The sequence below is a fragment of the Borreliella mayonii genome, from assembly GCF_001945665.1.
Classification (GTDB): Bacteria; Spirochaetota; Spirochaetia; order Borreliales; family Borreliaceae; genus Borreliella; species Borreliella mayonii.
On the sequence record NZ_CP015780.1, the window covers coordinates 1 to 57,671 of the forward strand.

Here is a 57,671-nt window from a genome sequence, read left to right on the forward strand (position 1 = left end):
TATTTATTATTAATTAGTATAAATAGATATATACTACTAATTTATATAATCTTTTCACTTAACATTTTGTTATACAAAAATCTTAAACATCTAATTACAATAAAATATAAATAAAAATATTATATTTTATTGTAATTAGAACAAATTGATATATAATATCAATTAAGAATAATTATTATTTATAATAATTATTCTTAATTAGATAAAAGGAGAATATTTTTATGAGAAAAAGTTTGTTTTTATATACATTATTAATGGGAGGATTGATGTCTTGTAATCTAGATTCCAAATTATCTAGTAATAAAGAACAAAAAAATAACAATAATGTAAAAGAGGTTTCGGATAGTGTTCAAGAAGATGGTCTTAATGATTTATATAATAATCAAAAAAAGCAAAAAAGCCTTACTAAAAATTTTGGAGAATTGAAATATGAGGATTTAATTAATCCTATAGAGCCTATAATACCTTCAGAATCACCAAAGAATAAGGTTAATATACCAAATAATATTTCAATTGCGCATACTCAAAAAAAAGAGATAAAAAGGGAGAATTTAATCCCTTCTACTAATGAAGAAAAGGAAGCTGATGAAGCAATTAAATATTTAGAAGAAAATATTCTTAAAAACTCTAAATTTTCTGAATTAATTAGAGAAGTACGTGTACTTAAAGATGAATATGCTTTAATAAAAGCTGATTTGTATGATGTAATTGAAAAGATTAACAATAAAAAAACATCATTAATGGAGAATCATAAGAACAATAGAGATAAGATAAATAAATTAACACAATTGTTGCAAAATAATTTAAAGATAGATAGTGAGCTTGAGAAGCTTATAAATATGATTGATATGGCAGAAAATGAAATAAGCTCTGCGGCTTTCTTTTTTGACAACGCTCAGAAAAGGTTAAAAGAAAGTATTATTAAAAGATTAGAGAGTAAAAATAATAGATCTTCTTATGCATTAAAATTGTCTAGACAGGCTTTAAGTGACGCAAAAAGTGCTTTAAGTAATTTAGAATCTTTTGCCTTTAAAAAAGCTGAACCAATGGTGAGAAAGGAAGAAATAAAAGAGCTTATTAAACATGCAAAAACTGTTTTAGAAAGTCTCAATAAAAAATAACAAAGAATATTCCACCTATAATTTCTATGGAATTTAGGTGGAAATAAATTTATATAATAATATAATATACAAACTAAATACTAATGAAATATAGCACCATTTTATCAATCTTATTATTCCTAATATATAGCGTTAATTTATTTAGTTTTCAAAATAAATTAACCACTTCTAACTGGGAATTCCCCAAAGAAGATATAATTAAAAAAAAAATAAAAATAGGTGTAATTTACCATAATTATATAAATCCTGTCTTTTATAATGAAAACTACAAATACATTGCATTTATCGGAATATTGACATCTTATAATGAGTGGATTGAAATACAATTTAGCCCTATAAATTTTTTTACTATCCCAATAAATAAAGATTTTATTTCAAATACTTATTTCAATTTAGTTTTCACTATCTACATCGCTAAATATTCAATTTTAGCTGATACGCTTACTATAAAATTCTTAATTGGAACCCAAGTTGATTTAACCTTAAGAACTACTATATTTATAGGAAAAACAACTAATGCATTTCTATATCCAATCCTTCCCCTAATTGCTTTTAAATTTGAAATTGATTTCACGCCTAATAACTATAGTATTTACTATAAATTATCAACTTCTTTTAAAGAATTTATTCTTTTAGATATAGGAATCTCTATATTTATGTCATAAGAAAATTTTAAACATTTTTCTTTTTTTTTTTAATTCAACAAAAGATTAGCAATTATTTAAAACACAAATTAACAAAGCTCAAAAACGAATATTTAAAACAATTTTACTAAGGAATAAGAACTATATTCATGCCTGAACTTAAAGACTTTTTAATAGCATTTTCAATATTAGAAAAACTTCTTGTAATTGCTCCCATATCATAAGAATCTGTCATCATAATACTAGCAATATTTAAATTTTCCCTTATAATATTAACAATACTTTTAGACATGCTAGTTATATCTTTAGAAATTTTAGGGACATTTACATGACCAATCATGATAAATTTAGCAGCTCTACCAAAAACAAATGGAACAAAATTATTTAGCATTAAAAAGCTTTTACTATAAGGCAAAAATGCCAAAAATTTATGTGTATCCATAGTTGTTCCTCCTAATCCAGGAAAATGTTTGATTGCCGAAAATACTCCATGATTCTGCATACCATCAATAAAGGCTTCTACCATAAGTCCAATATTATAAGCAGAATATCCTCCGAATGTTCTATTTAGCAAAGGAGTATGTGGTGCAAATTTCATGTCGGCAACTGGAGCCATATTTAAATTAATACCCAATCTACGCAATTGTTTAGCAAGAACTTCACCAATTTTATAAATAAGATGCAAATCTTTGACGCCCCCTACATGCTCCATGGCCGGAAAATTATAAACCCCCATTTTTTTATTTTCACTAGCTCTACTAACTATCCCCCCCTCTTCATCAATAGCAATAAAAATATCATGCCCAATATACCTCTTTATAGCACTAATTAATCCTCTTGCCTGCTCAGCATCTTTTAAATTTTCTCTAAATAAAATTATACCAATCGGATTAATCTTTTTTATTCTATTAATATCATCGGTATTAAGCCCTTGAACATTCTTAAAATTTGTTAAATTTCTAATCCCAATAAATAAGTTTCTATCTTTTAAAATAGTTTGAAAATTAAATTCACCCGAAAATTTAATCAAATCCACAAGATCTGATTTATCCTTATTAAAATATTCATAATCTATTTCTGGTAAAGATTCTATCGCAAATAAATTTAAACAAAAAAAGCTAAAAAATAAAAAAGATAAAGCTTTCAAAAAGTCCATTTATAGAGCCCACAAAGCAAGCCGTAATCTTTTGATAATAAATCAGAAAGAGCACTAAAATTCTTAGCAGCAGAATTATTGACCCCCTTCTTACAACAATCTTCACATCCATCTTCAAGATTACTATTAAGCAACATGTCAATAAATAACTTTGCAGGAAGAAATCTTTTATTTCTATCAACCGTTAAAATTAATGGATTTTCCATTAATTTTAACACTTCCCACGTTATTTGCTCAACCGAAATATATTTACCAATTTCTTTGTCTTGCTCTATAATTCTAATAGGCATTCTTTCTATTATTTCATCAATATTTTTTATCAAATACTCTAAATTAAAAAGCCCAGTTGCACAATTAAATAACAGCCTATTACCCTTATTTTCAAAATCTTGCACAATCTCTGAAGAAATCCCCCCACCAATATCAACACAAGTTAAACGATTTTCACTATTTACTGCCAATACCCCCCCCTTAAAATCTGCCTTGCTTTTAAAACTAAATTCAAACCCAGAAGAATAATTGGTCAAAGCCATTACAGCAAGTGCTTTAAAATTAATTGTAAAGCCTATATTATCAACATTGCCAATGTATATAAATCTTTTCCCAGATTCATAAAGCCTTAAATAAATATCTTTTAAAATTTTAAAATTTTGACCATGACCGGCAGGCAAAGCCAAAATAGAATTGCCATTTTTATTATCTTTGAGAGTAAAATATTGATAACTAGAGCTGTTCAGTTTTTCATAACAATAAACTAAAGGTTGTACAGCTGTAAAAATATCTTCTTTTTTAAAATTACAAAAATTTACACTTTTAATCAAATCATCCGCAAATAAATCATCCAAAAATTTTGAAATAAATTCATCCGTTTTACAACTAGTCATTTGAAATATTGAGGGCTTGATCCTTTTGCCACAACAAGATTCATATTTTTTAGAAGCCATTAAAAGATGTCTAATTTTCAAAGCCAAAAATGAGAATCCAAAACTACCGTTTTTATTAATATAAGCTGGAGTTATCCCCTTTGGAAATTCTCCAAATTTTTCTTTAAATTCAAGTATTTTAGATTCATATAGCACATATAAATCTTCATTTAATGCCCTATTTTTAGCTAAATCAAAATAACTTGTTGCAGAGCCCCCATTTAAGATTCCAAAAGAAAGATATGGGAAAAGCATTAATCCCAAATTTTCAAGATCACAAGAAGAAAAAATATAACAATCACCTTCTTCTAAGCGCAAAAATTTAGAAAAATCATGAAAATATTTTTTTAAATTATCTTCAACCAAACCTTTGTCAAACTTAAACCTCAAAATTTTATCCGAAATATTAAAAATATTTTCATGGCTATCGCAAGGAAAATACTTAATGGATTCAAAATCATTAATCCCTATCTCACCAGAATTAAGTTTTTCAAGTATCATTTCAGAAAAAATTTTATCAACTTTAAAATCCATCAGTTAAAACTAAAACCCTTAAAGAAAAGCTTATTTTAATATAAGCAAAAAAACAAATTTTTAAGTATAATAATATAAGCTATCTCATTGATATTATAGCAATAAGATAGCTATAATATCAATGAGATAGCTATTTATATGCTTAAACAATATTCACTGAACATGAAAAATTTTAAAAAAGCTTTTGATGAGATGATATTTTCTCCTTCAGGATTTAGAAAAATTTTTGCAAAATCAAAAAATGAAGATTCAATGGAAAATGAAATAAACAATGAAGATAAAGTGCTAATAGCACTAATAATCTTCACAATATCAAATTATTTTAAAGATGAATCCAAGCCCTGTATTGGATTAGGATTAGACTCAAGACCAACTGGCAACATTATTATAGAAATAACAATAAAAATATTAATAACAAACAAAGAAAAGATTAAGTTTTTTGGGATACTTCCAATAACTGAAATTTTAGCTTATATAAAAAACAGCAAAGATTCAAAGGGCTTCATTTACATCTCTGCAAGTCATAATCCAATAGGGTACAATGGGATAAAAATAGGCTTAAACGATGGTGGAGTACTAAATTCTGCAAAAGCTCATGAAATAATAAAACAAATTAAAAACAACAGCCAAAATGAAAAGCTAATAAACTATTTAATTAACGCTCTAAACAAATTTGATGAAGATAAATCCCATTTAGAGTATTATAATAAAACAATAAAATTGGAAAGAAAAAATAAAAACCAATCTTACGAAGCATATAAATCATTAATACATGAAATAGCATATGAAAACGATATTAACAATAAAAATATCGAAATTTTAAAGAAAAGAATACTAAAAAATCCAATTGGAATAATAGCAGAAATGAACGGAAGCTCTAGAATCAATTCAATAGATAAAGAATTGATAGAATCTTTGGGATTGAAAATAGAATTATATAATGACGAAATAGGCATTTTTAAGCATAATATTATTCCTGAAGGAAAATCTTTAAATGAATGTAAAAAGCTGCTACAAAATAAATATATACAAGACAATTCTTTTGAGCTAGGATACGTACCAGATTGTGATGGAGATAGGGGCAATCTGGTGTTTATAGATAAAGGCACAAACACTGCAAATATCATCGAAGCACAAAAAATATTTGCACTTGTAGTAATTTCAGAGCTTAGCTATCTTTATTACACAGGAATAAAAAATAATATAGCAATAGTAACCAATGATGCAACATCTCTAAATATTGAAAAAATTGCAAATTTTTTCAACGCAAAAGTTTATAGAGTAGAAGTTGGAGAAGCTAATCTAACAGAAATGGCAGATGATTTAAGAGCTCAGGGATTAATTGTAAAAATCTCAGGAGAAGGATCAAATGGGGGCTGTATAATCCATTCTTCAAGGGTAAGAGACCCAATTACTACTCTACTTAGTATCGTAAAATTATTAAAAATGAAAGAACTTTACCAAATATGGTGCAAATTATCTAAAAACTACTATAAAGAAAAGTACGACTTAAAAGATATTTTAAATACAACAAATTTTTATAGCAATGTAATAGTATCATCCAAGAAAGCTAATTTAACAAATCTCAAAATAGAAAATCAAGAAATTTTAAAAAGCAATTATGAAAATCTATTGATTAAAGAGATAAAAAGCAATAAGTTATTTCAAGAATTATCAATAACTGACTATGAAATCATTAACTATGAAGGCAAAAGGCAATCTAAGATTAGAACAGGAGATTCCTCGGGAGGATTAAAGGTATTGTTAAAAACTAATAAAGAAATTGTTGCAACCTTATGGATGAGAATTTCAAAGACAGAACCAGTAACAAGAGTACTCAGCGAAGTTATTTATGCAAAAAGAAATATTTTGTTCAAGCTACTAGAATTTAACAAAAGACTAATAAAAAAGGCAAATCTACCTAATAATTAACATTGTTTGATTTAAATAATAAGTTAATCACCAATATAAGTTTAGCATAAAATCAATAATTTTCATTCTTCATTTTTTAATTTTTTCTTAGCACTATATTTTATTCCATTCCAAGTTTTTGAAAGTCCTATTAAATCCTTAACATCTTTTACTACTTTATTTGCAACAAACCTTGCCTTGCTCGTACCATCAAAAATAATTTCATCAATGTAATCTTTTTTTTTGGCTTCATAAAAACTTCTTTTATCCCTTATTGGTTTTAAAAAGCTATTCAAAGCTAAAAACAATTTTTTCTTAACCTCAACATCACCTACTTTACCCTTCTTATACCTAATTTTAAGATCTTCAACTTCTTCATGATTACTATTAAAAATACCGTGATAAATAAAAACAGGATTACCCTCAACATTACCAGGAATATCTGCCCTTATTCTATTTGGATCTGTATACATAGACATAATTTTTTTTTCTAACAAATTTTCATCATCGTTTAAAAAAATTGCATTATTAAGACTCTTACTCATTTTATTTTTGCCGTAAATACCCACCAAAGGACGAGAATCTGTGAAAACAGATTCGGGTATTGGGAAAAAATTATTTTCGTACAAATAGTTAAACTTTCTTGCAAGTTCTCTTGCAAATTCAATATGAGATTCATTATCACGCCCAACAGGAACTAAATTTGCTTTTGTCATTAAAATATCTGCGCTCATAAGAACAGGATATCCTAAAAGACCATAAGGAATCTCTTTAAGTCCCGCCGCAATGCTCATATCTTTTATACTTGGAATCCTTTGCAAGCGCGCAACAGTAACAAGCATTGAAAATATTAAATAAAGCTCAAAGAGCTCTGGTATAGCTGATTGCAGATATATGCTAACCTTATCAGGATTAATCCCACAAGCAAGATAATCTAAAACCATTTCTCTAACATTATAAGGTATTGTATTGATGCTCTTCAAATCAGGCTTTGTAGTCAAAGTGTGTAAATCGGCTATAATAAAATATGTTTCATACTCTTCTTGAAATTTCAACCGATTTACTACAGATCCTACATAGTGCCCCAAATGAAGAGAACCAGTGGGCCTATCTCCCGTAAGCATAACCTTTCTTTTCAAAATCAAATCTCCTTACCTTTGCGAGAAACATGGCTAATATTATTTAAAATCTCAGAACCACCTAGAAATACAGAAAAAGACTTTAACCAACTTACATTGTCAACTATTACCTTTACAATCACAGTAAAAGGATAAGCTATTAAAAGACCCACAATACCCCAAAGCCATCCCCAAAAAAACAAAAAACATAAAAGCAAAAATGGTGAAATATCAAGTCTTTTCCCCTGCATTTTTGGCTCAAGAATATTTCCAATCAACATTTGAATAGAAGTATTATATATAAAAATATAAAGCACTATATTTAAATTTGGATAAAATTGAATTAAAGATGTTATTACAATAAAAAACACAGCTAATATAGACCCAATGCTAGGAATAAAATTGAAAACAAAAGTAAGAACTGCCCAGACAAGAGGAAAGTCTTGCCCAAATAAGGTTAATCCAATAAACACCAAAATGCCTGTTAAGCAACTCACAAGAATTTTTATCCCCAAATATTTGCCAATTTGATTATTAATCGTATCTAGGGCCCCAATAAATCTAGTAGATACTGGCTTTTTAAAAGCTTTATCAAGCTTCATTCCAAAAACATGTATTTCTGAAAGCAAAAAATATAACAACAAAAAGACTACTACTAAGCTGCTTGTAAATCCAATAATTTCATTAGAAGCTCTTGTTAGAAACGGATATATATAACCAGAGAAATTCATACTATTAATAACAGAACTATCAACCTTATATCTACTAAGCACATCTTTCATAATAAATGCCAATTGATTTTGATAGTAGGGCAATTGCTTCATTAAAACAGTAACGCTGTAATAAACAAAACTAAAAATTAAATAAGAAAAAGAAAATAATAAAAAGAATATAATAAAAACTATTAAAAATTTTGGAACTTTTAATCTTGCTAAAAAAGTATAAACAGGATAAACCAAAAATCCTAATACTATGGAAATAGCCAAAGGTTTAAATACGGCTTCTGCTATTTTAAAAGCCCCAATAAATATTAAAACTATAACAATACAATAAAAAACAGATTCTACTTTCCAGGGCCTTAACCCTTGATTTGTATTTAAATCTTCAAGCATATTCCTCTCTTTTCGTTTTTTTGCTTTTATTAACCAAACAAAAGTAAATTAAATAGATTACACGTTCAAGCAAATTTTCTCCATTATCCAATTATACAATTTAGTGCCCTTACTATAATTGGCCTCAGCAAAATCTCCCACTCTATTCTCATAAAACAATTTTTTTGCATTTTTATCATTTCCATGATACACTGTCAAGGTATTTCTACAATGTTTCAGAATATTATTTAAGATTTCAAATGCTGGAATATCGCTAAATCCATCTGCAATGTAAAATATATTTTTAAAAGGAATTTGTCTTTTACTCTTTGGTATTCTTTCATTAATCTTCTCATAAGAACCTTTATTGATTTCAAAAATAACTCTAGTTTTTATTGTATGATCTACAAAGTAACAAACACTGCTTAAAATCTTATTTTTAGAAAATTTATCATCTCTGAGTTCGTAAAAAGGCATCAAATAAGAATCTATAAACTCACATGCCCACACTTTGCTTACATAAGGCGCAATTTTGCTTCCCAAAATCATTTGTCTAAACCCACTTGAAACAATGTAAATTTTAACCTGCGAATTATTATTTTCCAGCTTCTTATTTATTTCAGCTATCTCATCAAATAAACCAATAACCCCTTCAAAAAATCTTAATTTAGCACCCAAATTAAACAATACTCTATTATCCAGACTTTTAAAAACCCCCTCCCTTACGTAGGTTAAAAAATGGGATAAATATATCATTTCATTAGAAATTATATTATAACCGTTTTGCCTATAAACATGCTCTAAACCTTCAACTTCTCTCCAAAAGGAACAAGAATCAACACAATACTCATCAAACAGTACTTGCTGCATATTACCATAAATAAGAGTATTATCAAAATCAAATATTAAAGCTATAATATTTTCTCTTTCATTCATAAATTCAAAAACAATTTAATTTAATAATTACAAACTGTGCTTATTTATATATTTTATATTATACTAATATAGGTTAATAAGTACAGTGTTTTCACATTGAGTAGAAAATTTATGATGGACATAAATGATTTAAATCAAATAAAAGATACTTTTTCAAGAATTTTAGATCTAAGCTTAATTAGTATACTAGTATACTACATATACAAAAACGTAATCAATTCTTATTCTACAAATCTATTAAAAGGAATGTTGATCATCATCTCTATAGGAATTATCTCATATTATTTAAATCTCCATACCATTAGTTGGCTGTTAAATTATATAGCCAATATATTACCAATAGCAATAGTTATGCTTTTTCATCAAGAAATAAAGAAAATAATAATGCAAATTGGAAATTTCAATTTAGCTTTTAAGCTTTCAAATAAAAAAGAAGAAACTTTAAAAGTTATTTCTGAAATCCTAAAAGCAGTTAAACACCTGTCTGAAAACAAATCTGGCAGCCTGATATGCATTGAAAAAAAAATACAGTTAGAGCAAATAATAAACAAAGGAACTAAAATTGATGCGCTAATATCTAGTGAACTACTAATATCACTATTTGAGCGCGAAACTCCTCTTCACGACGGAGCTGTAATAATTAGTAAAAATAAATTAAAATATGCAGGTTCATTTTTACCATTATCTAATGTTGATTCTATTAGCAAAGCATTTGGAACAAGGCATAGAGCAGGACTTGGAATTTCTGAAAATTCTGATGCAATAACAATAATAACCTCCGAAGAGACAGGATCTATTTCTATTACAATTAATGCAAAATTGGAATACAATTTAAGCTTAAGCGAAATTAGAAATAAGTTAAATCTCGCGTTAATAGAGTAAAATAATGAAAATAGGCAAAAAAATAATAAATATAATAAAGTTACTATTTGATGATTGGCAAAACAAAGCCATTTCTATTTTAATAGCTATTTTAATGTTTGTAGCATTTAATTTCAATAAAATAGAATCAATAACAACTGAAAAAGAATTCAAAATTATTTTGAATGATCAAATAGCTCTTGGAAAAATGCCAGACTTTAGCAAAGTTAAGATTACAATAAAAGTTAACAAAGATGACTTAAAATACCTTGATCTTAATAAAATAATATTATTTATTGAAGCATCAAAAATAAAAATTCCTGGAAAATACAAGCTACCAATAAAAATAAAAAATCTTAACTCAATACACATCGCAGAATATAAACTTTCAAAAACAAATGTATTGCTAAATCTTGATAACAAAATCTCTAAATTAGTTAAAATAGAGCCCAAGTTTAAACTTATAGAAAAAGATGGAAAGGGAGAATATTTTATTGCAAAATACAATATATTGCCAGAACATTTATTAGTATATGGGCCTGAACAAGAACTTAAAAAAATAAACACTATTCAAACCAACGTAAAAGAGTTTGATACAAGAACTCTATTTGTATCGGATTATCTTGAAGTAGTTCCTCCAAATCCTCTAGTTATGTTTGAAAAAAGCCATGTGGTAATCAATATTTATTTAAACAAAAAATATTCAAACACAACAATAAAATCTCCTAATTTTATTGTTAATAATCTAAAAAATGGGCTTGAGATTAAAGATAAAGAAAAAATAATAAACCCAGAAAACAAAATGTTTGTAAAAATAAAAACAAGGCTTTCTGAAAAACAAATTAAAACCCATATAAACAATCAAAATATAAGCCTTGCTTTTGATTTAGCAAATATAAAAACTCCCGGGATTTATAACATTGCCACAAATATAATTCTTAAAGAGACTATCAATGAAACAGAAATATATGATTATGAACCAAAAAAAATAAAACTAGAAATAATTGAAAGCTCAGAGATCAAACCATGAAGTCAATAGGATGTGATATAATAAAAGTAGAAAGATTTAAAAATTTTTTAGAAAATAAAAAAAAAATGGAGAGGTTCTTTACACATAAAGAAATTGAAAATTTTAAATTAAAAGGGGGCAGCATTATAGAAAGCTTAGCTGGAAAATTTGCAGCTAAAGAATCTTTAATTAAAGCATTAAGTCCACTGTTGCAATATAAAATACATTACAGCCTTAAAGATATCGAGGTAATAAAATCTTTAAAAGGAAATGCAGAGTTTTGTTTGCATAATGAAATTGAAAAAATTGCAATAAAAATGAATTTAAAGCTATACCTAACAATATCCCATGAAAAGGAGTATGCTATTGCATTTGTAATGGTAGAAAATTAATTCATGAAAAAAATATCATATTTTACAAAAGAAAAAATTGAATGCCCTATATGCTCTTTTAAATTTCAAAAAGAAGAATTTTTAACTGGAAGTAGTAGATTAATAGCTGGAGAATTAAAAATTGATCTAAAAAGAGAGTATATAAAAAACGACAAATATGGCAACATTTATCCTAGAATATATTCTGTAACAGTATGCCCAAAATGCTACTTTGCAGCATTCCCAAGCGAATTTAATTTAATCCCTAAAAACAAAAAAGAAATTTTGCAAAATAAAAAATCCGAAAGAAAAAAAATAAATGCGATTTTTGATAACATGATAAACTTCAGCAAACCTAGAACATTAAAAGAAGGAGCTGCAAGCTATATTCTTGCCATGCTATGTTATGAGCATATGGAAAAGAATTATAACCCCACGTTAAATCAAGCAAAATCAGCAATAAGAGCCGCCTGGACATTTGAAGACCTTGAAAAAGAAGAGCCAAACAAAAACTATAATTACCTTCAAAAAATATTTTACCACAAAGCTGCATATCTTTATAAACTAGTTATTGAAAAAGATAAAGACAATTCAGAACCTGTTAGCGCATCAACCATATTCGGCCCAGATACAGACAAAAATTATGGCTATGACAGCGTACTATATTTATCAGGTCTCCTAGAATACTTTTATGGAAATAAAGACAACAAAGAATACAGATACAAACAATTAAACGACATAAAAACAACTCTTTCTAAGATAGCCGGAATGGGTAAATTTTCAAAAGAAAAGCCTTCAATACTTTTAGATAAAATCAAAGAGGTTTACTTTAAAATATCAAAGGAACTAAAAAATCTTAAATAAATGAAAAAAATATTAGCTGAAATCGCTTATGACGGATCTATATACCATGGATTTCAAATACAACCAACAAAGCCTACGGTTCAAGGAGAAATTGAAAAAGCTCTAATGAAAATCAACAAAAAAAAAGTAAAGATTCATTCATCAGGAAGAACAGATAAGGGAGTTCATGCAAAAAGACAAATAATAGCCTTTTATATAAACATCAATATTCAGCTAAACAATCTAAAAAAAGCTTTAAATGCAATATTATTAAAAAACAGTGTAAAAATACTAAAGCTCAAGTATGTTAAAAATTCATTTCATCCACGTTTTAGCGCTCAAAAAAGAAAATACAGCTATTGTATATTAAACAGCAACAACTACTATCCCTGGGAAGGCTATCAAGCTCACTATGTAAATAAAAAACTAAACATAAACAATTTAAACCAAATGGCTAAAACATTGATTGGAAACCATGATTTTACCACATTTTCATGCATAAAAGATAAAAGCAAATCTAAATTTAGGCATATATATTTTGCCAAATTTAAAAAAAGAGGAAAATATATTATTTTCGAAATAATAGGATCTTCTTTTTTGTGGAAAATGGTAAGATCAATAATAGGCACAATGCTGGACATTGAAATAAAAAACGAATCAATTTCTACTTTTGAAACAATATTAAAATCAAAAAATAGAAACCTTGCAAGAACAACTGCGCCTGCAAATGCTTTATTTTTAGACAAGGTTTACTATGAATAATAGTATTTTAACTAAAAAACTTTTTTTACTTAAAATATTGACAAATAATATCGAAGGCAAAATTACAGAAGATTTTGAAAAAATAGATAATGAAATTAAACAAAAAATAGAAAAAGTTAAAATTTATCAAAAAAACGAGAATAGCAAAAACCCTACAAGGGTACCTGTAGAAAACAAAAATTTAACAAAAGTATTGCTAAATAATAACTTACAAGAAAAAATTATCAACGATCATATCATAATATACGTAAACAAAAATCATCTCAATGAACCTTCAAGAGATATTATAACAAAATGGTGCAAAAGCATAAACATACACAATTATAAAATAATAGACACTATTGAATCACTTAACTTAGAAATCAGCAATAAAAATCCTAAAGCAATTTTATCTTGCGAAGAAATAGATTTTTTTTTAAATCAACCGTTAAGAATTCAAATTGTAAGAGGAATAGAGCTAAGATTTAAAGGCATTCCATTAGTTTTCACATATCTTCCTGCAAATCAAATAAAAAATCCAGAATTAAAAAAAGAAATATGGCAAGATTTAAAAATAATAAAAGGTATAATAAAATATGGTTGAGCATTATCATTCGACTTATTACTATGAAATTGCAATAAATATTCCCTTAAATAAACTTTTTTTTTATAGATTTAACTTGAATCTAGAAATTGGAATAAGAGTAATGGTTAATTTTAATGGCTCCAATAAAATTGGAATAATTATTAAAAAATATTTTGAAAACGAATTCAAAGAAAAATTTGAATTCAAAATAAAAGAAATTATTAAAATAATAGATACAACTAAAATAATAACAGAACATAACATTAATTTAGCACATTGGATTAGCAAAAAAACATTTTCAGGATTTGGAGAAACTTTATTCTTTGGATTACCCCAAAATTCAAAATCTAAAAAAAATCAAACATTATCTTCAATAAATGAATATCCAGATCATAAAAAGCACCTTCAACTAAATAACGAACAACAAACTATTTACAAAGAAATTATTGGGTCAGAAAAAACTAATGTTTTTTACCTTTTTGGGATACCTGGATCTGGAAAAACTGAAATATTTATCAAATTGTGTGAATACTATTTAGCACTAGAACAACAAGTACTTTTCTTGATTCCTGAAATATCATTAGGATATCAAATAATAAAAAGAATAAAATATACATTAAATATGCACCATAAAATTTATGAATATAACTCTAAAGTTCCAAATTCTAATAAAAATTTAATATGGAATAAAGTCAAAAATGGAGAAAGCCTGGTTGTAGTTGGCATTAAAAGTGTTCTAATGCTACCTTTTACTAAATTGAAATTAATAATTATGGACGAAGAACACGAAACTACATACAAATCTGAAAATATTCCAAGATTTCACTCAAGACACGTATCATTTTTTTTGCAAAAAAAATTTAATGCTAAGTTTGTAATGGGAAGCGCAACACCTTCTCTTGAAGCATACCACTCAATGAAAAACAACCAAATAAAAAAAATAATAATGCAAAACAAATTCACTCAAAGCAAAATAGAAGATATAAAAATAATAAATATGAAAAAAGAACCTAGCACAATTTCATCAGAGCTATTATACAATATACAAAAAAGTTTAAATGAAAAAAGACAATCTTTAATTTTCATTAATAAAAGAGGATATCTAAAAAATCTCGAATGCAACAAATGTGGACATACAATTTGTTGCCCAAATTGCTCATTTGGCTTGATTTACCATAAAAAAGAAAACAAACTTTTATGCCACTATTGCAGTTATAAAACAAAAATAGCAAGCCATTGCCCTCAATGCAAATCAAAAGACATTAAATACAAAACCTATGGAATTCAACTTGTTGAAAAAGAATTAAAAAAATTTTTGCCAAATGCAAAAATTGCAAGAATAGATTCCGATATTACAAAAATAGAAAATATAGATTCAATAAATAAGTTCGAAAATCAAGAAATAGACATACTTATCGGAACACAAATCATCGCAAAAGGATTCAATTTTGAAAATATAAAAACACTAGGCATAATCAACGCAGACATTGGAATGGGATTACCTGATTTTAGAAGTAGCGAAAGAATTTTTACAACACTCTCACAGATTATGGGAAGAGCCGCAAGATTCAAGGATGACAACACAATTATTATACAAACAAAAAATCCTAATTATTATGCCATAAAATATGCTTATAAGAACCAATATGAACAATTTTACGAACAAGAACTAGACATACGAAAAAAATTGAACTATCCTCCGTTTAACAAAATTATTAGAATAATATTTAGAGGCAAAAATGAAGAATCGGTTAAACAAAAATGTTGGGAATTTTTTGAAAAATCTAAAGAATTTTTGCAAGAAGAAATTGAACACTTGGGCCCATCAGAAGCTATTATGAAGAAAATATCTAAAAATTACAGATACAATATAATATACTTGTCAAAATCCTACAGCTTACTTGAAAAACTAGTTAACAAAACAAGAGAAAAGGTAAAAATGACAAATGCTGTTTACATTGAAATAGATTATTACCCAATATCATTAATTTAGGTAAAATCCAATCCTTCTTTACTTAAAGACTTAAGAAATGTTGAAAGCACATAAAGCGCTTTATCATTGTGGCCTCCCTCAGGAATAATAAGATCAGCATATTCTTTGGTAGGCTCAATAAATCTATAATACCCCCATCTAGTGGTGTTCAAATACTGATCAATCACCGACTCTACAGTACGGCCTCTTTTAGAAATATCTCTTCTTAAGCGCCTAATAAATCTAATATCATTTGGAGTGTCAATATATATTTTAAGATCTATTAAATTTCTTACCCTCTCTTCAACAAAAATCATAATACCTTCAACAATAACAACAGGGGTTGGAACAACCAAAACCGTTTTAAGTTGTCTTTTATGATTAATAAAATCGTAAAGAGGCATATCTATTGGACTATTTTTTTTTAAATTTTTTAAATGCTCATAAAACAAATTATTATCAAAAGCATCTGGATGATCAAAATTTACCTTAGAAAATTCATGTTCATAATCACCCACACTCTTATAGTAATTATCTTGAGAAATAAGGACAAATTCTGGGATAAACTCACTAATCTTGCTTACAACTGTAGTTTTTCCGCTTCCAGAACCACCAGATATCCCAATAATCTTAGCCATCAATCAACTTCTTTTTTTTTCGTTTGTGGCATATCTTTCAAAGTACCAGCCACAAACACATTCTTAAATCCCATGCTTTTTAAAACTTTTTTAGCCTCATAAGACTTATTAAAACTTTTACCATAAATAATTATTTGAGACTCAAAATCACCTAATTTATCCTTTTTAGCAAATAAATTATTAAAAGGAATGTTAATTGACTTCAAATAGTGAGACTTGCTATATTCTTTGGGAGATCGAATATCTAAAATTTTTGCTCCATTTTTGATTTTTTCCAACAAAAACAGATTGGCTCTTTTCATCCTAAGGATAATAAAAAACCAAATATAAAAAAAAAGCAGAACTATTAATACTGCAAATTTTGCATAATTCATCGCCATAGTTTTATGAAAATGATATCAAAAAAAATAAAAAAAGGGAATAAAATTGTTTTTTTTGCAAAATTAATATAGAATTCAAGTAAATTACTAGCTTGTAGATTAAAAGCAACTTTAAAGTTAATTAGAGTTAAGATGAAAAAGAAAAAAAAGATACGTTGTCGTAGAATTAAAAAAAAACTCAAACTATTATTCATAATAATAATAAAAAAATTAAAAACTATAACTAAAAATCCCAAATTAATATTTGATAGCACAATACAAATAACTTTAGGATCTGCACTAATGGCAATTTCCACTAATGTTTTGTACATTCCTCATGGACTTCTTAGTGGGGGGATTGGGGGCATTTCATTAATGCTACATTATCTGTTAAGCTTCAATTTGGGATGGACAATATTTGCATTAAACATACCATTATTTCTTATTGGAATAAAATTTTTAAACATAACATTCATCATTCAAAGTTGGATTTCAATGGGATTGTATTCTATTATCATAAACTACTCCCAATTTTTACAAAATAAAATACATCTTAACGATATGATGCTTGCATCAATACTAGCTGGACTTATTTCTGGACTTGGGCTTGGGCTAATATTTAAAGGCAAAGGATCTTCGGGAGGATCAGATATAATTGCTATGATTATCAAAGAAAAATATTCAATTAGCATTGGAACAACAAACTTTATAGTTAATCTAGTAATATTAATGCTTGCAACCTTTTTCTTTAATATTGAAATCTCCCTTTATACACTAATAGCATCATTTGTAACATCTATCATGACAGACAAAACAAGCACTGGATTTGGCAATCAAAAAGCGATATTAATCATTTCAGATAAAGGAAAAGAAATTGCTTATCTTCTTACAAACAAGTTAAAATTAGCCGCTACATTATTAGACGGAAAAGGAGCTTGGGCAGGAACAGAAAAAACTATAGTATTTATAGTAGTTCCAATAATGCGCTTATCAAGAATTAAGTATATATCACAAAAAGTTGATCCAAATTGTTTCATTACTGTTATTAACACTAATGAAATCACTGGGGGTAAAATAATAACTGATTCAATCTCATTAAAACAAGAAATTTAAAATTAAAAGTCTCTCAAAAAGAGAACCAAATTATCAATAATCAAATTCAATTCATCGCTATTGTAAAAATTTGACAAAAAAATAACAAATCTTTCAGGAAATTCAGAAATGAATTTCCTGAAAGATTTGTTTCCAATATCAATTTCAAGCTTATAAGAATGAAGCATTAGAGTGATTTTTTTCAAATTACCATCTAATCTGCCATAAACCTCATCTCCCAATATTGGAAAATTAAGATATTTCATATGAACTCTCAATTGATGAGTACGGCCAGTTTTAGGCTTTAAAGCTAAAAGAGAATATCCCCCAAAATTGAGCAACAATCTATATTCTGTTAATGCCTTTTTACCTCTATCTTTAGAAACACTAAATTTTTTCCTATTGTATTTATCTCTATCTATAAAAGATTCAACACTTCCAAAAAAACTATTGAAATTCCCCTTAACAATTGCAATGTAGACTTTATTTGTCCTTTTATCTTTAAACTGCTGAGCTAAAAGCCTTAAGGTGTTAATGTTTTTTGCACAAATTAGCACTCCAGAAGTATCTTTGTCTAATCTATGAACAATTCCAGGTCTAATTTTTTCTTCATTAAAATTAACTTTCAATCTTTCTATATGGTATAAAAGAAAATTCACAACAGTATCGTCCCAATGCGATATTCCAGGATGGCTCAAAATTCCTTGTGGTTTATTCAGAACAATAACATTAGAATCTTCATAAATTATAGCAATAGGGATATTACTGGGCCTAAGGCAATCAATTTGACTACTCTCTTCGTCAAATTCAATCAATATTTCATCATCCTTAAAAACAGGCTTGGACAATTTTATATTTAATAATTTTCCATTACTCTTTTTAAACGCTTCTACATTTCTTCTCTTAATCTGACTTCTAGTAAAAACTTCCAAATTGCTTGATAGGTAAAGATCCAATCTTAAAGCATTTTCTTTAACGGTAAATTCTTTCTTAAGCCTTATCATATCATTAAAGAAAATAATCAATCAAAGCAATAGTTAATGCAACTATTGCTCCAATGGAAGCTGAAACAATAAATTTTTTATAAATCTCATCTTTTGAAAAAGTAGGACCATTTGAAAAAGGATATGGAATGTAATTTGCATTCATTCCGCTATAAAAATAGTATCCTACATCAAAAAAAAACAAGCTCAAAAATAAAACTATTGGAAAAGATCCAATACTAATAGCTGAAAACCTAAACAGGTCTTTTGCTGATTTTGACTCAAAATCATTCTCAAGATTTAAAACTTTATTCTCTTGAATATTTTCATAAAGAAAAGAATCGTCATTATCAGTAACAGACATATTATTATTTTTTTCATGAGAAACAAAATTGCCACTGTAAGTCGATTTGTCTTGCAATGGCAAACTTTCAGCAATACTCACCTTTAAATAATTAAAATTCGGCTTGAAATAATCAAGTGAATTTGAATAAACATTCAAAACACTAAAAAGTAGTAACAAGCTTCCAATAAGCATAAACTCTCTACTTTAATAATTCTAACTTTAAAGTCTCAGTTATTTCATCAACAATCTCAGAAGAGCCAAAATACTGCACAGGACCTGGACATAAATACAAATTATTCAAAGCCCACTTATCACGATTTTTAACAAACTCTTTAAATGGTTTTCCTTCTAAATCAACTAGAGCTTTTTTTATAACAGGCTTTTTCTCTCCATACCTCTCTTCCATGTTCATCAGCATTGTTAGAGGCACTCCTCCTGCAATCCAATCAGTTGGTTTTAAATTTAAATTTTTTATACAAGACATATAGCCTGTAAGACCATTTAAAATAAGAACAACAGCATTATACCCTAAGCTATAACAATAATCACTATCAAAATTAGAAGGAAAAGCGCTTCTACCTTCATAGCCAAAAAAATGATCAACTGGAGTAAAACTTCCCTTATATTCTCCCCTTTTTTTCAGCTCACTTAATTTTGATTGAACCATTTCAATAAATAATTTTTCAGTAGGAACTCTTGAAACATTAAAATTCCCATGAGGATCTCTTTCCAAAATTGAATTTACAAGTTCAAATTGAATAAACAAAGGCAAAGACAAATAAACTCTCTTCATATAATCACTAAGCTTGGCAACAAAAACTTCTTTCATTCCTTCAATATTAAGCTCCTTAAACTCACCTTCATTTTTATCAAAAATATCGCACAATTCAACCATTAAAGACTTAACTTCTGGAATAAACTCAATCAGACCTTCAGGAACTATAACTATTCCAAAATTATCTCCATTTAAAGATCTCTTTGAGATAACAAAAACCATCTCATTAACAATCTCAGATAAAGTTTTCTTTTTCGCCAAAACCTCTTCGGACACAATGCAAATGTTTGGATGAGTTTTTAAAGCACATTCCAAAGCAACATGAGATGCACTCCTACCCATAAGTTTGACAAAATGCCAATATTTTTTAGTCGACATAGCATCTCGACATAAATTGCCTATCATCTCAGAATAAATTTTTGTAGCAGAATCAAACCCAAATGAAATTTCAATATGATCATTTTTAAGATCAGCATCAATTGTCTTTGGAACTCCAATAACTTGAATATTCTCTCCTTTCTTTTTGAAATACTCAGCAAGAATAGCAGCATTGGTATTAGAATCATCACCACCAATAATAATAATTGCATTAAGATTGTTTTCTTTGGCAACAAATAAAGCTTTCTTATAATGTTCTTCAGTTTCTATTTTTGTTCTTCCAGAAGATACAATATCAAAACCCCCAGTATTTCTGTAGGAATTTACTAAGCTCTCAGTAAGTTCAATTTTATCATTTTCTAAAAGGCCTAAAGGGCCCCCTTTAAACCCAAAAATCTTTGAATTTGCATTGAATTTTTTTATTGCATCAAAAACACCAGATATAACATTATGCCCTCCAGGAGCAGGCCCTCCAGAAAGAATAATTCCAATATTTAAAGCTTTTGAAAAAGATAAACTGGACTTTCCCTCGGTAAAACTTACAATCGGCAACCCATAAGTATTCTTAAAAAATTCCTTTAAAGTCTGTCTATCTTGAATTGCTTCGGTCTTTTCTCCATAAGCCAAACTAATATTATTAAAATCTTTTTTTAAAATATTTGGCAACTTAGGAATATACTTTTGCCTTTCCTGCTTAAAAAGAGAAGTATTCATACATTTTCCTCCTAATGATTTAAGTTAAGCCTCTATCATAACTTAAATATTAAAATAATTCACAACTAATATCTATATATGATTCAAAACTAACATAGCATCACCATAAGAAAAAAATTTATAACCTGTATTTATAGCTTCTTCGTAAGAACTAAACACAAAATCTTTACCTGCAAATGAAGATACCAGCATCAAAAGAGTAGATTGTGGTGTATGAAAATTTGTAAAAAGCATGTCAACAAACTTAAAACAATAGTTCTTGCCAGGATAAATAAAAAGATTTGTACTTTGCTGACCTGTTTTAAACTTCTTAAGTTTATTATCATAAGATGACTCTAAGGCCCTAAGAGTTGTAGTGCCAATTGATAAAATTTTTTTACCAAGAAACTTCACATTCTCCAATCTATTAGCTACACAATCTTTTATTAAAAAAGTTTCAAAATGCATACTGTGTTCTTCGACCTTTTTTGATCTTACTGGAAGAAAAGTGCCAAGCCCCACATGAAGGGTAATAAAATCATATTCAATATTGTTCTTTTCAAAAGCATAAAATAAATCTCTGCTAAAATGCAACCCTGCAGTTGCAGAAGCTGTAGAGCCAACGTATTGAGAATAAATAGTTTGATATCGATCTTCATCTATTTTGTCATAATCTCTTTTAATATAAGGAGGTATGGGAACAAAACCATGTTTTTCAAAATAATCTTCTCCAACATCAAGATCAAATTTTAAAACAATCTCACTACTATTTTTTGACAAAATCTTGCCTATTAATCCTTCAGGGAATTTGTAAAGATTGCCAACAATTTGCTTTTTAGACTTAGAAATAAGCGAAGTAAACAAATTAGCGCCGATTCTATCCAAAATTAAAAATTCAACATTGCTGCCCATCTCTGATTCTGCATATATTCTTGATTTTCTAACTTTTGAGTTATTAAAAACAATAAAAGTATCGCTATTTATATACTTTAAAATATTGTTTACAGAATCTTCATGGTAAATTTTTTGCAATTTAGGATCTAATACCATTAACCTTGAAGATCCTCTTTTTTCACTTGGATATTGAGCTATTAAAGAATAGGGTAAATTAAAATGAAACTCTTTGGTTTTCATTAAGACCATCCTCTTTCATCTCTAAGTTTAAGTGAAGATATGCAAACTCAGTAGCTTTACGACCTCTATGGGTTCTACTGATAAATCCTTTCATAATTAAATAAGGCTCATAAAAGTCTTCAAGAGAATCTGCTGTTTCCCCTACAGAAATAGCTAAAGTATCAACACCTACAGGCCCTCCATTAAATTTCAATATTAAACTTCTTAAAATATTTCTATCTTGCTCATCAAGACCTTCTCCATCAATTCTAAGCATTTCAAGCCCAATTGCAACAATGTCACTTGTAATAACCAAACTCCCAGTCACCTGAGCAATATCCCTTATTCGTCTTAGCAATCTATTTGCTATACGAGGAGTCCCTCTTGAACTTCTTGCAAGAAGAAAAGCAGCATCCTCTTCTATTTCAATATTTAAAATAATAGAATTTCTCTTTATTATCTCGACAAGTTCTATTTCGCTGTAAAGTTCAAATCTTGCAATAATTCCAAATCTCGCATAAAGTGGAGATGTTACTTTTCCTGGTTTAGTAGTAGCTCCAATTAATGTGAATTTTGGAAGTGGCATTCGAACAGTTCTTGCATTAGCTCCTTGCCCGATTACCCAGTCTAGCTCATAATCTTCCATGGCAATACAAAGCATTTCTTCTATTATTGGTCTGAGTCTATGTATTTCATCAATAAATAAAACGCTCTTCTCATCAAGACCTGTTAAAATTCCAATAATATCTTTGGGCTTGTCAAAAGCCGGAGCTGAGGTAATCTTTATCGAAGCATTCATCTCAAAGGCAATAATACTTGCAAGAGTAGTTTTCCCAAGACCTGGTGGACCACTTAAAAATACATGATCTAAGGCTTCATCCCTCTCTTTAGAAGCTCTTATAAAAATACTAAGGGTTTCTTTAACATTAACCTGGCCTTTAAAATCTTCAAAAACTTTAGGCCTAAGCTCATTTTCGCCCTTATCATATAAATAATTTTCATTAGAGCTTAAAAAGCTTATACTATTTTCGTCTTTCATAAACACCCCTTAAAAACTATTTTATAACTATAAAAACTAACAATTAATTCGATATTCTTTTTAAAACCTCTTTAAATAAAAACTGCTCCTTTTCAGAATCCTTTAAATTTGAAAATTCAGCTAAATTGAAAGCCTCCCTAATCTTACTATTAACAATTTTTCTATCAAATCCCATACTAACAATTGATTCTTCTAATTCTTTAAATCTAAAAAGACTAGTAGATTCAAGCTCACTATTAATCAAAAGCTTACCTTGAAGATGTAAAAACATTTTACCAGCCATTTTTTTGCCAATGCCTTTGATTTTAGCAACAAGCTCAACATCCTCTCTGTCAATAGCCTCCTTAAACTCATTATACCTTATGTTGGATAACACTCTTAAAGCGGCCCTTGGCCCTATTCCACTTACCCCAATAAGCTCTTTAAATATCTCTCTTTCGTCCGAATTCAAAAATCCAAAAAGCTTTAATTCATTTTCTCTCGTATAAAGATAAGTAAATAGCGCAACTTTGTCTGACAAATTAAAATTAGCAAGGCAAAATGCACTAACTAAAAGTTCAAATTCAAAAACAGTGGTCATTAAAACCAAACTAGATTCTTTTTTTTCTATAACTTTACCATGAATCCTATTTATCATATAATTAAATTATAAATTATATTACACAGAAACATTCAATTTAAAGCAAAAGCCTTAAGCAAAAAAAGGACACTAAATGAAAAATCAATTTCTAAATAGCTATTTTCAATTAATTACAACTATTTTTTTAATGTCATTTATAACTATGACAGCAGAAGAAACAACAAGCACACTGAAAGTTCCAAATGGATTTAAAGTAGAAATTTTTTTAAACAATACAATTGAAAAGCCAAGGGGAATCACAAGCGATCAAGATGGAAACATATTCATAGGATCTGGGAGTACTTTTGCATACTTTGTAACAAAAAACAAAAAAATTTATACCATAGCAAAAATACTACAAAAACCCATTGGTATTGTTTATTGGGATAATAAATTATATATATCTTCTGTAGATAAAATATATGTAGTTGAAAATGTAAAAGAAGAAATTAATAAAAGCATAAAAACAAATAAAGACTATATATGGAAAATTAAAATTTTTTCACTTTTACCAAAAAATAATACCAAAATGCACTCAGGACGTTACATCAAAGTGGATCCTAAAAATAACAAATTAATAGTAAACATAGGATCCCAACACAATGCTAAAATTCCTCCAAAAAAAGAAGCGATAATCCTTAGTATCGATTTAAAAACAAAAAAAGAAGAAATAATAGCCTTTGGAGTGAGAAACTCAGTTGGGTTTGATTTTCATCCAATTAGCAATGAAATATACTTTAGCGACAATGGGCAAGACGGATTAGGAGACAACATTCCCCCAGATGAAATAAACGTAATAACCGAATATAAAGAACATTTTGGATTTCCCTATATGTTTGGGAAAAACCAAAAAAATTACAGTTTCTACAACAAAGCATCCAAAAACACTAAGTTTATCCCATCTATTTTCGAACTTCCCGCACATGTAGCTCCACTTGGAATACACTTTTACCAAGGAAATAATTTCCCAAAAGAATATATAAATAAATTATTCATAGCAGAACATGGCTCGTGGAACCGATCTTCTCCTGTTGGCTACAAAATAACGACACTAGACATTGATTCCAAAACCAGAACAGCAAAAAATTACAAGACTTTTTTATCTGGATTTTTAAAGCCTAATAACTCTAAATTTGGACGACCCGTTGATATAATCACATATTATGACGGTTCAATTCTTTTTACAGATGATTTTGGAAATAAAATATACAGAGTCTACTATGAAAAGATTTAAATAAAACTAACTTAATTCTTCTGGTATCTCTAAATTATGAATTACTTCCTGGACATCATCAAAGTCTTCAAGTTTTTCAACAAGAAAAATTATTTTTTCTGCTTGCTCTTTGTTTAAAGAAATTTTATTTTCAGGAATTAAAGCTATCTCTGCCACCTCTTCTTTAAATTTAGTTTTTAAAAAAGATAAGACTTTATCAAAATCATCAGGACTTGTTATAACTTCAGCTTCATTATTTGAAACTAAAATATCTTCAGCACCAACTTCTAATGCAAATTCCATTATTTCATCCTCAAGATATTTTTCTAAATTGTAAACAATAAGACCTTTTCTATAAAACATATATGAGACTGAACCTGGAGTGCCAAGAGATCCTCCGCCTTTTGAAAGAACACTTTTTACATCGCTAGAGGTTCTGTTTTTATTGTCTGTCAAACATTTAATCATTAGGGCTACCCCATAAGGAGCATAAGCCTCATAAGTAATTTCAAAATATTCAACCCCTTCATTACCACCAATACCCTTTTTTATTGCCTTCTCAATATTATCTTTTGGCATATTGGCAACCTTAGCTTTATTAACAGCTACCCTTAGTCTTGGATTAGATTCAATATCCCCCCCCCCTATTTTAGCTGCAATAGTTATTTCTCTTATTAGCTTTGTAAAAATTTTATTGCGCTTTGCATCAAGAGCACCTTTTTTTCTTTTTATTGTTGACCATTTACTGTGACCAGACATTTACACCTCCACCAATTTTTCCAACCGATCTACAACGTCAAACATCTCATTATTAATCAAATGAGCTTTAATTGTATTAAACATTAACATAAGAACCGTAACAGGACCTATTCCTCCCTTAACAGGAGTGATAAATTTAACACAATCTTTAATATTGTCAAAATCTGTATCACCTGAGAGAATTTTGCCGTTATCAGTTTCAATTTCAGAAATACCAATATCAATCACATAAGGTTTTCCGGACAACATACTTTTATCTATTAACCTAGGCTTACCAACGGCAGAAACAACAATATCTGCCTGTCTTAAATAAACATCTAAATAAATGCTTTTGCTGTGACAAGTAATAACAGTTGCATCATAAGGCCTTGATGAAAGCAATATTGAAATAGGCCTTCCTACAAGAGGACTTCTGCCAACCACAACAACCGTTTTTCCTGATGTTTTTATCCCTTCGTCTCGCAAAATCTTTAATACAGCAAGAGCTGTACAAGGAATAAATCCTTTTTTATCGCCCAAAATCATTTTTCCGAAATTAACAAAAGATAGGCCATCAACATCTTTTGAATAAACTATGCGATTTAAAATAGAATTTAAATCCATGTCTTTCAAAAGGGGCAATTGAACAATAATTCCATCTGTACTTAAATTTTTATTTTCTCTATCAATTACTTCTAAAATATCGCTTTGATTAGAATTCGCAGAAAATTTAATTACTTCAACATTTAAGCCAATCTCTTTTGCAACTCGACTCTTAATTGAAACATAAAGCTTGCTTGCAGGCTCATCATTTGCCAAAACAACTTTTAATGCAATTTTATCCCTCAAGTCATGCTGCTTTAAGAATTCTTTGAGCATTAAATAGTACTTATTCGCAAAATCTTTCCCATTAAATACATTATTCAAAATATGCCCCTTAAACCTAACAAGATTACCTTAATATTATACTTAGATTGTCAATATAAGAAAAGCCAAACTACCAAATTTCAAATTGTAATTAAATTTATTTTCAACTATAATAAACAAGGATAATAATTTTAAAAGAATGGAGAATAATGAGAAAGTATCTTTTTATAATACTAATTGCAGTCTTGCTAATTGGTATAAACATAAAAAAAATTACAGCTGCAGTCAATATTGATAGACATACAAACTCTACTTTGGGAATAGATTTAAGTGTTGGAGTTCCTATTTTTTACAACGACTTATCAAAAGCTTATCCTACCAATTTATACCCGGGAGGTATTGGAGCAATAAAATACCAATACCATATTTTAAACAATTTAGCAATTGGACTTGAACTAAGATATATGTTTAACTTTGACATTAACCATTCTTTTAACATATTAAATCCAGATTCAAGTGTAGGCAAAATTTTTTATAGTGTGCCTATTACATTTTTAATAAATTATATATTTGATATAGGAGAATTATTTCAAATTCCAGTTTTCACAAATATAGGATTTTCTCTTAATACATATGGAGATAGAAATAATAATATTACAAATTTAAGAACTTTTGATGCACTCCCCACAATCTCTTTTGGATCTGGAATTTTATGGAACTTTAACTATAAATGGGCTTTTGGAGCAACAGCATCTTGGTGGATGATGTTTGAATTTGGAAATTCTGCTAAAATGGCGCATTTTGCACTTATATCATTATCAGTTACAGTGAATGTAAATAAATTGTAGGATAAAAATGAAACAAAAATATGAAAACTATTTTAAAAAAAGATTAATTTTAAACCTATTAATATTTTTACTACTAGCATGCTCAAGCGAATCCATATTTTCTCAATTAGGAAATCTACAAAAAATAAAAAATGAATATAATATTTTAGGCAGTTCAAGTCCAAGAGGAATTTCTCTAGTAGGAGAAACTCTCTACATTGCAGCCATGCATTTATTTAAAAAAGAAAACGGCAAGATTGAAAAAATTGATTTGAGCAATTCTTATGAATTTATAAACGACATTGTAAATATATCTGGGAAAACCTATCTTTTAGCACAAAACAAAAAAGCAGAATTAGCGGTTTGCGAGCTAAACGGAAAAGATTGGACATTAAAATTTCAAAAACCGCTAAAAGCATATAAATTCTTAAAATCTATGGGAAGCGATGGCGTAAAAGAAGCATATATTTTGGCCATAGACAAAAATAATCGTGAGAAAATTTTTGATCTACAAGGAATTGACAAAACACCATCACAAGCTACTGAAAATGACAAATTTTATCAAATATCAAATGAAGATAACTTAATTACAGGAAATTCACTTAAAATATGGCAAATGAATAACAATGCATATACAAATATAGACCATCAACAAGCCAAAGAAATAATGCCTATCATTAAAACAAGCATTAGAGGTTTTTCTGAAGTTTTAGTAATAACTGGTGGTTATAATAATTTAGACACAAAATTTAAGGTGTATTCAAGTACAAATAATTACGCAACACCAATATTTATTCAAGACGAAGTGGGCGAATTTAGCAGCTACTTTGCAAGAGAATTTAATGATGCGATATTAATCGGAAGTAATAATGGATTTGCAGAATTTACAAAAAATAAAGAAGGAATTTTTGCTCTACAAGCACCCTCAAAATCCGTAGAACCTGGATCTTATAACGGTTCTCAGCTAAGCAAAACGGGCCTTAATGATATTATTCCTGTATCAAACAACACAATTTACATATTAACTCAGGGCAAAGGCTTGTGGAAATTGGAAAACAAAAAATTAACTAAAGAATAAAGAATAAAAATTCATTATAAATTTCTCATATCTAGATTTATTAAAATCTCCATCATAATATTTTTTAATCTTAATTTTCAAATTGAAATTAATCTTGGATCTAAAATATAAATAATTTATATTATTTATATCAAAAATTTGACCCTCATCATTCATAACCTTAGTCCCAATATCTAAAAGAAGTTTAGCAAAAAAAATGTCTCGAGTAATTACAAGACTATGCCTATCTGCTAAATTCAAAATAAATGAATCAACATTGTCTACCACTTCCAACGCAACATTTTCTGTTTTTTCTAAACTCAAAAACTTATTAGAAACTACAATAAGTTTTGATTTATTGTGCAATATAAATTTTTGTAAAAATTTTATTATCTTAAAATTACAAGAATCAGCATCAACAAAAATTTTATTTAACAATCTTATAGTCCACTACCTTAAAGGCCAAAAAAGAAACAATAGCATTTTTATTAATAGGCCCAAATATTCTAGAATCATTTAAAACACTTAAATTGTCATTTAATAAAAAAAATTCATTTTTTTTTAAAATAAAACACTTAACCACTTCGTCTGTATTAAAAAAACTATTTAACTTGTAATAGCTAACCAAATTGCCATTCAAATAAAAAAAATTTGTATCCTTTTTATTTACCAGAACATTCAAACCTCTAATATATACAGAATCACCCTGAACAGCTGCTATTCTTGATACTTTATAGCTTGCTCTTTTAAAAATTTTATTTAAAAAAAAGAAATCTTTTATTAAAGTTAATAAAAAATTATTATTTAACCTGAAATCCTCATAAAGAACAATATCATTCATTTTCAAAGGAATAAAAAAAGAAGTTATATGTGTTGCTACAAAAAATAAACTAGCATTTTTTGTTATTGTTGGCAACATCTCATTACTTTTAATCATAAAAATTTGCAAAACAAACTTTGTGAAAAAAAAATTTAACATCAAAAATGTTAAAACATATTTTAAAAAAATTTTTCTTTGCTTTTTCCTCAAAAGCCTTTGTTCGAAAGTTAAATATGGAGCCACTTTAAATAAATCCTACTCTAGAAAATGGAAGATATATTATTAAGGTCCTTCCAAGCACCTTATTCTTATTGATTACTCCAAAAAACCGACCATCATGAGAATTGTCTCTATTGTCTCCAATTGGCAAAATATATCCGTAAGGAACATAAATACCGTAATCCCTTATTATAGCTTTTTCTATATAATAATCAACATAGGGCATAAAAGCAGATAAATACTTATATTCCAATCTTTCAAATTCAAACCTATCAATCATTCTAACATCAAAAAATGAGAAATCGGGAGTGCTACTTAAATTTATATTTAGCTGACTCAAAGCAACAAACATAGCAAAATCACCATAAATCCCATAGTCCTCATTTGCCACAATTTTTTTAATTTTAAAATTTTTATCAACTAAATCCCAATAAGAATCTTCTAAAATAAAATTTTCTTCGCCTTCTCTTTTAATATAAGCTTTGCCGTTATTAAATCTAACAATTTTACCATCTGCAAACGCACCTCTTTTAACAAGAAATCTAACATTAGGATTGCCATATTCATCTCTATCAAGATCAACAAAAGATAACGTTAGCATGTAAAGTATTCTTTGAAAGATATCAAAAAAAACACCCTTTGATTTATACTCTGGATTTTCAAAAATAATAATATCGGATTCTTCTGGGGCTTTAAACCCATTAATCTTAAATAACCCTGGTAAAAGTTCAGGACCGTAAGAAAATTTATCTACAAATAAAAAATCTCCTATTTGAAGAGTATTTTCCATTGAACCTGATGGTATTTTATAAGCTTGAACAAAATACTGATTTATTACCAATACAAAAATTGCCGCCGCTACAAAATCAAACAAAAAGTTAAGAAAAAATCCTCGTTTCTTTGCCCTTAATTTGCAAAAATATTTCTTTCTTTTTCTATATGTCAAGTATCTCTCAACAATGCATACCAAAAAAGATGCAAATTTATCCAATCTTCTTAAATACATAATCTAACCTCAAGAATTAAATCATACAAAATATTGACACTTATTTAAATACTTTTCTATACTTTAAAAGATGAAAGAAGTTGATGAGAATTCAAATATTGAGCTTTTTGAAGTTAAATTAAAGCCAATTCTAGGAATATCACCTAAAGTTTACATATTTCTTACAACAATAATACTACTTTTAAGTTTAGTATCAATTTTAATAATCATACCTAAGTTTAAAAATCCAGGAGCATATTTAAAAATAAATTCCAATATTGCAAACACCTACATATATTTAAACGAAAAATATATCGGCAGAACTCCACTTAATAAATATATAAATACCACTGAAGGAATTATTAGAGCAAAAAGGATGGGATTTAAAACCTACGAACAAAAGATAAAAATTCACAACAAATTTTTTGGAAACTATAGCTTACAAATAAACTTAGAACTGATTGATCCTGAAAAGATCATTAAACAAAGACAAAAAGAGCTCTCTATAATGGTAAAAATAAAAGATATTAATGAAAATACAAAATTAATTCCTGTATTTTCATTAATATCTAGCGAACTCAAAGAACATCCTAAATACATTAAAAAATTTCTAAAAGATTCCATACCTTACTTAAATTCAATAGAAATGTTTAAAGATTTTCTAGATTCATACAAAGTCGTGTATTCAATAGACCAAGATAATAGCAATCAAGAAGAAATATGGAACTCTTTAAAAACAAATTTTGACTTAGAAAGTAGAGCTATCTTTTGGTTTTTAGAAAATTTAAATAAAGATTTAAAAATGCTAACAAAAAATGAGCCTTGGGTGAAAACATTAGCCAAAACCCTAAACAATGAAAATATTCAATTAATTTCTAAAAATGAAAAAATCAATATAAAATTGCCTGGATTTCAAAAAATAAATTCAAATAAAATCGAAAAAATTCAAAATTATGAATTAGATTCAAAAAATATTTCACTAAAATCTACATATAATATAAAAGAATTTCTTATTCAAAAGCAAAATGTTACAAAATACGAGTATCAAGATTTTTTAAAAGAAAATCCAAAATGGACATTAAATAACAAAGAAAATTTAATCAAAGAACAACTTGTAGATGAAAATTATCTTAAAAATTTTAATCAAATAGGATTAAATGAAGCTATTACAGGAATATCTTATTTCTCAGCAATAGAATACGCCAACTGGTACTCTAAAAAACTTCCCGAAGGATTCAAAGCAAGGCTGCCCATATCACAAGAATGGGAATTGTACCAAAAAGAACCAAACAAAAACCCATTAAATATTAATGAAATATCAAAAAAAGTTGGATTTTGGAATTTAATGCAAAACTCATCTTTTAATGATATCGCAATATTCAAAAATGAAAAAACTTTTTATAACGAAAATTCAAATTTTTACTCATTGATAACAGAAATTAGAACATACTCTCATCAAAATAATAATTTACTCAATCCATCAATTAAAGCTTCTTTTTTGAAAAATTGGAGTTCTCCAAACATTGGTTTTAGGTTGATTGTATCAAAGGAATAGATTTGAACACAAACACTTTGCTTATTGAAAACAAAAAAGGAAAATTTAATTACTTTATTGAAGAGAAAATAAGTTGTGGAATAGTACTAAAAGGAACTGAAGTAAAATCAATAAAGGCAAAAAAAATATCATTTAACAATAGCTTTGCAAGCATAAAAAAAGAAGAATTGTGGCTTGAAAACTTGCACGTATCAAAATACAAAGAAGGAAATATCTTTAATCATGATGAATTAAGGCCCAGAAAACTTCTAATCAAAAAAAAGGAATTACAAAGGCTAAAAAAATTTATAGAAAAAGAAGGATATACTTTAATTCCTATTAGTTTTTATTTAAAAAAATCGATAATTAAAGTAGAAGTTGGAATATGTAAAGGTAAAAAATTGTATGACAAAAGAGAAATACTAAAACAAAAAAGCATAAAAAAGGATCTTAGTAGAGAAATAAAATACAAATAAAAGCTTTAATTTTTAATTACAATGAGTAATCACAATACAAAATTGCAATCACTCATTTTTATAATAAATAAAATTAATAGCTTTTTTTGAAAGACAGTTCAAAACCAAGAGCACTGGCTTGACTCATACCAATATCAAAACTAGGCTCAAATCCTCCCAAAGCTACATTAAGGCTATTTTTTAGCTTTCTATTATAACTATTAGCAAATGTAAATGGAAGAATAATTTCTGTTAATCTTGTCACAGCCATAGTAACCACACCTGCTAACATAACTCCCTTACCCCAAGTCCATTGAAAAGCAGCTTTTTTAGCATTAATATCAAGAGCTTTGATATCTAAATAAGCTCCTGTAAGTATCAGCCCTATACCAATTGCATCAAATCCAAGAATAAGAGAACCTCCAAGAATATCTCCTTGAGCAAAGGAGCCTATTCCAAACCCTAAAAAAAGGTTCAATAAAAATGGCACAATAGGATCTTGTTTACCAGTTTCATAAACCAAAAGTTTTTCTCCAGCATTCATGCTAAACGCACTACTTTTAGAATCATTAGCTTGAGCAAAGCTAGAAAAAGCACAAAAGGTTGCCAAAACAAAAATTAAAAATTTATTCATAAAAACCCCTTTATTAAAACTGGTACTATGGTAGCATATTAATTAAATTTAAAAAAGGTTTTTAAAACTATTTAAATTTAACTTTTTTTAAATTGTTGTTTGAAATTCGCTTACCAATAGAGCTTCTTGATTTTACTATAAAATTAGAAATTTCAATTCTTTTAACAATGTCCTTATTTGTCGAAAATTCTACAAATTTGGGATTCAATGAAAAATCAACAAATTCATCATTTTCTCCTAAAAATTCATAAACTTTATCTGTAATAAATTTATCTATTTTAAATCTTTTAACATAATAAAAATTGTCAAGTTTGTTAAGATAAATTATTGAAAATATTTGATCTTTTGAATTATTTATATCATAAACTAAAGCACATACATTCTTTTTATCTATAAATGTCTTGTCTTCAACATTTTTAAGAACATAACTATTTTCCCTAAAAACCAATATTTTATCATAATAACTAGCATTTCCAATAAATTCACCATCAAAAAGACTGGTTCCTACAAAACCTTCTGCCAAGTTCAAATAAACTTTCATATTTTTTGTAGCTATTTCTTTTACATTCTTTGATTTGATCAAAGAAATTTTAGTCTTTCTTTGATGCTCTTTAGAATACTTTGCAAGCAATAAATCAATAAAGTTTATTGAATATCCTCTTATTGAAGAAATATTGCTATTTATATCCTTTAATTCTTTATTTAAAATTTTAATATCCTTGGAATTTTTATCAATATCAAAAAGACTTATTTTTCTAATTGGAATCTTAAGCAAATTTTCAACATCTTCTTTCAAAACTTCCCTTGAAAAAGATTCTTTATACTTTAAAACCTCTGACAATATTATACTTACAATATTTTCTTCTTTAGAAATTGTTTCAAGAAGTTTATAAATCTTTTTTTCAATAAAAATTTGCTCCAGTGTTTTATAAAATATTTTTTCAAGAATCTTGCTTTTTTGCAATTCAAGTTCCATTTTTAAAATTTTTTGAAGATGATCTGCATGAAACTTGATAAGATCTTTAATAGTATAAACAACAGGATATCTCTCGCTAAGCAACAATAAATTAACAGAAATTGATATCTGACAATTTGTATAATGATACAACTTTTCAATTACTTCACTTGCATAAACACCCCGCGGCAAAGATAGTTCTATGGCCACATTTTCAGCAGTAAAGTCATTAATGCTTGAAACTTTAATATAATTTTTTCTAATCGCTTTCTCAATCGAAGATATCAAACTCTCAGTAGTCTCACCAAAAGGCAATTCCCTTATTACAATTGTTTTTTCATCTATAGTTTCAATTTTAGCTCTAACTAAAACTTTACCGTTACCATCAGCATATTCATTAACATCAACTATTCCTCCTGTTGGAAAATCAGGATAAATATCGTAACTCTCTCCAAGAAGCTCACTCTTTACTGCATTTAAAATCTCATTAAAATTGTGAGGCAAGATTTTAGCCGCCATTCCAACGGCAATCCCCTCACTTCCCTGAATTAAAATAACAGGAATTTTTGCAGGATAAAGCAAAGGTTCATTATTTCTTCCATCATAAGAAGGTTCATAAATTGTTATCTCTTTGCTGTAAAGAACATCAAAAGCCAAAGGGGTTAATCTACATTCAATATATCTAGAAGCAGAAGCAGGATCACCTGTAAACAAATTACCAAAATTGCCCTGCTTTTCAATAAATAGATCCTTGTTAGCAATATTAACAAGAGCCTCATAAATTGACGTATCGCCGTGAGGATGGTATTTCATTGTATTACCAACAACATTTGCAACTTTATGAAAATTACCATCATGCATTTCAAAAAGAGAATGTATAATTCTCCTTTGAACTGGTTTAAATCCATCAACAACACTAGCAATAGCACGATCTTTAATAACATAAGATGAATATTGCAAAAAATTATCTTTAAGTACAGTTCTAATATCCATTAAATCAAATTCTCCATAATAAAATTCCGCCTCTCAGGAGTATTTTGCCCCATATAAAAACCCAATTTATCTTTTATTTCTTTAATATTAAAAAGGTCCACTTTTGTAAGCTTAATGCTATTAATATCAATGAAACCTTTAAATTCATTTGGAGAAATTTCGCCAAGGCCTTTAAACCTTGTTACCTCACATCCCCCCTTAAGCTCAAGAATGGCTTTTTGCTTTTCTTCCTCAGAATAACAATAGACCGTGATTTTTTTATTCCTAACCCTAAAAAGAGGAGTTTCTAAAATATACATATGACCATTTAAAATTAAATCTTCAAAAAAAGTCAAGAAAAAAGTTAACAACAAATTTCTAATATGAAATCCATCAAAATCTGCATCGGTTGCTATTACAACCTTATTGTATCTTAAATTTTCAATTGATTCTTCAATGCCAAGAGCCACCATCATATTATAAAGCTCTTCATTTTTGTATATCTCAGATTTGTTTTTTTCAAACATATTTTGAGGTTTTCCCCTAAGAGAAAATATAGCCTGAGTATAAACATCCCTACAAGACACCATTGAGCCTGTTGCAGAGTCCCCTTCTGTTAAGAAGATCATAGTTTGTTCTGACTGCTTACTGCTGTCGTTAAAATGAAATTTGCAATCCTTAAGTTTGGGGATTTTAAAAGATATTTTTTTTGCTCTCTCTCTTGCTTCTTTTCTTACACTACTTAGCTCTTTTCTAAGTCGTTCATTGTCAACTACTTTTTTCTCAATCAATTTTGCAAGTATTTTATCTTTATATAAAATTTCAGAAATTATCTTCTGCACTTCCTTTGCAACATTGCCCCTAGTTTCAACATTTCCAAGCTTATTCTTAGTTTGGCTTTCAAATATTGGGTCTTTAATTTTAACAGAAAGAGTTGCAACAAGTCCCTCCCTAATATCTGTTGAGGAATATGTTTTTTTAAGAAAATCGTTAATAGCTCTTACAAAGCCTTCTCTAAAACCAGTCTGATGGGTGCCTCCATCGTTGGTATATTGCCCATTAACAAATGAAAAATAAGTCTCACCATAATTATTTGTATGAGAAAAAGCAAATTCTAAAGTTTTACTAGAATAGTAAACAATATCATAAAGCAAATCATTAATTTTAATTTCTGAATTCAAAAAATCCAAAAGACCATTTTTAGATTCAAAAACTTGATCATTATAGTTTATTATAAGCCCTTTATTCAAACAAGCATAATGGAAAAATCTTCTCTTGAGAAAATCTTCACTGTAAGAATATCTTCCAAATATTTCTGAATCTGCTAAAAACTCAACATAAGTACCATCTTTATCAGAAGATTTTATTTCTCTAGATTCTAATAATTTTCCTTTAGAAAACAAAGCCTCAAAAGATTTGCCATTTCTTGTTGATCTTACTAGAAATTTTGAACTTAAGGCATTAACCGCCTTAGTTCCAACCCCATTAAGCCCTACAGAAAATTGAAAAACATCATCATTATACTTGGCTCCAGTATTAATAATTGAAACACTCTCAACAACTTTTCCAAGAGGAATTCCCCTTCCATAATCCCTAATAGAAATAAGATTATTTTCTTTTTTTATAAAAATTTCATTTCCGTAACCCATAATAAACTCATCAATTGAATTGTCTATTATCTCTTTAATTAAAATATAAATACCATCATCAATATTAGAGCCATCTCCTAAACGTCCAATATACATACCAGATCTTAATCTAATATGCTCAAGAGAAGATAGAGTGATTATTTTACTTTCATCATAATTTTGAGTCTTCATCTAAATCCTTGCTTTATAAATTAAATTTTAATAGTTTCAAGCTTTTTAACTATTTGATCTCTAATAATACTAGTGAGATTTTCTTTTTCATACTCACTTAATTTTAAAATATCTATTAAAGGATGGACATGAATATAAACAGATAGTCCAGAATTAAAAATAATATTTTTAATAAAAAAGTTATTAGTATTATAAAGAGTAACAGGAAGAATTGATGTTCCTGTCTTTAATGCCATCTTAATTGAACCTTTTTTAAAAACCTTAGTATCCCCCCCTCTATTTCTAGTCCCTTCAGGGAAAATTCCAATAGATCTACCCTCTCTCATAACCTTTATTGCCTTAGCCTCAGCAATAGCAGCAGATCTTATGCTCTTTCTATTAACAAAAATAACACCCATAACAATTAAAACAATATTCACAAAAGGAACCCTAAGCAAAGAATGTTTTGCCAATATTACAAATGGGCTGGCAAAAGTATAAATAAAAATCAAAGGATCCATAGCCGCAATATGATTTCCCATTATTATTACATTGCTTTTTTTAGGAATATTCTCAGAACCTGTAACAATAATTTTAATTCCAGCAAGCCATAAGCTAATCTTAATGCAAGCTCGCATCATAATAAAACTAAATCTAACAACATAACGCTCGAGTAAAAAAATTTTACAAACCAAGTAAAAAGGAAATAAAAAAAAAATTAAAATTAACAAAAACAATAAAACATTAAAATAAGTTATAATACTTCTCAATATTTTCATAAAAACTATTATCCTATTTTTTCTATTCGCTCAAGCTTTAATTTTTGTCCTTTAACTAAGCTTACATCATCTTTTAAAATTTTAATAGGATTCAAAATGATTGTAGAAAATTTTTGCTTTTGAACAACTCTTTCGCTATGCTCAAGAAAAAAAGATTCAACAAGCTTGTAACTACCCATATCAATTTCATATTCAAGAACAAAATTATTTTTTAAAGGAAAAATATTAAAAATACCATAATAAATTTTATTCTCATCAATATAAGTTAGATGGGGATAAGAAAAGTCATAAATTTTATCCTTATACACATAATTTCCACTAGGAATAAAATGAATATCATTATCCTTTTTTTTAACATTTAAGACATTCTCATCAAATCTCTTAAATGCGCCCGAAAATCCACTATTATCATAAGAATTTGTACTAGTGTCAATTTTGATTTCAATATTTTCTTTATCTACAATTTTTATCCAAAAGTTGTAAACTATCAAATCTGAAAAAAGAGACTTTGCGCTAATATTAAGAGTATTGTAAGCAGGTTTTGAAATATATTCAATCTTTGCAACTTCTTGAGAATTTTTTTTAAAAAGATTAATTTCGCTTGATTGCCTTTCAAAAGACAAGAATAAAACTTCATCAATATCTTTGCTATGCTTTTTATTATAGTCATGAATATCATACCAAACCCCATGCAAAAATCTATAAACTTCATCTTTACTTAAATTCTTTAAAGTTTTATAAATATTATTATCAATTTTGCCAACTTTTTCACTCACAGAAGAAAGATAATATTTACCTTGAACATGAGAATATTCATATTTTTCAATCTTGCTAATTATTAAATCTTCCCCCACTTTTTCATATTTTTCTAAAGAAATAGAATAGCTTTCTCTTGATCTGTTTTCTTCATAGGCTGAAGACCTTGCATACTTATTGATAAGAACAGTGCCATTAACTTTGTCAAAAAATATGGGCTTATAAGAAGACACATCATTTAAAACAGATTTTTGAAAAACATACAAAACAGATTTATCTTTTAAAAATCCCTGAACAACTATATTAAAATCATAATCACCTGTAATATCTTCAAGATACATGTTATAAGAATTTTTTGGGTCAATATCTATTTGAGTTTTAAAAAGAATAGTTCCAACTTTAATTTTAGGATCAAAGCCAATAATAAACAAATACGCATTAAGATTTGAAAAATTTTGAGCCAAAACCACCTGTTCAAAATACACATCTAAATTTAAATTTTCCTGTTGAACTGCAAGAATTTTATACCCTTTTAAATCTATAATATCTCCAAAAAAATCTTCCATTTTATTAACTTCTAAAACATTAGAATTTAAATTATCGATTTTGGAGGCAGATTTTACATCTTTGTTAAAAACAATAAAATCTTTGCTTACTTTAGAACAAGCAAACAATATAAAAAAAAAGAATAAAAACAAAAATTTATAAAAATAATTATAAAATTGAATTAATTCTTTGCTCAGAAAAATTGCATTAGCAACCAAAACCTTTGCCATAATCCTTAATTTTGACTAAAGTTTTGCAAAGCAAAAAACGATTCATTGAAATTATTAACAAAATCTTTTTTGTTCAACAAAAAATCTGTAATCAAACCATTATTTGCAATGTTGAAATTATCAAGAAGTTTTTCATTTTTGACATCTTCTTTGAATTGATTAGATTTTTTTTTAGCTGAATTAAGAAAAAATAAATAAACCTTTTTATTTGCTACAAAAGGCTTAGACCAAGAATTTTCTTTTAATCCATAAATAATATCATAAAAAGACTTGCTATTATTAAACTCAACCAACTCTTTTAAAGTATTAGGGTAAACATTAATATTATAAGACAAATTAACAATTTCTTCCTTTAAACTAAGTTGATATTTTTCAAGAACTTGACTTAAACTGCTAAACTTAACATCACTAAGAAAATCATTTAGCTTATTCTCTAAATAACCCTCAATAACGCTTGGTTCATAAGTTTCAATGTAATTCTTAACAGAGCTAATATCACGATCTGAATTTTTATCAAAATTATTAACATTACTAAATGCCTTATATATTTGATATTCATTTTTATTTTTAATCTTAATAGGCTTGCTAAATTCACCTTCTCTTAAAGAAAAAATGGAATTTAGATCTTCTTTCTTCTCAACATTAAGATCTAAATCAAAATAATACTTATCCGAAGAAACAACGCCCTTGAAATTAGCTATATCATCTGAATAAAGCTTAGCAAGCTCTTCAAATGGAGTTTTATTTAATAGCTTATCATAAGCACTCCGAGCATCATTCATATTTTTAAAACGAATAGACGCAAGCGATAAACGTTTGAATAAATTTAAATTTTTCTCAGCATAAGATATTACCTCTTTATTAGAAAAATCCTGATAGGAAAGAAAAAAATATGAAATATGCCTTTCTACAGTACTCATATCTTTAATCAAATCAAAAAGAGAATCGGGAAATATCAAATTACTATTAAAAAAAATTTTCACATTAGAAAACAATATATTTTCTACCATATCATCATAAATTTTAACTTTTTGATAATCAGAAGCTTTATTATACCTTTTAGAGCTGAAATTTCCACTAGAGTCTAAATATTCTGGGGATCTAAGTAAATTTTTATTCAGCATTTCCTTAGAAATATAAAAATTATATTTTTTTATTAAGTCCAAAAAAGCAACATCCTCGACATATTTCATAAATGCCAAATACCAGGCATTATAATCTGTATTAATATTTTTAGCATTGCCCTGCAATCTAGAATAAAGACTTGAATAATAATTTACATACTTGGCAAACTTACTATCTTTTTTATAGTAAATAGGTTGACCTTTATAAGAACCAAATTTTAAACCAGATGAATGAGCATTATCAAATATCCCTGGAAGTAAAGGTGCAATAATAAATCCGAAAACAATTAAAATAAGAGCAAAAATGCCCCACATACCAACTTTTTTTTCTTTAGATTCAAGCACAACTAAATCATTTTTGACTTTTCTACTTCTTTTTTGCATAAAACAACCTTTAATAAGTAAGCATACTAATAATTTAACTACTAAATTATCACAATTGAAAAATTATTGCAATTGAAATATCTAACTTAAGATATAAGCTTAAGTATTATAGAACTAAAAAAATTTACATTTCTAATATGAAAACGAATCGCTCTGGATAAAAAAGGAGAATGAAATCAAAAGTATATGAATATGAATCAAAACAAATTCAATCTTAATATAAACATAACTAAGGACGAACTTTTAAGATTAATAAAAATAGTTTACAACAATTTTGGAATCAATCTCAGCGAAAAAAAAAAGTTACTAATTGAAAGCAGATTATCATCCCTTCTGAAAATCAAAGGTTTTAAAAATTTCACTGAATATATCAACTTTTTAGAAAAAAGCACTGGAAATATCCAATTAATTGAATTAATAGATAAAATATCAACAAATCATACCTATTTTTTCAGAGAATCTAAACATTTTGATTTTTTAAATAATAAAATATTGCCCCAACTTACTGAAAAAATATTAAACTCAGAAAACTCAGAAATTAGAATATGGTCAGCCGGCTGCTCAAGCGGTGAAGAGCCTTATACAATTGCAATGATAATAAAAGAATACATGGAAAATAATAAATTAAATTTTAAAGTCAAAATCTTAGCAACAGACATTTCAATTAGCGTTCTAAATGAGGCTAGCGAAGGAATTTATCCTGAAGATCGTATAATAAATTTGCCCAAATATTTAAAAACCAAATATTTAAATCAACTTCAAGATGATAAATTCCAAGTTAAAGAAATTTTAAAAAAAATAGTTTACTTTAAAAAATTAAATTTAATGGATGAGAAATTTCCATTTAGCAAAAAATTTGACCTAATATTTTGCAGAAACGTCATGATCTATTTTGATGAAAAAACCAGAAACAACCTTGCCAATAAATTCAACTCCTATCTCAAAAAGGATTCTTATCTTTTAATTGGACATTCAGAAACAATTAGGGGAAACAAAAATCTCGAATACATTATGCCTGCTACCTATAAAAAGATTTAATAGTTATGACAATTAATTCTTATTATAAAAATTTTTTATATAATAAATTTTCTATTATATAAAATTTATTTAGCTTAAAAAATCTAAAAAATAATGCTACTAAGTTAAGTTTACTTTCTCGCCTATTCTAATAAAATAAAGCAATTCACCAATTGTTGCTACATGATCTCCTACTCTTTCTAGGAAACTATTCAAAAATAATATATTTAAAAGATAATCTAAATTTTCAGGATTTTTTTTCATTGCATCAATAACAATACTTTTCTGCTTTGAAAATAATTTATCTATTATATTGTCATACTTAACTATCTTTAATATTTTAGTAAAATCTCCATCAAAATATGCATCAAAAATATCAGACAACATCTCTTTAGCTGTATCGGCCATTTCTCTTAAAGGCTTAAAATACAGATTAAGAAAATCAAAATCATCCAAATCTGATTCAAGTAGAAGAACAACCCTTACAATCTTAGTAGCATGATCTGCAATCCTTTCAAGAGAACTTATTATTTTAATAATTGCTAAAATTTCTCTAAGCTCTGTAGCAACAGGATGCTCAGTCGCAATTATTCTTCCGCACAAATCCTCAATATCATATTGATAATCATCTATTATTTTTTCATCTTCATTGATTATTTTTTTAGCTAAACTTTTATCTTTAGATTCTAAGGCTATTAAAGAATCATCAATAATCTTAAGCACACATTCTTTCATATCCCAAAGATAATCTTTTATTATTTCAAGTTGTTTAGTAAGCCTTCGCCTTATCATATCATATCTCCTAAAAAAACCGCTTTAAAAATAAATATCTTATCTTGGCTCTCTCATAATAATAACTAAAAGGATAATTATCAATAACCAATTTATAGTAATACAAAGCCTTTAAAAAATCTTTATGCTTGCTCTCAGACTCATAAAGCTTTCCCAAGAAATAATTATATTTATCTGAAAAGCTTGAATTAATATACTTAGGAAAGTAAAGAGAGCTAAAATTTAAAGCAAACTCATACTCTCCCCTTGTTACCAAGAATTCGAAGATATCAAGATAAATACTCTCAGAAAAAGCAATATTCTTTTCAACTAAATATCTAGCACTCTCTAAAACCTCTTCTTTAATATTTAATTTTATACCAAGCTTAATTAGATCAAAAATAATGCTTTGAAAACAGCTGCTCTTTAGCTTCAAATAATTTTCATAAGATTTTAAATAATCCCTATTTTTATAATGAATTTCTGCCTTTAATAAAATATATTTATCATCATTAAAATTATACTTATTAAGCAAATCTATTGCTCCTTTGTAATCATTTATGTAAGATAAATTCAAAGCCCTGGCAATAACTTCTTTAGAAGTTATCCCGTTAATACTATCCTTTCCAAGTTCAAGATTATTAACACTTTCAATGTCCTTGTTAGAACCACCACCAGCATGTGGACTTGCAACTTCAAACTTCTTTGTAATTTTCAAGATAATTATTTTATTAAATTCAATTGAATCTTTAACACTTTGATAACTGAAAACCAACTTAATTTTGCCTTCTTTTTTAAAAGCTTGAAAAGTAAAAACAGCGCCGTTATCATAAGATTCTCCAATTAACTTAACAAAAACTTCATTTTCATTGCTTTTAATATAAATCCAAGACTCATCTTTAAAAGAAAGATTAAATTTTGAATTGGTATTTACATTAATATCTACTTCTCTACTGCTAAAATCAAGCTCATATGAATCAACTTGACTTATAAAAGCTGGCTCAGAGTAAACTTTAAAAACAATAAATAGCAAACTTATATAAATCAAATATTTTTTAATCATTTGGAAATTTCTAAAATCTTATCTATTAATTTTTCATTCTCCTTCTCAATATCAAAGTTAAATAAATTTTCCTTTTTAATCCAAAGATCCTTAAAAAAATTTTCATCAAGAAATTTATTTTTAATCAACCCATCAACAACTAAATTTTCATTTAAAAAATCAGGCCTTGGAATAAAAAAATCATCCATATTTAGGCATTCATTTAAATCAAAATAAAAATCTTCCATATTAACTAATTTAACCTTAGCATCTAAATTGTCTTCAACAGACTTTTGAGATTTATCTAACATTTGTGTTGAATAAAAATAAGTAATCCCTGAAACAATAAAAATCAAAAATATTAAAATTAAAAAATATTTTCTAAAACTAAACTTTCTATTTTGCATGTTAATTCCCTTAAATCTAACTTAATTATATATTAAACACCCTGCTTTCACCATTATCAAGTGTAATGCCTATCAAATTTTCACCACCCTCAGAAACATATGCATTATGGGTTATTACTAAAAGTTGAATTTTTTTCCCCAATTCTTTTAAAAGTAAAGAAAGTTTTTTGCTATTCTCAAAATCAAGAGCCGCATCTATTTCGTCAAGCATACAAAAACAAGCAGGAGAATAATAATAAAGTGCAAATAAAAAAGCCATACTAACCAAAGTACTCTCGCCTCCTGAAAGCATATTATTGTTTTTGACAAATTTGTTTGAAAAATTTATTCTAATCTCAACATTATCGGTATTTTCATTATAAAAAAGACTAGCGGTTCCTTTAAAAATTTTTTTAAAAAAGTAAGAAAAATTTTTATTAATCTCATCAAATGATTCTCTAAATTTTTTATAAATCTCATTTTTTATTTTTTTTTGAAGCTTTTGCAATGAATATTTTGAAAGCTTTAAATCTTCTACTTGCAAACTTACTTTTTCAAAACGATCCTTAGTTTCATCAAATTCTTTATCAATATTGAAAAATACATAATCACCCAGATTGATTGCATCGATCTCTTTGAGTAACAACTCTCTGGTTGCAAGATCTTCTTCCAATTCAAATTTACCAGACATTTGATTAGAAACATTAAAATTTTCTATTTCGCTTTTAATGCTTACATTAGAATTTAAAAGAAATTCGTATTCCGTCTGTTTTTTTATATATTCATAATAATTAGTTTTTTTAAAATCATTTAAAAAAACTAAAGAACTAAAATCCTTCTCCTTAAAAGGCTCACTACTGAATTTTGAAGCACCAATAAGATTGCTTAAATTAAGCTGAATATCGCTCTTTTCTAAATTTAAATTTTCAAGCTTTAAATGTAAATCTTTAAGCTCTTCATCAAGACTATTCTTAGATTCAAATAAAAATTCTAAATTACCATTTATAAGTTTAATTTCGTCCAAATTTTTAAATTTAGAAAGCTCTATGTATTCAAGCTCACCTAATACATCATTTAATTGAAGAGTCTTTTCTTCAATTAATCTCTCAATATTTGTTATCTCTTTAGCAAGATTTGATTTTAAAGCATTTTTTTCAAGCAAAAATTTTTTTAAATTAACATTTTGATCGAAAATAGGCTCAATTTTATCCTTCAATAAAGCCAAAAGATTCTCATCTTTACTTATATACTTGATTAAATTTACTCTAATCTCTTTAATATATTTTATACTTAATGATTCTTCAAAAAGCTTAAGAGAGTCTAATATATTCTCTTTTAACAAAACAAGCTCTTCTGATTTAGCGCTCTTTAATACAGATAAAATTAGATCAACAAGCTCAAAAAAACTTTTAGTATACCTATTAATCTCATCGCTTAAAGAAAAAAATTCATTTTTCTTTTCTTTAAGCAAACTATTTAATTGATATAAATTATTATTTATAGAATTTTTTTTCTCTTCAGACTCAGATTTGCTCTTGACAAACTTATCTTCCAAATTCATCTTTAACGCCTTTTCTTGCTCTAATTTTTGAATTTTAATCTCTAGTCCAAGAATTTTAGACTTCATAAGCTCAAGATCCTTTTCTAATGCATGAATATTGTTAATAACATTTTTTTCTCTAAATGAATAAAATTCTAACTTTTCCTTAAAACCAGAAGGCAAAAATTTACCCAAACCGTCTAAATTTAATTCGTTTTTCAAAACATTAAGATCAAAATTAATATTAAAAAGCTTTTTTAATGTTATTGTTTTCTCTAAAGCTTCTAATTTTTGACTTAAGTCTTGATGTTTTTTCCTCAAAAGATAAACATTTCTTATGTTATCGTACTTTTGCTTTAAATTTTCTTGCAGAGATAACAAAGATGACAAATTTTGATTAGATTGCTTAAAATTTTTCAGCGCCTCTTCTTCTTCAATTTTTAAAACATCTATTCCGCTTGCCTGTTCAATTAAAGACTTGAGATTCACATTTCTTCCCAAAGAAATGTCTTCAACCCTACCTTGAGTTATAAACATATAAGGAGATTTTTTAAACTTAAAACTGTTCAAAAGTCTATTATAATCTTGAAAATTCAAAATTTTATTATTAAAATAATACTCACTTGAACCATCCTTGTAAAGACGCCTGCGAATATAAAAATCTCCTTCAAATTCCTTTAAAGTCGATTTTTCAGAGTTAATGTTGCTAAAAAAAAGAGTTATTTCTGCAAAATTTGATTTTCCTAATTTTGAAACAGAAATTAAATCAGAAATATCCTCAACCCTTAAAAATTTCAAATTATCTTCTCCCATACAAAAACGCACAGCATCAATAAGATTGCTCTTTCCACATCCATTAGGACCCACAATAAAACTTAAATTTTCACCTATTTCAAACTCTTGTCTATTTAAAAAAGATTTAAACCCCAAGAGTACTATTTTTTTTAAAACCAAACTAACTCCAAATTAAAATTAAAAAACAATTACTGATAAATCTACAATTTCATATTATAATAAATAAAAATATTTTAAAAAAAGGTCAATTATGATTTGCGGAATAGATGAAGTTGGAAGGGGCTGCATTTTCGGGCCTGTTCTAAGCGCTGCTGTAGTTTTCAAAAAAAAACCTAGCTTTATAAGAGAATTAGATGATTCTAAAAAACTAAAAAAAGAAAAAAGAGAGTACCTATCTCCACTAATACTTGAAAACTCATATTATGCATTCGCTGAAATTTCAAATATAATAATAGAAAAAATAAATATTCACAACGCATCCCTTCTTGCAATGCAAACTGCATACGAAAACCTAAAATTAAATTGCAGCTTAGTACTTGTAGATGGCAAATTTATTCCAAAAATAACAGCAAAAAATGTTAAAGCAATAATTAAAGGAGATTCAATAATAGACGAAATAAAAGCCGCTTCAATTATTGCTAAAGTTAAAAGAGATAAACTAATGGATGAATACGATAAATTATATCCATTATATTTACTCAAAAAAAATAAAGGATACCCCACAAAAGAACATAAAAACGCAATAAAAAAATATGGGGTTTTAAGCCTTCATAGAAAAAATTTTAAACTAATTTAAAAAAATAAAAATAATAAAATTTAATAATCCTTCTTTTTAAATCGACCGCCTGATAAATGAGATTTCTTATCAAATCTAGAATCGTCTAATTTAGATCTCTCTCCATATTCACCATACCCTTTATTATACCTAGCAGAAGAACCACCAGATACCGTAGATACTTTCTGCTTAATAACTGCTATTGCCTTAAGCAAATTGGATTCAAACTCACTTATATTCTCTTCATATACAAAAATAGAATGTCTTTCAAAATCTCCACTTGAACTTCTTTTACTCTCTACAATATTTAAAAAATAATCTCCTTTTCTATTTTCCTTAACATTAAAAAAATAAGTTCTCTCAGATTCTGTAAATAGTTTCTCAGAGTATACTTCCCCTCTCTCTCCCATTAATTTCCTCCACACAAGTTTTTGTTATACTTGACTACATTTAAGTTAAATTAATTGTACTTATTTAAAAAAAAAATTACTAGCCAAAAATAACATTACAATAAATCTTATTGACATAAATTGATTTTTTTTATATAAGTAAATTATTGTATTGCGTCCTTCGTATAATGGCTATTACCTTAGCCTTCCAAGCTAATGATGTCGGTTCGATTCCGATAGGACGCTTAAAATAATGACTTCTCATTTTCTAAATATTTAGCAATTCTTGTTAAGGATTATATTTAAGGATAAGTAAACGAATGAAATAAATGGAGATGGCGGGAATTGAACCCGCGTCCTAAAAACAATACCATAAGCTTCTACAAGCTTATCTAGTATTTTATTAAGCAATATGGTTTGGAAATACTAGCAAACCGCCAAATTGCTCTCAAGTATAAAAGTCCCTAAAAATCAACTTGAAAACATTTTTAAGCAAGCTTTGATGTCAAAAAGAGTATAAGTGAACCTCAAAGCAAAATTCAACAAAACTCTCTGCTAACTTAAGCAGCCATTACAAGATTTGAGCTTGTAAAGTTATTATTTTTTGCATTTATTTTAGAAGTTTTAAGAGATTCCCTCTGCCTGCAACTTACAATATTAGCATTTTTAGTCAAATCCAAAACATCCCCTCAAGCAAAGGCTACTATAGCATAATTTTAAGAAAACAACAATACTTATCGCCTTATTTGCAAAAATTAAGGTAAAATTTTATAATATAAATCCAATATTAATAAAAGGGAATTTTATGTTTAATGAAATATTATGGTTTGGCATGCTATTTACTGCTTATACATTTTTGATTATTGTATCCCTTTTTTTTAAAAAAAACGGATTATTTGTGTGGGTTGCAGTAGCAATTATTATAGCAAACATTCAAGTTTTAAAACAAATTACAATATTTGGAATCAATGCTACATTGGGCAACATTATTTATGCATCGTCATATATGGCAACAGACATTCTCTCAGAATTTTATGGGAAAAAAACTTCAAAAGAAGCCGTTTATATTGGATTTATCAGCTTTATTGTCTTTGCAGTATTAACAAATGCACAAATTCATTTTATGTCAAATAGAACTCAAGAAAATTTTAAAAGCTTAGAAAACATTTTCTCTTCAATACCAGCTTTACTATTAGCCTCTCTTGTTGCATACCTAGTTTCCCAATTAAACGATGTATATCTATATCAGTTTATTAAAAAAAAATTTCCCAAGTTTTTATTTTTCAGAATAAATGGATCAACATTAATAAGTGGCTTAATAGATACAACAATTTTTGTAAGCATAGCAACCTATTTTAAAATATTTCCAAAGCAAGCTTTCCTAGATATAGTAATTTCCACATACATAATTAAAGGTTTAGCAGGATTTTTGGGAACACCTTTTATATATCTGGCAAAATATATAAAACTTCAAAAATAAAAAAATTAATTTACATAAATAAAAAACTTTATCTAAGATAATTAATCTGGTACAATTAAGTGTTATGAATCAAGATATGTTTGATTTAAGCTTGTGGATAGGAATGTTTCTCTTTACATATATAACATTGGGGATTCTTTACCGATTTTTCGGGAAATCTGGACTTTTTTGTTTCAATGCAATTATTTCAACAATGTCAAATATTATAATATTAAGAAATTTAAAAACATTTGGAATGTCCTTAAATTTATCAGGCATTACTTTTTTATCAGCATCATTCTCTTTAAACTTAATGGTAGAAAAATATAACAAAAAAGAAGCAACAAATTCTGTGATATTGAGCCTTTTGTTAAACATAACTTTTACAATTATGCTTAATTTTATGATATTATTCAATCATAATAAATTAGACACCTCAGATATTCATTTTAAAATATTATTTAATAACTTTACATACATTTTAACAATATTAATTGGAACTTATGTGTTTTTTCTATCCCAATATATAAACATCTTACTATATAATTATTTTAAGCAAACAAAAATAAAATCTTTATGGATCATTCATCCTTTATCAAGACTAATTTCTGGATATCTAGCTAATTTACTAGTTTCAATATCTATAAATACAATACTTAAATTCTACCCTGAAACAAAAAATATCGAACTTACAAAAGGCTCTCTAATTATTACATTAATAATAATCACAATCGATACCATTTTTTACCTATTTCTAAATTCTTGGAAAAAGATAAGAGAAGTTTAAGAATTAATAAGATTTTCAATAAATTGATAATTTTTAACAACTCGTCTATAATATTTTAATCTCAAATTTGATTTCTCAGCTTCATTTAACAAGTAATCAATACCGCTTTTTCTTAAGCGAATCAATAAAGAATACATGACTATCGCAACAGCTACAGAAATATTATAACTTTGGGTAAATCCATACATAGGTATTTTTACATATAAATCAGCAGCTTCCAAGACTTCTTCACTAAGCCCTGTTAATTCTGTCCCAAAAAATACCGCCATTTTATTGTTAATTGTAAAATTTTCAAGATTTATTGCTTGCTCATTCAAAGATGTGGCCACTATGCTATATCCATCAGACTTCAACCTATCAATTGCAAACTTAGAATTTTTATACTTATTTAAATTTATCCATTGTGAAGATCCTAAAGTAACATCTGGATTTAAAGTATACTTATTCTTTTTATCAATAACATGAATATCACTAAGTCCTAAAATTTCACCTGTTCTAATAGTAGCACTTGCATTTTGAGGCTGAAAAATGTCTTCAAGAACAAATGTTAAATAATTGGTGCGAAGACTTAATACTTTCTCAATCCTAGCTTTTTTTTCATCTGTAATAAACTTAGACAAAACACATATTCTTTTTAATACATCATCATACATAATAAAAATTTAAATTTCAAAAATAACAAATCCGTCCTTTAATATATTTCAAATTACAAACTATTTCTTATATAATACAAAAATGAAAGTAAAAATTGAAGAATCTTGGAAAGAAGTTTTAAATAATGAATTTAACAAAGAGTACTTTAAAAAGCTTGTGAGGTTTATAAAACATGAATATAAAACAAAAAATGGAAAAATATTTCCTCCTCCAAAACTTATATTCAATGCTTTTGACTCTTTACCATTTAAAGACATAAAAGTGGTAATAATTGGACAAGATCCATATCATGGGAAAAACCAAGCAAATGGACTTGCTTTTTCTGTAGATTCAGAAATCAAAATTCCACCGTCTTTGCAAAACATATTTAAAGAAATAGAAAAAAGTTTAAAAATAAAAACCATCCCAAACGGAGATTTAAAAAGATGGGCAATTCAAGGTGTATTTCTAATAAATACAATCTTAACGGTCGAAGAGGGCAAGCCTTCTTCTCACAAAGCTATTGGTTGGGAAATTTTTACAGACGAAGTAATAAAAATAATCTCTAAAAATTTGGAAAATATTGTGTTTATGCTTTGGGGTAATTTAGCAAGAAGTAAAAAAGGACTCATTGACCCAACAAAGCATCTAATTCTTGAAACAAGCCATCCATCTCCATATTCAGCAAACAATGGATTTTTGGGATCAAACCATTTTAGCAGTGCTTTAGATTATTTAAAAAAACACAATAAAAATACAATAAACTTTAAATAAAATTAATAAATTTAATAATGGTTATGATTTAAAATTTCTTTATGCAAAAAACTCTCTGAATAAATACTATTCAGTATATAAAGTAACCAATTTAAATTATTTTTCTTTCAATTTTTTTTCTTTCATTTCATTAATATTGGTATCTGATTCATCATTATCATCATCCCAGAAAGTTGAACTATTCTTATTTTCAGTCTTTATGTCATTTAGAAAGCTATTATCTGCTCTTCTAGTATTTAGAAAAGATAACAAAACTACAAAGATAAAAAAGAGTGCTATAAAAAATCCAGTAATTTTTACAGCAACACTTGAAGACTTTGCCCCAAAAATAGAGGAACTACCACCTCCAAAAACACCGCCTATTCCATCGCCCTGTTCATCTTGAATTAAAACTAAAAGGATAATAAAAATTGAAACAATAACAAAAATTATAAAAATAAAAAATCTAACTAAATCCAAAACAAACCTCTTTAACTAAAGAACATTGTTAATTATAGATAAAAAAGATTCGGCCTTTAAAGATGCTCCACCTATTAATGCACCATCAATATTAGACTCATTCATAAGCTCTTTTACATTGCTTGAATTAACAGAGCCTCCATACTGAATTATAATATTGTCTGAAGCTAACTTTGAATAAAGCTTCATAATCTCAAGCCTAATTGCCTTATGAACCTCTTCTGCTTCCTCTTTAGTTGCGGTTTTACCCGTTCCAATCGCCCAAACAGGTTCATAAGCTAAAATTATCCTTTTAATATCTGATTCGGAAACACAATTTAACCCCTTTTTAACCTGATTTAAAACAACATCTAAAGTTTTTCCAGAATCTCTTTCATCAAGAGTTTCTCCAACACAGAGAATTAAGTACTTAAAAGGATGCTTAAGCCCTGCAAGAATCTTTTTATTTATTATTTCATCTGTTTCTGCCAAATACAATCTACATTCAGAATGACCAAGTATAACATATTCTACTCCAAATTCTAAAAGCATTGAGGGTGAAATTTCACTTGTCCTTGCTCCATTTTCCATATAAGACATATTTTGAGCACCAAGAAGAATATTACTCCCCTTAATACATTCTGAAACCCTGGACAAAGCCGTAAATGGAGGAGTTATCATTATTATAACGTCATCTTTTAAAGTTTTAACCCCAGCTGCAATTTTTGTTGCAACAATAGAAGCTTCTACACTTGTATAATGCATTTTCCAATTTCCCGCTAAAAATGTTTTTCTCATTTTAATTCTCCAAAACCTTAATACCCGGCAAAATCTTCCCTTCAAGATATTCAAGCGAAGCACCTCCACCCGTTGAAACATGAGTGATCTTATCAGATAAATTAAATTTATTAACAGCTGCAACAGAATCTCCGCCACCAACAACAGTTAAGCCTGAGCAAGATGCTACCATTTCAGCAACCTTAGCAGTTCCTTTTGAAAATAAATCAAATTCAAATACACCAAGAGGACCATTCCAAATTATAGTCTTGGCAGTTTTTATAACCTTTTCAATTTCTTTTAAAGTATTGGCTCCAATATCCATACCAATCTTGTTTTCAGGAATATTAAAGGAATCTATATATTCAGGAGTTGAATTTTTATTAAAATCACCAGCTACAATATGATCAAGTGGTAAAATTATTTTAACGCCCAACTCTTTTGCTTTCTTTAAAAAAGAAGAAGCTATATTAATATATTCGCTCTCTAAAAGAGATTTGCCTATAGAATATCCCTCGGAATGCAAAAAAGTATAAGCCATTCCACCACCAATCACAACTACATTTGACTTTGATAAAAGTGATTCCAGTACCGCAATCTTTGAAGAAACTTTAGAACCACCAATAATTGAAACAAATGGCCTTTCAGGATTTTTCAATACTCCACCAAGAAATTTATCTTCTTTTTCCATTAAAAATCCACCAACAGATGGCAAATAATAAGCAATCCCTACAGTTGAAGCATGAGCTCTATGAGCTGCGCCAAAAGCATCATTTACAAAAACATCTCCATTCTCAGAAAGTTTTTTTGCAAAATTTTTCTCATTTTTCTCTTCTTCTGCATAAAACCTTACATTTTCAAGCAATACAACATCGCCATCCTTCATTTGCAAGGTGCTATTTACAATTTCATTTCCAATGCAATCAGAAAGCATCTTGACATCTTGGCCTAAAAGCTCTGACAATCTATTGGCAACAGGTTTAAGAGAATATTTAAGATTTTTCTTTCCCTCTGGTCTACCCAAATGACTTATAAGTACAATCCTAGCTCCTCTTTCTTTTAGATACTCTATTGTAGGCAATGCAGCCTTAATTCTAGTATCATCGCTAATGCTCCCCTCTTTTAGGGGAACATTAAAATCACATCTTACTAAAGCTCGCTTGCCTGCAAAGCTACCAAAGTCTTTTACTGTTTTTATTGACATTTTATTACCTTAAGACTACTTATTTTACCAATTTTTGAGCAAGATCAACCACTCTTGTAGAATATCCAAACTCATTATCATACCATGACAACACCTTTGCAAATCCATTTTCAAGAACCATTGTCTCAAGACCATCAACAATAGAAGAATGAGAATTCCCCTTTATATCTGAAGACACAATTGGATCTTCCGTATACCCCAAGATACCTTTAAGCTCAGGTGTTTCTGATGCCTTCCTGAGGACAGAATTAATCTCTTCTTTTGTAACATCTTTTTTCTTGAGTTGAACTGTAAGATCAACAATTGAACCTGTTGGCACGGGCACTCTCATTGAAGTCCCATTTAACTTTCCCTTAAGTTCAGGCAAAACAAGTCCAACTGCTTTTGCAGCACCGGTTGAAGTTGGAATAATAGAAAGTGCAGCAGCTCTTGCTCGTCTAAGATCAGAATGAGGAAGATCCAAAATTCTTTGATCGTTAGTATAAGCATGAACAGTTGTCATAAGTCCTTGCTCAATTCCAAATGATTCATGAAGCACTTTTGCAAGAGGAGCCAAGCAATTGGTTGTACATGAAGCATTTGACACAGCCTTTAAATCAGAGTTAATATCGCGATCATTTACACCAAGAACTATTGTTTTAATTTCGTCCTTAGCAGGAACTGTCAAAATAACTTTCTTGGCACCAGCATGATTCACATGATCAAGATACCCTCCTCTATCGCTAGTTGCTGATGAAAAAACACCTGTTGCCTCAATTACAACATCAATTCCAAGCTTTGCCCAAGGAAGATTTTTTGGGTCTCTCTCAGCAATAATTTTTATTTCTCTCCCATCCACAATAATAGCGCTATCTCTTGGCTCAACTTTTTTATTATATACCCCAAAAGTCGAATCGTACTTTAAAAGATGCGCAAGAGTTTTAGGATCTGTCAAATCATTTATTGCCACAATATCAATTCCTCTTTCAAAAGCAATCTTAAAAACATTTCTACCAATACGCCCAAAGCCGTTAATAGCCAATTTCATAAAAAATCCTCCAATTTTTTTTGATTTTATTCTTTCTAGAATTATTAAATCACAAATTAATAACAAGTGTCAAACTATCTTTTTATAAGCACAATGGCTCCTTCTTGAATATAATCCTTTAAAAAGGTAGAAGATTTTATAGTGCCTCTAGAAATATAATCACTTATATCCTCAATCAAAATCTCCCCCAAAATATCTGATTTTTTGTAAACAATAAAACCAGAATCTCTGGTATCACTGTTTAAAGCACCTTCTTTAAGAATCAAAAAAATATTACCTTTTACAACACCGTTTACTTGGCCAAGATTAATAAGAGCATCATCATGTTTAATTTGAAGAATCTTGCCCTTTTTGGGCAAATAATCATGAAAATCTTTTGAAAGAGAATTTAAAGCATTGCTTAAATAATTAATACCCCCCACATCATAAGAGAAAGAACCAACCTTAATCCCTGTTTTACCTGAAAAAATATTTACTACTAAAGTAGCTGTATTTTTTAAAATATCCGCCTTAAAATCAAAAATTAAAAATAAATCCAAATTATTATTTCTTGAATAAGAAAATCCTTCAGAAAAATTATTAATCAGATAGTCTCTATTTTTATTGTAATCAAAATTATAGTTAACTATTTCCATATTTAAATTACGCTCAAGCACTCTTTCAGCGTATCTTAATATCAAATCATTTGCTCCAAAAAACTTATTCTCACTTTGAGTAAAAATAGCCATTTTATAAACTACTCTGTCATCATAAAGCTTATTAAAATCAGCAATGCTTTTATATCCGTATTTATAAAATAAAGACTTTCTAACATCAAAAGACACAACATCGTAAAAATCTAAAATTCTAGAATCAGTAGAATTTCTCTGTTTTGCTAAATAAAAAAGCTGCTCATAAGCCATAATATCTAAATTCATAAGCTTGTATATTTTTGAAAGCAAAAACCTAGCACTATCATTATCAGGCCAAATATCAATAGCATTTTTTGCATTAAACAATGCTTTGTTTAAATTTAAAGATTTAAAAGCTTTAAACCCCTCATTTTCATAATGCTTAGAAATTCTAGCATTGGAATTATTTTTTAAAAAATTTCTAAAATTAGATGCAAAAAAACTTTCCTCAAGAGCAATATTATAAAATTCTAAATCTTTTTTAAGATTTTTAGCTCGCTCCAAATTCAAAATAGCCTTTTCAATATCCCCAAATTTTAAGTAAGAATACCCCAATAAATAATAAAGTTCATCAGAATCTTTATTAACCAAAATAGCTTTATGTAATGCCTCTATTGCATCTTCATATTTAAATTCATGCAAATAAACAAGCGCAAGCAATCTATATGCATCAACAACTCCAAAATCTTTATAAGAGCTTTCAATTAAAGCCAAATAATTTAAAGCATACTTTTCAGCAAGCCCTAAATTATTAATACTAATATAAAATTCAGCTACTCTTTTATGAAAATCTGGAAAAGATAAAAAATTTACCCTGACTTTATTTATTAAATGCCTAATCTTGTCATGCATTCCTAGCCTTTGATAAATATCAATAAGATGTTCAAAAGCGCTATAATTATTTTGACTATAATCAAGAATAGACAAATAATAATTAGCAGCAGCTATAAATAATCCATTTTTTTCAAAAATTGAAGCAAGCCCAACCAAAGCATCAATATTATTCCTTTGTTTAACTAAAACCTCAGAATAGATTTTTTTTGCTTGATCAATTTTATTATTTTTTAACAATATATTTGCATAAAGAATTTTATACTCAGTGTCCTCATTAGACATTTTAGAGGCTTTCTCTATGAAAAATTGCGCTTGAGTATATATCTTAAGGGAATAATAAATTGATGCAATAAATTTATAAGCTTCATAATAATTGGGATTAATTTTTATAGCCTCAACAAGCTCATCAATAGCATCATAATACCTTTTAGACAAATAATACTCATGAGCCTTTTGATAATGTCCTAATGCTGTAGTATCACTTCCTAACAGAACACTAAAATTAAAAAGGAATAACATTAAAAGCCAATTAAAATTCATAAACCTTCCTTCTCGGAAATCTTTATCACCTTAATATTTCTTTGATGCATATTTTTAATCGAAAAAACCAAATTGTCATATTCCACCTTTTCATTTTTCAAAGGAATCCTCCCAAAAAGATCATAAACGAAACCACCAAGAGTATCAAAGTCTCCATTTGGCAAATTTAAATTAAGTTTCTCATTTAAATCCTCTATTAAAATTCTTGCATCACAAAGATAAGACCCATCATCAAGACAAACTATTTCATCAAGCTCATTGTCAAATTCGTCTTGAATGTCGCCTACTATCTCTTCAAGAATATCCTCAAGAGTTACAAGCCCTGAAACCCCACCATACTCATCAACCACAATTGCAATATGAACATGATTTTCTTGAAATTCTTTTAAAAGAGAGTCTGTTTTTTTGCTTTCAGGAACAAACATAACCTTTCGCATAATATCTTTTAAGTCTATTTCATAGAAATCTTTTTTACACATATGCAATAGTATGTCTCTTGTATGAATTATCCCAACAATATTGTCAATAGTCCCATGATACACAGGAAATCTTGAATGACTGCTAGATGTTACAACCTTTAAAAGCTCGTCCTTGCTTTTAGCATAATCAACAAATATAACTCCTATCCTAGGAATCATAATCTCTTTTACAATAGTCTCTTTAAGCGCATTGAAATTTTTTATCAAAGAAGTCTCAATATTCGACTTATCTTCAAGATCATTTTCTGGGCTTCCTTTTTTCTTCTTTTTGTTTTTAAAATTAAAAAATCCCAACATTTAAAATACCCTTTTATTTTCTCTTAAGATATTTTCTTGAAGAATCAACATACCTTCGTTTTGAAAATCATTAGTTTCGTGTTTATATCCCATTAAATGCAAAATCCCATGAATAGTGACACGCTGAAGTTCTTCATAAATTTCAACATTAAACTCTTGGGCACTAAATTTTAAATATTCAAAAGATATTACAAGATCTCCTTGTATTTTATAATTTATACTATCAACAAAATCTTCGTTAAGTTCATTATAATTAAAAGAGAGAACATCCGTTGGCTCGTTCTTGTTTC

58 protein-coding genes, 1 tRNA gene and 1 other RNA gene (1 of these 60 running past the window's edge) are annotated in these 57,671 nt (G+C 27.7%); 22 read left to right on the plus strand and 38 right to left on the minus strand.

The window, feature by feature from the left end:
- The first annotated feature begins 221 nt into the window (after positions 1–221).
- Positions 222–1,121, plus strand: coding sequence for a P12 family lipoprotein (locus Bmayo_RS00005; protein WP_075551737.1), 900 nt, complete (start codon positions 222–224; stop codon positions 1,119–1,121).
- Positions 1,122–1,204: 83 nt separating this feature from the next.
- A complete protein-coding gene (locus tag Bmayo_RS00010; RefSeq protein WP_075551738.1) occupies positions 1,205–1,786 on the plus strand; it encodes a hypothetical protein in 582 nt (193 codons plus the stop codon).
- A 106-nt stretch (positions 1,787–1,892) separates the two neighbouring features.
- Here Bmayo_RS00010 and Bmayo_RS00015 read toward each other — a convergent pair whose 3' ends face one another.
- Together Bmayo_RS00015 and Bmayo_RS00020 are read right to left on the minus strand one after the other, a co-directional pair.
- Positions 1,893–2,921, minus strand: a complete 1,029-nt coding sequence (locus Bmayo_RS00015) for a glycoside hydrolase family 3 N-terminal domain-containing protein (RefSeq protein ID WP_075551739.1) — start codon at positions 2,919–2,921, stop codon at positions 1,893–1,895.
- A complete protein-coding gene (locus Bmayo_RS00020) occupies positions 2,909–4,378 on the minus strand; it encodes a UTP--glucose-1-phosphate uridylyltransferase (protein WP_075551740.1) in 1,470 nt (489 codons plus the stop codon). The genes Bmayo_RS00015 and Bmayo_RS00020 overlap by 13 nt, the downstream gene beginning before the upstream one ends.
- A 138-nt stretch (positions 4,379–4,516) precedes the next feature.
- Here Bmayo_RS00020 and Bmayo_RS00025 point away from each other — a divergent pair, with 138 nt between their 5' ends.
- Positions 4,517–6,310: a phosphoglucomutase gene (locus Bmayo_RS00025; RefSeq protein ID WP_075551741.1), complete on the plus strand. Its 1,794-nt coding sequence runs from the start codon at positions 4,517–4,519 to the stop codon at positions 6,308–6,310.
- A 62-nt stretch (positions 6,311–6,372) separates the two neighbouring features.
- Here Bmayo_RS00025 and trpS read toward each other — a convergent pair whose 3' ends face one another.
- From trpS to Bmayo_RS00040, 3 genes are read right to left on the minus strand one after another with little or no spacing between them, the layout of a single operon-like run.
- Positions 6,373–7,428 (minus strand): tryptophan--tRNA ligase, encoded by a 1,056-nt coding sequence (gene trpS, locus Bmayo_RS00030; protein ID WP_075551742.1) that lies wholly within the window; start codon positions 7,426–7,428, stop codon positions 6,373–6,375.
- A gap of 2 nt (positions 7,429–7,430) precedes the next feature.
- Entirely contained in the window at positions 7,431–8,519 is a 1,089-nt protein-coding gene (locus tag Bmayo_RS00035; protein WP_075551743.1) for an AI-2E family transporter, read from the minus strand.
- Between the two features lie 57 nt (positions 8,520–8,576).
- Positions 8,577–9,434 (minus strand): HAD family hydrolase, encoded by an 858-nt coding sequence (locus Bmayo_RS00040; protein WP_075551744.1) that lies wholly within the window; start codon positions 9,432–9,434, stop codon positions 8,577–8,579.
- A gap of 111 nt (positions 9,435–9,545) precedes the next feature.
- Here Bmayo_RS00040 and cdaA point away from each other — a divergent pair, with 111 nt between their 5' ends.
- The 7 genes from cdaA to priA are packed head-to-tail and all read left to right on the plus strand — an operon-like array spanning position 9,546 to position 15,838.
- The gene (cdaA, locus tag Bmayo_RS00045) at positions 9,546–10,316 is read left to right on the plus strand and encodes a diadenylate cyclase CdaA (protein ID WP_075551745.1); all 771 of its coding nucleotides are present in this window, start codon (positions 9,546–9,548) and stop codon (positions 10,314–10,316) included.
- Between the two features lie 4 nt (positions 10,317–10,320).
- Positions 10,321–11,325 (plus strand): CdaR family protein, encoded by a 1,005-nt coding sequence (locus Bmayo_RS00050; protein ID WP_075551746.1) that lies wholly within the window; start codon positions 10,321–10,323, stop codon positions 11,323–11,325.
- Positions 11,322–11,696 (plus strand): holo-ACP synthase, encoded by a 375-nt coding sequence (locus Bmayo_RS00055; protein ID WP_075551747.1) that lies wholly within the window; start codon positions 11,322–11,324, stop codon positions 11,694–11,696. Before Bmayo_RS00050 ends, Bmayo_RS00055 begins: the two co-directional genes overlap by 4 nt.
- A gap of 3 nt (positions 11,697–11,699) precedes the next feature.
- A complete protein-coding gene (locus Bmayo_RS00060; protein WP_075551748.1) occupies positions 11,700–12,539 on the plus strand; it encodes a DUF2225 domain-containing protein in 840 nt (279 codons plus the stop codon).
- On the plus strand, positions 12,540–13,280 hold the full coding sequence (gene truA / locus Bmayo_RS00065; RefSeq protein WP_075551749.1) for a tRNA pseudouridine(38-40) synthase TruA: 741 nt from the start codon (positions 12,540–12,542) through the stop codon (positions 13,278–13,280).
- Entirely contained in the window at positions 13,273–13,863 is a 591-nt protein-coding gene (locus tag Bmayo_RS00070; protein ID WP_075551750.1) for a uracil-DNA glycosylase family protein, read from the plus strand. The genes truA and Bmayo_RS00070 overlap by 8 nt, the downstream gene beginning before the upstream one ends.
- A complete protein-coding gene (gene priA, locus Bmayo_RS00075; protein WP_075551751.1) occupies positions 13,856–15,838 on the plus strand; it encodes a replication restart helicase PriA in 1,983 nt (660 codons plus the stop codon). Before Bmayo_RS00070 ends, priA begins: the two co-directional genes overlap by 8 nt.
- Here priA and udk read toward each other — a convergent pair.
- Both udk and Bmayo_RS00085 read right to left on the minus strand, forming a co-directional pair.
- A complete protein-coding gene (gene udk, locus Bmayo_RS00080) occupies positions 15,835–16,455 on the minus strand; it encodes a uridine kinase (RefSeq protein WP_002655979.1) in 621 nt (206 codons plus the stop codon). The genes priA and udk overlap by 4 nt on opposite strands.
- A complete protein-coding gene (locus tag Bmayo_RS00085; RefSeq protein ID WP_145924567.1) occupies positions 16,455–16,829 on the minus strand; it encodes a rhodanese-like domain-containing protein in 375 nt (124 codons plus the stop codon). Before Bmayo_RS00085 ends, udk begins: the two co-directional genes overlap by 1 nt.
- 138 nt (positions 16,830–16,967) lie before the next feature.
- On the opposite strand from Bmayo_RS00085, the gene Bmayo_RS00090 reads away from it, so the two are divergent.
- Complete coding sequence (locus tag Bmayo_RS00090; RefSeq protein ID WP_075551753.1) at positions 16,968–17,927, plus strand: YitT family protein; 960 nt, start codon at positions 16,968–16,970, stop codon at positions 17,925–17,927.
- 2 nt (positions 17,928–17,929) lie between these two features.
- On the opposite strand, the gene Bmayo_RS00095 is transcribed toward Bmayo_RS00090, so the two are convergent.
- The 6 genes from Bmayo_RS00095 to ruvA all read right to left on the minus strand — a co-directional run bounded on the left by Bmayo_RS00095 (position 17,930) and on the right by ruvA (position 23,870).
- Entirely contained in the window at positions 17,930–18,910 is a 981-nt protein-coding gene (locus Bmayo_RS00095) for an RluA family pseudouridine synthase (protein WP_075552479.1), read from the minus strand.
- Positions 18,911–18,914: 4 nt separating this feature from the next.
- On the minus strand, positions 18,915–19,427 hold the full coding sequence (locus tag Bmayo_RS00100; RefSeq protein ID WP_075551754.1) for a DUF8521 domain-containing protein: 513 nt from the start codon (positions 19,425–19,427) through the stop codon (positions 18,915–18,917).
- A 7-nt stretch (positions 19,428–19,434) separates the two neighbouring features.
- Positions 19,435–21,102 carry a diphosphate--fructose-6-phosphate 1-phosphotransferase gene (locus Bmayo_RS00105; RefSeq protein ID WP_075551755.1) on the minus strand — a complete coding sequence of 556 codons (1,668 nt, stop codon included), beginning with the start codon at positions 21,100–21,102 and terminating at the stop codon, positions 19,435–19,437.
- Between the two features lie 72 nt (positions 21,103–21,174).
- Complete coding sequence (gene queA, locus Bmayo_RS00110; RefSeq protein ID WP_075551756.1) at positions 21,175–22,215, minus strand: tRNA preQ1(34) S-adenosylmethionine ribosyltransferase-isomerase QueA; 1,041 nt, start codon at positions 22,213–22,215, stop codon at positions 21,175–21,177.
- Positions 22,190–23,233: a Holliday junction branch migration DNA helicase RuvB gene (gene ruvB / locus Bmayo_RS00115; protein WP_075551757.1), complete on the minus strand. Its 1,044-nt coding sequence runs from the start codon at positions 23,231–23,233 to the stop codon at positions 22,190–22,192. The genes queA and ruvB overlap by 26 nt, the downstream gene beginning before the upstream one ends.
- 43 nt (positions 23,234–23,276) lie before the next feature.
- Positions 23,277–23,870, minus strand: coding sequence for a Holliday junction branch migration protein RuvA (gene ruvA / locus Bmayo_RS00120; RefSeq protein WP_075551758.1), 594 nt, complete (start codon positions 23,868–23,870; stop codon positions 23,277–23,279).
- A 76-nt stretch (positions 23,871–23,946) separates the two neighbouring features.
- Here ruvA and Bmayo_RS00125 point away from each other — a divergent pair, with 76 nt between their 5' ends.
- Complete coding sequence (locus tag Bmayo_RS00125) at positions 23,947–25,086, plus strand: PQQ-dependent sugar dehydrogenase (protein ID WP_075551759.1); 1,140 nt, start codon at positions 23,947–23,949, stop codon at positions 25,084–25,086.
- Between the two features lie 6 nt (positions 25,087–25,092).
- Here Bmayo_RS00125 and Bmayo_RS00130 read toward each other — a convergent pair whose 3' ends face one another.
- Complete coding sequence (locus Bmayo_RS00130) at positions 25,093–25,824, minus strand: YebC/PmpR family DNA-binding transcriptional regulator (RefSeq protein ID WP_075551760.1); 732 nt, start codon at positions 25,822–25,824, stop codon at positions 25,093–25,095.
- Complete coding sequence (locus tag Bmayo_RS00135; protein ID WP_075551761.1) at positions 25,825–26,730, minus strand: bifunctional 5,10-methylenetetrahydrofolate dehydrogenase/5,10-methenyltetrahydrofolate cyclohydrolase; 906 nt, start codon at positions 26,728–26,730, stop codon at positions 25,825–25,827. It abuts the gene before it with no gap.
- A 149-nt stretch (positions 26,731–26,879) separates the two neighbouring features.
- Here Bmayo_RS00135 and Bmayo_RS00140 point away from each other — a divergent pair, with 149 nt between their 5' ends.
- Positions 26,880–27,518 (plus strand): BB0027 family outer member beta-barrel protein, encoded by a 639-nt coding sequence (locus Bmayo_RS00140; protein ID WP_075551762.1) that lies wholly within the window; start codon positions 26,880–26,882, stop codon positions 27,516–27,518.
- 7 nt (positions 27,519–27,525) lie between these two features.
- The gene (gene bamB / locus Bmayo_RS00145) at positions 27,526–28,575 is read left to right on the plus strand and encodes an outer membrane protein assembly factor BamB (protein WP_075551763.1); all 1,050 of its coding nucleotides are present in this window, start codon (positions 27,526–27,528) and stop codon (positions 28,573–28,575) included.
- Here the strand turns inward: bamB and Bmayo_RS00150 are convergent.
- The 3 genes from Bmayo_RS00150 to lepB (Bmayo_RS00160) are packed head-to-tail and all read right to left on the minus strand — an operon-like array spanning position 28,561 to position 30,599.
- Positions 28,561–28,992 (minus strand): DUF188 domain-containing protein, encoded by a 432-nt coding sequence (locus Bmayo_RS00150; RefSeq protein WP_075551764.1) that lies wholly within the window; start codon positions 28,990–28,992, stop codon positions 28,561–28,563. The genes bamB and Bmayo_RS00150 overlap by 15 nt on opposite strands.
- A complete protein-coding gene (lepB, locus tag Bmayo_RS00155) occupies positions 28,982–29,617 on the minus strand; it encodes a signal peptidase I (protein WP_075551765.1) in 636 nt (211 codons plus the stop codon). The genes Bmayo_RS00150 and lepB (Bmayo_RS00155) overlap by 11 nt, the downstream gene beginning before the upstream one ends.
- A gap of 1 nt (position 29,618) precedes the next feature.
- On the minus strand, positions 29,619–30,599 hold the full coding sequence (gene lepB / locus Bmayo_RS00160) for a signal peptidase I (protein WP_075551766.1): 981 nt from the start codon (positions 30,597–30,599) through the stop codon (positions 29,619–29,621).
- Positions 30,600–30,669: 70 nt separating this feature from the next.
- Between lepB (Bmayo_RS00160) and Bmayo_RS00165 the strand changes: the two genes are divergently transcribed.
- A complete protein-coding gene (locus tag Bmayo_RS00165; RefSeq protein ID WP_075551767.1) occupies positions 30,670–32,133 on the plus strand; it encodes an SUMF1/EgtB/PvdO family nonheme iron enzyme in 1,464 nt (487 codons plus the stop codon).
- Between the two features lie 2 nt (positions 32,134–32,135).
- On the plus strand, positions 32,136–32,588 hold the full coding sequence (smpB, locus tag Bmayo_RS00170) for an SsrA-binding protein SmpB (RefSeq protein WP_075551768.1): 453 nt from the start codon (positions 32,136–32,138) through the stop codon (positions 32,586–32,588).
- Positions 32,589–32,661: 73 nt separating this feature from the next.
- Here smpB and Bmayo_RS00175 read toward each other — a convergent pair whose 3' ends face one another.
- The 6 genes from Bmayo_RS00175 to Bmayo_RS00200 form a co-directional block, all read right to left on the minus strand.
- Positions 32,662–33,201, minus strand: a complete 540-nt coding sequence (locus Bmayo_RS00175) for a P13 family porin (RefSeq protein WP_075551769.1) — start codon at positions 33,199–33,201, stop codon at positions 32,662–32,664.
- Between the two features lie 67 nt (positions 33,202–33,268).
- On the minus strand, positions 33,269–35,149 hold the full coding sequence (locus Bmayo_RS00180; protein ID WP_075551770.1) for a DNA topoisomerase IV subunit A: 1,881 nt from the start codon (positions 35,147–35,149) through the stop codon (positions 33,269–33,271).
- Entirely contained in the window at positions 35,149–36,948 is a 1,800-nt protein-coding gene (locus Bmayo_RS00185) for a DNA topoisomerase IV subunit B (protein WP_075551771.1), read from the minus strand. The genes Bmayo_RS00180 and Bmayo_RS00185 overlap by 1 nt, the downstream gene beginning before the upstream one ends.
- Before the next feature lie 20 nt (positions 36,949–36,968).
- Positions 36,969–37,706 (minus strand): 1-acyl-sn-glycerol-3-phosphate acyltransferase, encoded by a 738-nt coding sequence (locus tag Bmayo_RS00190; RefSeq protein ID WP_075551772.1) that lies wholly within the window; start codon positions 37,704–37,706, stop codon positions 36,969–36,971.
- 8 nt (positions 37,707–37,714) lie between these two features.
- A complete protein-coding gene (locus Bmayo_RS00195) occupies positions 37,715–39,238 on the minus strand; it encodes a pallilysin-related adhesin (RefSeq protein ID WP_075551773.1) in 1,524 nt (507 codons plus the stop codon).
- 5 nt (positions 39,239–39,243) lie between these two features.
- Entirely contained in the window at positions 39,244–40,746 is a 1,503-nt protein-coding gene (locus tag Bmayo_RS00200; protein ID WP_075551774.1) for a peptidylprolyl isomerase, read from the minus strand.
- A gap of 186 nt (positions 40,747–40,932) precedes the next feature.
- Between Bmayo_RS00200 and Bmayo_RS00205 the strand changes: the two genes are divergently transcribed.
- On the plus strand, positions 40,933–41,784 hold the full coding sequence (locus Bmayo_RS00205) for a protein-glutamate O-methyltransferase (RefSeq protein ID WP_145924568.1): 852 nt from the start codon (positions 40,933–40,935) through the stop codon (positions 41,782–41,784).
- Between the two features lie 99 nt (positions 41,785–41,883).
- Here the strand turns inward: Bmayo_RS00205 and phoU are convergent, their stop codons facing one another.
- The 4 genes from phoU to Bmayo_RS00225 are packed head-to-tail and all read right to left on the minus strand — an operon-like array spanning position 41,884 to position 46,456.
- A complete protein-coding gene (gene phoU / locus Bmayo_RS00210) occupies positions 41,884–42,555 on the minus strand; it encodes a phosphate signaling complex protein PhoU (protein ID WP_014653301.1) in 672 nt (223 codons plus the stop codon).
- A 10-nt stretch (positions 42,556–42,565) separates the two neighbouring features.
- Positions 42,566–43,597: a tol-pal system YbgF family protein gene (locus Bmayo_RS00215; RefSeq protein ID WP_075551775.1), complete on the minus strand. Its 1,032-nt coding sequence runs from the start codon at positions 43,595–43,597 to the stop codon at positions 42,566–42,568.
- Positions 43,594–43,983 carry a hypothetical protein gene (locus Bmayo_RS00220; protein WP_075551776.1) on the minus strand — a complete coding sequence of 130 codons (390 nt, stop codon included), beginning with the start codon at positions 43,981–43,983 and terminating at the stop codon, positions 43,594–43,596. Before Bmayo_RS00220 ends, Bmayo_RS00215 begins: the two co-directional genes overlap by 4 nt.
- A 25-nt stretch (positions 43,984–44,008) precedes the next feature.
- Positions 44,009–46,456, minus strand: a complete 2,448-nt coding sequence (locus Bmayo_RS00225) for a chromosome segregation SMC family protein (RefSeq protein WP_075551777.1) — start codon at positions 46,454–46,456, stop codon at positions 44,009–44,011.
- 91 nt (positions 46,457–46,547) lie between these two features.
- On the opposite strand from Bmayo_RS00225, the gene rnhB reads away from it, so the two are divergent.
- The gene (rnhB, locus tag Bmayo_RS00230; RefSeq protein WP_075551778.1) at positions 46,548–47,093 is read left to right on the plus strand and encodes a ribonuclease HII; all 546 of its coding nucleotides are present in this window, start codon (positions 46,548–46,550) and stop codon (positions 47,091–47,093) included.
- Between the two features lie 20 nt (positions 47,094–47,113).
- Here rnhB and bpuR read toward each other — a convergent pair whose 3' ends face one another.
- A complete protein-coding gene (bpuR, locus tag Bmayo_RS00235) occupies positions 47,114–47,482 on the minus strand; it encodes a transcriptional regulator BpuR (protein ID WP_075551779.1) in 369 nt (122 codons plus the stop codon).
- 153 nt (positions 47,483–47,635) lie between these two features.
- Here bpuR and Bmayo_RS00240 point away from each other — a divergent pair.
- Positions 47,636–47,707, plus strand: a tRNA-Gly gene (locus tag Bmayo_RS00240).
- Positions 47,708–47,788: 81 nt separating this feature from the next.
- On the opposite strand, the gene ssrA is transcribed toward Bmayo_RS00240, so the two are convergent.
- Positions 47,789–48,150, minus strand: a transfer-messenger RNA (tmRNA) gene (ssrA, locus tag Bmayo_RS00245).
- A gap of 116 nt (positions 48,151–48,266) precedes the next feature.
- Between ssrA and Bmayo_RS00250 the strand changes: the two genes are divergently transcribed.
- Positions 48,267–48,941, plus strand: a complete 675-nt coding sequence (locus tag Bmayo_RS00250) for a queuosine precursor transporter (RefSeq protein WP_075551780.1) — start codon at positions 48,267–48,269, stop codon at positions 48,939–48,941.
- 76 nt (positions 48,942–49,017) lie between these two features.
- Positions 49,018–49,707, plus strand: coding sequence for a queuosine precursor transporter (locus tag Bmayo_RS00255; RefSeq protein WP_075551781.1), 690 nt, complete (start codon positions 49,018–49,020; stop codon positions 49,705–49,707).
- Here the strand turns inward: Bmayo_RS00255 and Bmayo_RS00260 are convergent.
- Positions 49,704–50,360, minus strand: coding sequence for a TrmH family RNA methyltransferase (locus Bmayo_RS00260; RefSeq protein ID WP_075551782.1), 657 nt, complete (start codon positions 50,358–50,360; stop codon positions 49,704–49,706). The genes Bmayo_RS00255 and Bmayo_RS00260 overlap by 4 nt on opposite strands.
- Before the next feature lie 82 nt (positions 50,361–50,442).
- Here Bmayo_RS00260 and ung point away from each other — a divergent pair, with 82 nt between their 5' ends.
- A complete protein-coding gene (gene ung / locus Bmayo_RS00265) occupies positions 50,443–51,114 on the plus strand; it encodes a uracil-DNA glycosylase (RefSeq protein ID WP_075551783.1) in 672 nt (223 codons plus the stop codon).
- A 96-nt stretch (positions 51,115–51,210) separates the two neighbouring features.
- Here ung and secG read toward each other — a convergent pair whose 3' ends face one another.
- The 7 genes from secG to ybeY form a co-directional block, all read right to left on the minus strand.
- On the minus strand, positions 51,211–51,573 hold the full coding sequence (gene secG / locus Bmayo_RS00270) for a preprotein translocase subunit SecG (RefSeq protein ID WP_075551784.1): 363 nt from the start codon (positions 51,571–51,573) through the stop codon (positions 51,211–51,213).
- A gap of 15 nt (positions 51,574–51,588) precedes the next feature.
- Complete coding sequence (gene tpiA / locus Bmayo_RS00275) at positions 51,589–52,350, minus strand: triose-phosphate isomerase (protein WP_075551785.1); 762 nt, start codon at positions 52,348–52,350, stop codon at positions 51,589–51,591.
- A gap of 1 nt (position 52,351) precedes the next feature.
- Positions 52,352–53,533 carry a phosphoglycerate kinase gene (locus Bmayo_RS00280; RefSeq protein WP_075551786.1) on the minus strand — a complete coding sequence of 394 codons (1,182 nt, stop codon included), beginning with the start codon at positions 53,531–53,533 and terminating at the stop codon, positions 52,352–52,354.
- A gap of 19 nt (positions 53,534–53,552) precedes the next feature.
- Positions 53,553–54,560 carry a type I glyceraldehyde-3-phosphate dehydrogenase gene (gene gap, locus Bmayo_RS00285; RefSeq protein WP_075552481.1) on the minus strand — a complete coding sequence of 336 codons (1,008 nt, stop codon included), beginning with the start codon at positions 54,558–54,560 and terminating at the stop codon, positions 53,553–53,555.
- Positions 54,561–54,634: 74 nt separating this feature from the next.
- Complete coding sequence (locus Bmayo_RS00290) at positions 54,635–56,605, minus strand: tetratricopeptide repeat protein (RefSeq protein ID WP_075551787.1); 1,971 nt, start codon at positions 56,603–56,605, stop codon at positions 54,635–54,637.
- On the minus strand, positions 56,602–57,381 hold the full coding sequence (locus tag Bmayo_RS00295) for a hemolysin family protein (RefSeq protein WP_075551788.1): 780 nt from the start codon (positions 57,379–57,381) through the stop codon (positions 56,602–56,604). The genes Bmayo_RS00290 and Bmayo_RS00295 overlap by 4 nt, the downstream gene beginning before the upstream one ends.
- Positions 57,382–57,671, minus strand: the 3' portion of a protein-coding gene (gene ybeY / locus Bmayo_RS00300) for an rRNA maturation RNase YbeY (RefSeq protein WP_075551789.1). The gene runs 169 nt beyond the window's last position; the window shows 290 of its 459 coding nt (coding positions 170–459); the start codon falls outside the window, past its right edge — the gene reads right to left on this strand; it ends in the stop codon at positions 57,382–57,384.

Excerpts from the sequence above, each read along its gene's own strand:
- Bmayo_RS00005 (WP_075551737.1), top strand. The coding sequence starts at position 222 with ATGAGAAAAAGTTTGTTTTTATATACATTATTAATGGGAGGATTGATG.
- Bmayo_RS00010 (WP_075551738.1), top strand. The coding sequence starts at position 1,205 with ATGAAATATAGCACCATTTTATCAATCTTATTATTCCTAATATATAGC.
- Bmayo_RS00015 (WP_075551739.1), bottom strand. The coding sequence starts at position 2,921 with ATGGACTTTTTGAAAGCTTTATCTTTTTTATTTTTTAGCTTTTTTTGT.
- Bmayo_RS00020 (WP_075551740.1), bottom strand. The coding sequence starts at position 4,378 with ATGGATTTTAAAGTTGATAAAATTTTTTCTGAAATGATACTTGAAAAA.
- Bmayo_RS00025 (WP_075551741.1), top strand. The coding sequence starts at position 4,517 with ATGCTTAAACAATATTCACTGAACATGAAAAATTTTAAAAAAGCTTTT.
- Bmayo_RS00035 (WP_075551743.1), bottom strand. The coding sequence starts at position 8,519 with ATGCTTGAAGATTTAAATACAAATCAAGGGTTAAGGCCCTGGAAAGTA.
- Bmayo_RS00040 (WP_075551744.1), bottom strand. The coding sequence starts at position 9,434 with ATGAATGAAAGAGAAAATATTATAGCTTTAATATTTGATTTTGATAAT.
- cdaA (WP_075551745.1), top strand. The coding sequence starts at position 9,546 with ATGATGGACATAAATGATTTAAATCAAATAAAAGATACTTTTTCAAGA.
- Bmayo_RS00050 (WP_075551746.1), top strand. The coding sequence starts at position 10,321 with ATGAAAATAGGCAAAAAAATAATAAATATAATAAAGTTACTATTTGAT.
- Bmayo_RS00055 (WP_075551747.1), top strand. The coding sequence starts at position 11,322 with ATGAAGTCAATAGGATGTGATATAATAAAAGTAGAAAGATTTAAAAAT.
- Bmayo_RS00060 (WP_075551748.1), top strand. The coding sequence starts at position 11,700 with ATGAAAAAAATATCATATTTTACAAAAGAAAAAATTGAATGCCCTATA.
- truA (WP_075551749.1), top strand. The coding sequence starts at position 12,540 with ATGAAAAAAATATTAGCTGAAATCGCTTATGACGGATCTATATACCAT.
- Bmayo_RS00070 (WP_075551750.1), top strand. The coding sequence starts at position 13,273 with ATGAATAATAGTATTTTAACTAAAAAACTTTTTTTACTTAAAATATTG.
- priA (WP_075551751.1), top strand. The coding sequence starts at position 13,856 with ATGGTTGAGCATTATCATTCGACTTATTACTATGAAATTGCAATAAAT.
- udk (WP_002655979.1), bottom strand. The coding sequence starts at position 16,455 with ATGGCTAAGATTATTGGGATATCTGGTGGTTCTGGAAGCGGAAAAACT.
- Bmayo_RS00085 (WP_145924567.1), bottom strand. The coding sequence starts at position 16,829 with ATGAATTATGCAAAATTTGCAGTATTAATAGTTCTGCTTTTTTTTTAT.
- Bmayo_RS00090 (WP_075551753.1), top strand. The coding sequence starts at position 16,968 with ATGAAAAAGAAAAAAAAGATACGTTGTCGTAGAATTAAAAAAAAACTC.
- Bmayo_RS00095 (WP_075552479.1), bottom strand. The coding sequence starts at position 18,910 with ATGATAAGGCTTAAGAAAGAATTTACCGTTAAAGAAAATGCTTTAAGA.
- Bmayo_RS00100 (WP_075551754.1), bottom strand. The coding sequence starts at position 19,427 with ATGCTTATTGGAAGCTTGTTACTACTTTTTAGTGTTTTGAATGTTTAT.
- Bmayo_RS00105 (WP_075551755.1), bottom strand. The coding sequence starts at position 21,102 with ATGAATACTTCTCTTTTTAAGCAGGAAAGGCAAAAGTATATTCCTAAG.
- queA (WP_075551756.1), bottom strand. The coding sequence starts at position 22,215 with ATGAAAACCAAAGAGTTTCATTTTAATTTACCCTATTCTTTAATAGCT.
- ruvB (WP_075551757.1), bottom strand. The coding sequence starts at position 23,233 with ATGAAAGACGAAAATAGTATAAGCTTTTTAAGCTCTAATGAAAATTAT.
- ruvA (WP_075551758.1), bottom strand. The coding sequence starts at position 23,870 with ATGATAAATAGGATTCATGGTAAAGTTATAGAAAAAAAAGAATCTAGT.
- Bmayo_RS00125 (WP_075551759.1), top strand. The coding sequence starts at position 23,947 with ATGAAAAATCAATTTCTAAATAGCTATTTTCAATTAATTACAACTATT.
- Bmayo_RS00130 (WP_075551760.1), bottom strand. The coding sequence starts at position 25,824 with ATGTCTGGTCACAGTAAATGGTCAACAATAAAAAGAAAAAAAGGTGCT.
- Bmayo_RS00140 (WP_075551762.1), top strand. The coding sequence starts at position 26,880 with ATGAGAAAGTATCTTTTTATAATACTAATTGCAGTCTTGCTAATTGGT.
- bamB (WP_075551763.1), top strand. The coding sequence starts at position 27,526 with ATGAAACAAAAATATGAAAACTATTTTAAAAAAAGATTAATTTTAAAC.
- lepB (WP_075551766.1), bottom strand. The coding sequence starts at position 30,599 with ATGTATTTAAGAAGATTGGATAAATTTGCATCTTTTTTGGTATGCATT.
- Bmayo_RS00165 (WP_075551767.1), top strand. The coding sequence starts at position 30,670 with ATGAAAGAAGTTGATGAGAATTCAAATATTGAGCTTTTTGAAGTTAAA.
- Bmayo_RS00175 (WP_075551769.1), bottom strand. The coding sequence starts at position 33,201 with ATGAATAAATTTTTAATTTTTGTTTTGGCAACCTTTTGTGCTTTTTCT.
- Bmayo_RS00180 (WP_075551770.1), bottom strand. The coding sequence starts at position 35,149 with ATGGATATTAGAACTGTACTTAAAGATAATTTTTTGCAATATTCATCT.
- Bmayo_RS00185 (WP_075551771.1), bottom strand. The coding sequence starts at position 36,948 with ATGAAGACTCAAAATTATGATGAAAGTAAAATAATCACTCTATCTTCT.
- Bmayo_RS00190 (WP_075551772.1), bottom strand. The coding sequence starts at position 37,706 with ATGAAAATATTGAGAAGTATTATAACTTATTTTAATGTTTTATTGTTT.
- Bmayo_RS00195 (WP_075551773.1), bottom strand. The coding sequence starts at position 39,238 with ATGGCAAAGGTTTTGGTTGCTAATGCAATTTTTCTGAGCAAAGAATTA.
- Bmayo_RS00200 (WP_075551774.1), bottom strand. The coding sequence starts at position 40,746 with ATGCAAAAAAGAAGTAGAAAAGTCAAAAATGATTTAGTTGTGCTTGAA.
- Bmayo_RS00205 (WP_145924568.1), top strand. The coding sequence starts at position 40,933 with ATGAATATGAATCAAAACAAATTCAATCTTAATATAAACATAACTAAG.
- phoU (WP_014653301.1), bottom strand. The coding sequence starts at position 42,555 with ATGATAAGGCGAAGGCTTACTAAACAACTTGAAATAATAAAAGATTAT.
- Bmayo_RS00215 (WP_075551775.1), bottom strand. The coding sequence starts at position 43,597 with ATGATTAAAAAATATTTGATTTATATAAGTTTGCTATTTATTGTTTTT.
- Bmayo_RS00220 (WP_075551776.1), bottom strand. The coding sequence starts at position 43,983 with ATGCAAAATAGAAAGTTTAGTTTTAGAAAATATTTTTTAATTTTAATA.
- rnhB (WP_075551778.1), top strand. The coding sequence starts at position 46,548 with ATGATTTGCGGAATAGATGAAGTTGGAAGGGGCTGCATTTTCGGGCCT.
- bpuR (WP_075551779.1), bottom strand. The coding sequence starts at position 47,482 with ATGGGAGAGAGAGGGGAAGTATACTCTGAGAAACTATTTACAGAATCT.
- Bmayo_RS00250 (WP_075551780.1), top strand. The coding sequence starts at position 48,267 with ATGTTTAATGAAATATTATGGTTTGGCATGCTATTTACTGCTTATACA.
- Bmayo_RS00255 (WP_075551781.1), top strand. The coding sequence starts at position 49,018 with ATGTTTGATTTAAGCTTGTGGATAGGAATGTTTCTCTTTACATATATA.
- Bmayo_RS00260 (WP_075551782.1), bottom strand. The coding sequence starts at position 50,360 with ATGTATGATGATGTATTAAAAAGAATATGTGTTTTGTCTAAGTTTATT.
- ung (WP_075551783.1), top strand. The coding sequence starts at position 50,443 with ATGAAAGTAAAAATTGAAGAATCTTGGAAAGAAGTTTTAAATAATGAA.
- tpiA (WP_075551785.1), bottom strand. The coding sequence starts at position 52,350 with ATGAGAAAAACATTTTTAGCGGGAAATTGGAAAATGCATTATACAAGT.
- Bmayo_RS00280 (WP_075551786.1), bottom strand. The coding sequence starts at position 53,533 with ATGTCAATAAAAACAGTAAAAGACTTTGGTAGCTTTGCAGGCAAGCGA.
- gap (WP_075552481.1), bottom strand. The coding sequence starts at position 54,560 with ATGAAATTGGCTATTAACGGCTTTGGGCGTATTGGTAGAAATGTTTTT.
- Bmayo_RS00290 (WP_075551787.1), bottom strand. The coding sequence starts at position 56,605 with ATGAATTTTAATTGGCTTTTAATGTTATTCCTTTTTAATTTTAGTGTT.
- Bmayo_RS00295 (WP_075551788.1), bottom strand. The coding sequence starts at position 57,381 with ATGTTGGGATTTTTTAATTTTAAAAACAAAAAGAAGAAAAAAGGAAGC.